Here is a 56,347-nt window from a genome sequence, read left to right on the forward strand (position 1 = left end):
CGCTGCCGGCGGGGAGTCGTCTCGTGGCGTCGGTGCGGGGGGGGGGGCGGCGTGGGTGTTTGTCGCGCTCTGAGTACCCCCCCCCCCCGGGGGCCCCCGGGGGGGGGGGGGGGGGGGGCCGCCGCCCCCCCCCCCCCCGCCGGGGCGAGCCCGCGAGGGGTGCCCCGGGGTGTTCTTGGCGCCCCCTTCGGCGTACGCTGACAGACGCCATGCCGTACGAACCACCCACGCACACCGTCGAGCGCTCACTGCGCGCCACCACCGGTGCCAAGATCGTCGCCGGTGTCGACGAGGTCGGACGCGGAGCGTGGGCGGGGCCTGTCACGGTGTGCGCCGCGGTCACGGGTCTCCGCAGGCCCCCCGCCGGACTCACCGACTCCAAGCTGATCAGCCCCAAGCGCCGTGCGGAGCTCGCTCCGCTGCTGGAGAGCTGGGTCACCGCGTACGGTCTCGGTGACGCCTCCCCCCAGGAGATCGACGAACTGGGCATGACCGCCGCGCTCCGGCTCGCGGCCGTACGCGCCCTGGAGGCGCTGCCGGTCCGCCCCGACGCGGTGATCCTGGACGGCAAGCACGACTACCTGGGCAGCCCCTGGCAGGTCCGTACCGTCATCAAGGGGGACCAGTCCTGCGTCGCGGTGGCCGCCGCATCGGTGATCGCGAAGGTCCGCCGGGACGCCATGATGGCCGAACTCGGGGCGCGGAACGGCGAGTACGCGGACTTCGCGTTCGAGGCCAACGCCGGCTATCCGTCCCCCGTGCACAGGGCCGCACTCGAGGAGCGTGGGCCCACCGCCCACCACCGTCTCTCGTGGTCCTACCTCGACGCGCTGCCCCGGTGGCAGCACCTGAAGAAGGTCCGTTTCTCCGCCGAGGCGGCCGCACTGGAAAGCGGGGGCCAGCTCGGCTTCGACTTCTGATCGCGCATATGTGCCCACCCGCCGATGCCCGCGGTATCGGCGTTTGATAGACAACCACCCATGCCTCTCATCCCCGAGGAGCCTCAGATTCACGAGAGCGCCCAGGGTCCCCGCGCCACCCCGGCCACCGGCCGCGCCGCGTCGACCCCTCGTCCCGTACCCGGTCCGCGTTCAGCGGCCACGCCGCGCCCCGGTCGTCCGGTGCCCGGCCCGCGGCCTGCGCCCCCGGCGCAGCGCCAGCACTCCACCTCCGGCAGGCCCCAGGCGGTGCCGTCGGAGAATCGTTCCGCACCGCAACTCCAGGTCATTCCCGCATCGGCCGACGAGGCGCTCGACGCCGCCGACGAGGCGGTGGATCTGCTGCTCGACTCGGGTCGCGCACCCGGCGACATCCTGGTGCTGACCACGGGCGGCCAGCACCCGTGGGCGACCCACGAGCTCTCCTTCGGCGAGGCCGCCTACTGGGCCCAGCACGAAGCGGGCGAAGACGTCTTCTTCGCCGCGGCCGCGGCGGCGGACCGGGTCAAGCCCCGGCCCGTGGTGATCGTCGCGGTCAACGGCCCGGCCGACGACGCGTCCGCGCGTGCGCTGGCCAAGGCACGGGAGTCCGCCGCTGTGCTGCTGATCGTCTGCGGCGACCCTCAGCGGATCAACGCCGCGCTCGGCGCCGGCGTCTGAGCATCACCGTCGGCGGTCCGGCCGTCCGCGAGGGCTGCCGGACCGCCGAAGCGTGACCGGTCACCGTGCGGCGGAGCGGTGCAGTGCCTGCGCCGCTCCGCCGCCGGTCCGCGACGGAACCTGCTCGGAGGTCAGGGCGGTATCGGCGAGGGCCGAAGGCTGCGACATGGAGTTCGGACGGCGGCCGCCCCTGCCCTCGCCCAGGACCTGCCAGCCGCCCCGGGTCAGCGTGATGTACGCGCCGCACCGCAGCCCGTGCAGTGTGCAGGCGTCCCGCAGCCCCCACATCCACGCTCCGTCCTCTTCCGTCCAACGCTCGTCACCTTCGCGGCAGTAGAGCAGAACGGCGGTGCGGACGGGCGTACGGCGGCGCAGATCGTGCGGGATCACTCGGCGCAGGTGCGCCAGCAGTGAGTTCCGGAACTCCCAGCCGTCGGCCGTCACCGAGCGGCGGGCGAATGAGGCGCTTGCCGTCAGGCGCTCCTCGTGGTCCAGGACGGCGACCACAGCGGTGGCCGGTGTCGGCCGGTGCCTGGCGTGCAGACCGCTCACCACCTCACGCGGGCTGCGCAGCAGGGGTATTCCGGCCGCTGCCCACTCGGCAGGTTCGAGCATTCTGGCAAGACGGTTGGCGGAGTCGGCGGCTGCCGACATCGAAGTGGCTGCGGACGGAGCGAATCCGAAGGTCACGGTCCTCCCTTCGCATACGCGCCCACGATGCGGGCAGGGTCGGGTGAGGGCGCGCCGCGGCACAGCCCTTCCGGGCCCGCGAAAAGACCGTGCGGGGAGCGAGTCCAATTCTTCCTGGCGTATCGGCAGGCGGCAACGAGCAATTGGCGAGGCTGACGGTATTCAGCCGGAATGACACGGATATCCCTGCTATCCCTGCCCAGTCCGGCCCCGCCCGACGCCTCCCGTCACGCCTGAACAGCGAGGACCAGCGGAAACACTGCCTCCGCTCCGGCCCGACGCAGCAAGCGGGCCGCCACGGCGAGCGTCCAGCCGGTGTCCGAAAGATCGTCCACGAGCAGGATGGGTCCGTCCGCGGTCGCCAGAGCATCCGCGAGTTCGGGCGCGACGACCAGCCTCTCGTGCAGGGCGCGGACCCGCTGCGCACTGTTGGTCTGCGACATCCGGACGGCATCGGCGTCCGGAGCCAGGGTCACGCGCCCCAGCAGGGGCATCCGTCCCACTTCTGCGATGTGCCTGCCGAGCGATTCGATGAGCTGGGGTTTGCGGTCCGAGGCCATGGTGACGACACCGACCGGGCGGGGAACGGCATCGACGGCTCCAGGAGTCCAGCCTCCGGGACCCCTGGCCCAGTCGGCCAGCACGGTCACCACGGCATCGGCCACGTCACCCGGCACCGGAGCGTCGGGTGCCTGAGCCGCCAGAATCGGGCGCAGCCTGTTGCCCCACCCGATGTCGGTGAGCCTGCCCAGCGCCCGGCCGGTGCCGGAGAGCTCCGCCGCCGGAATCCTGCCCTTGAGATCGACGCCCACCGAAGCGAGCCCGGTCGGCCACATCTTGCGGGGCTCCACCTCCACGCCGGCCCTGCGGAGCTCACCCTTGGCGGTGTCCAGAGCAGCGTCGGAGACTCCCGCGCCGAACCGGGCGCCGGCACAGTTGTCGCAACGCCCGCACGCGGTCGCCGCCTCGTCGTCGAGCTGACGGCGCAGGAACTCCATGCGGCAGCCGTCCGTCGTGGCGTAGTCGCGCATGGCCTGCTGCTCGGCAGCACGCTGACGGGCCACCCACGCATAGCGTTCGGCGTCGTAGGCCCAGGGCTCTCCCGTCGTGGTCCATCCGCCCTTCACCCGCCTGACCGCCCCGTCGACGTCGAGGACTTTGAGCATGCTTTCCAGCCGCGCACGACGGAGGTCGACCAGCGGCTCCAGGGCGGGCAGCGAGAGCGGCCGCCCGGCCTGGTCCAGCGCGTCGAGGGTGCGCCGGACCTGCTCCTCCGGCGGAAAGCCGACCGACGCGAAGTACTGCCAGATCGCTTCGTCCTCCTTGCCCGGCAGGAGCAGCACCTCGGCGTGTTCGACACCGCGTCCGGCACGGCCCACCTGCTGGTAGTAGGCGATGGGGGAGGACGGCGACCCGAGGTGCACGACGAAGCCGAGGTCGGGCTTGTCGAAGCCCATGCCGAGTGCGGACGTTGCCACCAGTGCCTTGAGACGGTTGGCCAGCAGATCATCCTCTGCCTGCTGCCGTTCCGCGTTCTCGGTGCGGCCGGTGTAGGAGGCGACGGTGTGCCCGCACTGGCGGAGATACGCGGTGATCTCCTCGGCGGCCGCGACCGTCAGCGTGTAGATGATCCCCGAGCCCGGGAGCTCCTTGAGATGGTCCCCGAGCCACGCCAGGCGGTGGGCCGCGTTGGGCAGTCGCAGCGCGCTGAGGCTCAGACTCTCGCGGTCCAGCGAGCCCCTCAGTACGAGCGCGTCCGCCCCGGCACCGGTACCCAGCTGTTCCGCCACGTCGGCGGTGACGCGGGCGTTCGCCGTGGCGGTGGTGGCGAGCACCGGGACTCCGGCGGGAAGGTCGGTGAGCATCGTCCGCAGCCGGCGGTAGTCGGGCCGGAAGTCGTGGCCCCAGTCGGAGATGCAGTGCGCTTCGTCCACGACGAGCAGACCAGTGGTCGCGGCGAGCTGGGGCAGAACCTGGTCGCGGAAGTCAGGATTGTTGAGGCGCTCGGGGCTGACCAGCAGGATGTCGACCTCACCGGCGGCCACCTCGGCCTGCACGGTGTTCCATTCCTCCGTGTTGGACGAGTTGATCGTGCGCGCGCTTATGCCTGCGCGGGCCGCCGCCGCGACCTGGTTGCGCATCAGGGCCAGCAGCGGCGAGACGATGACCGTCGGCCCGGCGCCCTGGGCGCGCAGAAGGGAGGTGGCGACGAAGTACACCGCGGACTTCCCCCAGCCCGTGCGCTGGACGACCAGTGCTCGACGCTTGTCCGCGACAAGTGCCTCGATGGCCCGCCACTGGTCCTCACGCAGCCGTGCGGTGCCGGAGGCGTCTCCGACGAGTCGGGCCAGTATGGAATCGGCCGAAGCCCTGAGCTCTGCGCGGTGTGCGTGGGTCATGCCCCCATGCAACCCGATGGGGCCGACAACCGCGAACAGTCGATTACCCCCTGTGGATAAGTTATCCACAGGGGGTAGCGAAAATTTGTGGTCCGCGAGACGGTCTGGCCATGAACAAGCACCCCGAATCAATCGGTCCCTCCGAGGAACAGCAGATCACCCTGCGAGGCCCGGCCGAGCTGGCCGACGCTCTTCCCTATCTCATGGGCTTCCACCCGAGCGACAGCGTGGTCATGGTCGCCCTGCATGGTGGCCGAGGCCGGTTCGGAGCCAGGCTCAGGCTCGGTATCCCGCAGTCCTCGCTGGAATGGCCGACGGTCGCCGACCAGCTCGCCGAGTGCCTGATCAAGGGGAGCGAGCGGCGTGACGCCCGGCCCGACGCCATCGTCGTCTTCCTCTGCCAGGACCCGGTGGACGGCGAGACGGGCAATCAGACCATGGAGCGCCTGCGGCCGTTCGCCCAGCGGCTGCGTACGGCCTGCGGAGCGCTGGACGTGCCTGTCCTCGAAGTGCTGTGCATCTCGGGCAACCGCTTCTGGTCCTACGTCTGCCCCGATGCCCGCTGCTGCCCGGCCGAAGGCAACCTGCTGGCCATGCCCGGCACCTCGGTGATGGCGGCGGCAGCCACCTATGCGGGCATTCAGGTACGGGGATCGCTGCGCGAGATGGAGGCCAGGCTCACACCGCTCACTCGCACATCTGCCGCCGCCCAACTGCGCGCCCTGGACGCGGCGGGCAGTGCGATGGTGCCCCTGCTGCTCGACCAGGAGCGTCGCCAGGAGGTCGGCGGTGACACGCTGAAGCTCGCCGCCCGTCTGATCGACCGCCTCGGGAAGGCGCCTGCGACGGCGCCATCCCTCGCAGACATCAACGACGACAGACTGATCAGCGACGAGGAGGCCGCGTCGATGATTCTGGGTCTCCAGGACAGGGAGACCCGCGACAGGGCGGCTGAGTGGATGGAAGGCCCGAAGGCACATGCCGCCCTGAGGCTCTGGCGAGCGCTGGCCCGCCGCTGCGTCGCCCCCTACGAAGAACACGCCGCAGCCCCTCTCACCCTGGCGGGCTGGGTCTCCTGGTCGACCGGCGACGAACCGGCGGCGCGCGTCGCGCTGGGGCTCGCCCTGCGCCTCGACCCGCATTACACCTTCGCGCAACTGCTGCACGAGGCGTGCAATCAAGGGCTCGACCCGGAGACCCTGCGGCGTTGCCTGCGCGGCGAGCGCAGCAAGCGGGCAGGCCGGCACGACCGGGGTGCGGAACGGGTCGCGGGGGCCCGTCCCGTACGAGTGAGGCCGGCCGGGCGCTCCAGGACGCGTCCCGGCTCCACTCGGCCCGGGTCCGGCGCGGCGGACAGGCGGCGGCCCGCCCGGCCGGGGGCGCAAGGGCGTCGCGGGACCAGGACCGGCCGTTGAGACCAGTGCGGCGCCGGGCCCCGGCGCCGCACGCGGGGCCGGTCGTATGCCTCGCGCCGACACAGGGAGGCCCTGCCCGCGTTCTTGCCGGACGCCGGGGAGCGGGCTCCGGAGGCGGTTGAAGAGTCACCGGGAAGGGAGTGTTTATCGTCAGGAAGACGACTATGATCACGGCATGCCGCCCTACGACCCGTCGACCTTTCCGCCGTTCGCCGTCACCGTCGACCTGGTGGTGCTCACGGTGCGTCGGCACGCCCTCTGCGCGCTGGTGGTGCGCAGGGGCGAGGCCCCCTTCCAGGGCAGGTGGGCCCTGCCGGGCGGTTTCGTCAGGGCCGACGAGGATCTCGGCGCCGCGGCGGCACGTGAGCTTGTCGAGGAGACCGGCCTGTGCGCGCAGGATCCGGCCGCACCGGCTGTAGGCAACGGCGCCCACCTGGAACAGCTCGCCACCTACGGGGATCCTGCCCGGGACCCCAGGATGAGGGTCGTCAGCGTCGCTCATCTCGCGCTGGCCCCCGATCTGCCAGCTCCCAGGGCGGGTGGCGACGCGAACAGTGCGCGATGGGCACCCGTCGAGGACCTGCTCGGCCCTGAGGGCGGCTACGCCCCGGACGGCGAGCACCAGGCGCCGTTGGCCTTCGACCACGCGAAGATCCTCGCCGACGGGGTCGAGCGGGCCCGCTCCAAGATCGAGTACTCCTCGCTGGCCACTGCCTTCTGCCCGCCTGCCTTCACCGTGGGTGAGCTGCGCCGGGTGTACGAGGCGGTGTGGGGTGTGGTGCTGGATCCGAGGAACTTCCACCGCAAGGTGACGGGTACGCCGGGCTTCCTGGTGCCCACGGGAGGGACGACCACCCGGCAGGGGGGTCGCCCGGCCCAGTTGTTCCGGTCGGGCACGGCGACCGTGCTCAACCCGCCGATGCTGAGGCCCGAGGTCTAGGTTCTGCCCCTCCTGGGCGGAGGGCGGGGACGCCGCGCACCCTGCCTTGCGTAAAAAGTCCGATATGTCGGGTTATCGTGCTGCGGTACTCACTCGCCGCCGGGCGGCTTCGCCTTCGCCGTCCCATTTCCTGCGAGAGAAGCGATGCTCCAGGCCATCGGACTCACCAGCGCCCCCTCCCGTGGGCAAGCCCTCGCCGTGGACGACCTCACCTTCGACGCGGAGCCGGGGTGCGTCACCGCACTGCTAGGGGCCCCGGGCTCCGGAAAGACCGCAGCGCTTCGGTTGATGCTCGAACTGCAGCCGGGCCGTGGGGTCACCTACTTCCGGGGCAGGCCGCTGCATCGCGTTCCGAACCCGGCCGGTGAGGTGGGGGTGGTGCTGGGCGATGTGCCTGGGCACCCCGCACGCACCGTTCGAGGGCAGCTTCGCATGCTCTGCGCCGCGGCGGGCGTACCCGTCTCCAGGGCCGACGAACTGCTCGAAGCGGTGGGCCTCGCCGGTCTGAGGGATCAGCGCATCGGCACGCTCTCCCTCGGCATGGATCGCCGGCTGGCGCTCGCCTGCGCGTTGCTCGGGGACCCGCACACACTCCTTCTGGATGATCCGGCGGAGGGGCTGGCGCCGAGGGAGGCCGACTGGCTCCGCGGGATGCTGCGCTCCCACGCCGAGCGGGGCGGGACCGTGCTGTTCGCGACCAGGGACCCCAAGGAGGCCGCACGCTCGGCAGGCCATGTGGTCACCCTCGAAGGCGGGCGTGTGGTCGCCGACCAGGACGGGGCGGCCTTTTCGCATACCCGCCTGCGACCTCGTGTGGCGGTTCGCTCCCCGCAGGCGGCCCGCCTCGCGGCGATCGTCAGCCGGGAAGCGCGTGCTGTCCGGCGCTCGGTGGAGGTCGTCGCCGAGGCGGCCGGCAACCGGCTCTCCGTGTACGGCAGCAGCTGTGCCGAAGTGGGCGACGCCGCGTTCCGGCACGGGCTCCCCGTTCACCAGCTCGCCGACGAGGTGGGCGACATGCGCCCCGTGGGCACGACCGATGGCCCGGCAGCGTCATCGCGGAGCGTCGGCGGGGACAACTCGGCCGCCCCGCCCCGCCTCTCGCGGGGCGCGCTCCCACCGCCGATCAGGCGGCGCCCGGCACGGGGGCCGTTGCGGCCGGTGCGGTACGAACTGCGCCGCCTCTTCGGCGTACGGACGACGACCGTGATCCTGGCCGTCGTTCTGGCGGCTTCCCTGGGTCTCTCCGTACTGCTGGCCCGTGACAGCCGTACCTCGCTGGTCCATGTCATCGCCGCCTGGCCCTCGCTGCTGCCGCTTCCACCCGCCGCGCTCGGGGCCGGGCTCCTCGGTGCGCTCTCCTTCGGCGACGAGTTCCGCTACCCGGCACTCGCAGCCGGGCGGGGGAGTGTGCCCCGCAGACTCGGGCTGCTCGTCGCCAAACTGGCGGTGTCCGGAGGGATCGGCCTCCTGCTGGCGCTGCTCGCCGTGCTCGGCTCGGCTGCGACCTTGCGCGTCGTGTACGGCGGGGGCCTGCTCGACGTCCCCTCGAATGTGGTGTCGCTGGCGGTGAGCTGGTCCGCCCTGACTGTCGGTTGCGCCTGGGCCGGACTGCTGGCCGCCGGCATCTTCCGCGTGACGGCCGCGGGCATCGCCGCCGTGCTCGCCGTACCTGTGGTGATGGTGCCGCTCGTCGAGCGAATGCCGAAAGCGGCGACCACACGTTCGATGGCCGGGCTTCCGGGCAGGCTGCGGGACTTGGCCTGGCTCCAATGGCCGGGGGAGGCAGACCGGTGGATTCTGGCCGGCGCGCGGATCGTGGCGCATCCCGTGGGTGCTGCCTTGGCGCTGTCCCTGTCGGCCCTGACCTGCGCGTTTCTGCTCACCAGCCTTCGCGGGAGAGTTCGTTGGTGAGCGCGCGGCGCGGCGGGAGGCGGTGTCTCCGTAACCCCTTCCGTGAAACGTCCTGTTTATACCAGTAAGGCGTCAATTGAGGGGCGGGTGCTGATCACCCTTTCGTGTGCTTTTCACCAAAGACCTCAAGGGGCGGATGGGACCCGCCGACAAAGGATGCGTGAGTACCCTTGCGCACACCATGATGACCACCGCCCGCTCCGCCGATTCCGGCCTCGCCGGCCCGGGTGAACTCGACCGTTACTCGTACGCGGAGGCGCCGGCCGGCGAGCGCGCCGCCGCGCGCTCCTGGGACGGCGCCGAAGCCGAACTCGGCCGGGTCGGCCGACGGGGCTCGGCCAGCCGTGGCCGCGGGCTCCATGGCCAACTTGTTCAGCAGCTGGGGCAGATGATCGTCTCCGGCGACCTCGGCGCGGACCGCCCCCTGGTGCCCGAAGAGATCGGCCAGCGTTTCGAGGTTTCCAGGACCGTCGTGCGGGAATCGCTGCGCGTACTGGAGGCGAAGGGGCTGGTCAGTGCCCGCCCCAATGTCGGTACCCGGGTGCGGCCGGTCAGTGACTGGAATCTGCTCGATCCCGACATCATCGAATGGCGCGCCTTCGGCCCGCAGCGTGATGACCAGCGTCGTGAGCTGGGCGATCTCAGGTGGACCATCGAGCCCCTTGCCGCCCGCCTCGCCGCAGGGCATGGGCGCGAGGACCTTCAGCAGCGCCTTGTCGACATGGTCGAGATCATGGGGCACGCGCTCGGTCAGGGCGACATGATCACGTGCGCCCGCGCCGACGCCGAGTTCCATGCCCTGCTCATCCAGGCCGCGGGCAACCGCATGCTGGAGCACCTTTCCGGGATCGTCTCCGCGGCGCTGCAGGTGTCCGGCGGCCCGGCCACCGCATGCGACCGGCCCAGCGAGGCGTCGCTGGCCCTGCATGCGCGCATCGTGGACGCCCTTGCGTCCGGTGACTCGGCGGGCGCCGAGTCGGCCATGCGTCAGTTGCTGGTCGGGCACCACGAGACGGAACGCGTGGTGCCGGCGCCGCGCGAGCAGCACTGACTGCGGGCGCGGGCAGGCTGTACGCGCCACGTGCCGTCGGACCCCGGTGGTCCGGCGGCACGTGGCGGAGAGATGTCGCCTTGGTCGCGTTCATCGCAATTGGGGTGTGACTCGGGCCACGCGGAACGGCCGTAACACTCCTTGAAACAGCGCGATGACTTAAGAGGTGACCGTCGCAGAAGGAATACAGCAGCCGCCCAGGGCGCTGTGCAGTTCTGAGGCCAAACCCGCGCCGTCGGTGCATTCCCCGCCCGTCGGTCGTCGGTTCCAGCCCTCTCCGGGCCGGACCGGAAGCCGTTTCCATCGTTCCGAGAGGTTGTTCGTGTCGGCCAGCACATCCCGTACGCTCCCGCCGGAGATCGCCGAGTCCGAATCTGTGATGGCGCTCATTGAGCGGGGAAAGGCTGATGGGCAGATCGCCGGCGATGACGTGCGTCGGGCCTTCGAGGCTGACCAGATTCCGCCAACCCAGTGGAAGAACGTTCTGCGCAGCCTCAACCAGATCCTCGAGGAAGAGGGTGTGACGCTGATGGTCAGTGCCGCGGAGCCGTCGAAGCGCGCCCGCAAGAGCGTTGCAGCGAAGAGCCCGGCCAAGCGCACCGCCACCAAGACCGTCGCGGCCAAGACGACGGTGACGCGGACTGTGGCGGCGCCCGCCGCCCCGTCCGCCGAGCCCGCGGACCCGGCGGCCGAGGAGGCTCCCGCGGCCGCGCCCGCGAAGAAGGCCGCAGCCAAGAAGACGGCCGCCAAGAAGACCGCCGTGAAGAAGACGGCCGCCAAGAAGACGGCCTCCAAGAAGGCCGGCAAGCAGGACGAGGAGATTCTCGACGGCGACGACGTCGTCGAGGAGGTCAAGGCCGGCAAGGGCGAGGAAGAGGAGGGCGAGGGCGAGAACAAGGGCTTCGTCCTCTCCGACGACGACGAGGACGACGCGCCCGCGCAGCAGGTCGCCGTCGCCGGTGCCACCGCCGACCCGGTCAAGGACTACCTCAAGCAGATCGGTAAGGTCCCGCTCCTCAACGCCGAGCAGGAGGTCGAGCTCGCCAAGCGCATCGAGGCGGGTCTCTTCGCCGAGGACAAGCTGGCGAACTCCGACAAGCTCGCCCCCAAGCTCAAGCGCGAGCTGGAGATTATCGCCGAGGATGGCCGTCGCGCCAAGAACCACCTGCTGGAGGCCAACCTCCGTCTCGTGGTGTCGCTGGCCAAGCGCTACACCGGTCGCGGCATGCTTTTCCTGGACCTGATCCAGGAGGGCAACCTCGGCCTGATCCGCGCGGTGGAGAAGTTCGACTACACCAAGGGCTACAAGTTCTCCACGTACGCCACCTGGTGGATTCGTCAGGCGATCACGCGCGCCATGGCCGACCAGGCCCGCACCATCCGTATCCCGGTGCACATGGTCGAGGTCATCAACAAGCTCGCACGTGTCCAGCGCCAGATGCTCCAGGACCTGGGCCGCGAGCCCACCCCGGAGGAGCTGGCCAAGGAGCTCGACATGACCCCCGAGAAGGTCATCGAGGTCCAGAAGTACGGCCGTGAGCCGATCTCCCTCCACACCCCGCTGGGTGAGGACGGGGACAGTGAGTTCGGTGACCTGATCGAGGACTCCGAGGCGGTCGTCCCGGCCGACGCGGTGAGCTTCACGCTCCTCCAGGAACAGCTCCACTCGGTGCTGGACACGCTCTCCGAGCGTGAGGCGGGTGTGGTCTCCATGCGCTTCGGCCTCACCGACGGCCAGCCGAAGACGCTGGACGAGATCGGCAAGGTCTACGGCGTGACGCGCGAGCGCATCCGTCAGATCGAGTCCAAGACCATGTCCAAGCTGCGCCACCCGTCGCGCTCGCAGGTTCTGCGCGACTACCTCGACTAGGCCGCAGCGGCGTCACCACGTAGTGAGGGCCCGGATCCCATGGGGGATCCGGGCCCTCACCACGTCGCGTGCCGATCTTCACGGGCGATGCGCGGCGGAGGTGCGCATCGGTGTCGCTGGAATGACTCTGGGTAGGCATGGTCCATCACAGAGTCAGGAGTACGCATGTCCCGCACTGTCGTCCGCACCTTGACCGGGGCGCTCGCCCTTGCCGCCACCACGGCCGTGATACCGCTCGCTTCCCCCGCCCCGGCGGTCGCCGACAGCATCATTATCGGAGGCCAGCCTGCCCACGTGGCGGACAGCCCCTGGGTGGTGGCGCTGTCCAGCCGTGACCGGTTCGGGGGTACCCGGGCCGGTCAGTTCTGTGGCGGTGTCGTGGTGGAGCCGAAGAAGGTGCTCACTGCCGCCCACTGCCTGAGCCGTGAGGCGCTGGGCACCGACGTGGACCAGGTGAGCGATCTGCGGATCATCTCCGGCCGGGACGAGCTGAACGGCACGGGCGGCAAGGAGGTCCCGGTGAGCGGGACGTGGGTGAACCCCGGGTTCGACGCCACCACCAACAGCGGGGACGTCGCGGTACTCACCCTTTCCGAGGCGCTGCCCCAGGGAGACACGATCCCCCTGGCCGAGGAGGGTGACTCGGCGTACCGGGCGGGTACACCCGCGGTCGTCTACGGGTGGGGTGACACCACCGGATACGGCGACTACGCGTCGTCGCTCAGGTCCGCCCAGGTGGACATCCTGCCCGACAGCTCGTGCGAACAGGCATACCCGGGCGGCAGCACCGGTGCGTACGACGCCTCATCGATGCTCTGCGCGGGCGAACCCGAGGGTGGGTACGACGCGTGCCAGGGAGACAGCGGAGGCCCTCTGGTGGCGCAGGGGCGGCTCGTGGGGCTGGTGTCGTGGGGGAACGGCTGCGGGCGCGCCGGGAGCCCCGGCGTCTATACACGGATCTCCGCCGCCATCGGCTGGATGGCGAACGCCGGCTGACCGGCGCGGGCTCCGCAGATACGAGAACGGGCGGCTTCCCTCACGGGGAGGCCGCCCGTCGGCCGGTCCGGGACCGGCCCCTGGCTCGTCGTGGATGCAGAGGTGTCAGTGTTCCTCTTCGGCGGCTTGGGCCTGCACGGCCGTCAGCCGGTCCGTCTCATCCTGTATTTCCGCGGCGATCTTCTTGAGTTCCGGCTCGAACTTGCGACCGTGGTGGGCGCAGAAGAGCAGTTCACCGCCACTGATGAGCACGACGCGCAGATATGCCTGGGCGCCGCAACGGTCACAGCGGTCTGCTGCGGTCAGCGGGCTCGCGGGGGTCAGAACAGTAGTCACGTCGCCTCTTCTCTAGCTCGACGAGCTGTCGTACCAGGGTCAACATCCAACCAGGCCGAAAACGTTCCCGCTCGTGGCTTTTCTTCGAAACTTCTTCTCGGTATGGCTGTCTGTTGCCGGTTCGCGGCGAATGTGCCGTATTGCGTGGCGCTACGGTTTCGCGTTGCTTGGCTTGGGTCAGTCCGGGCCGGCTGGCTTGCCGGTTGTTCATGAGGACGTGCCCGGAGCCTAAATGGTTCATGCCTGGAAGGGAACGTGATGTGCACGTCACCCCTGCGAGGGGATCGAACATGTATACGAGTCTGGTTTAGGGTGAGGTTCTTCTAGGGTGGCGTTTCACCCGCTCTACCAGGCATCGGTACCCTCACAGCGGCACCGAAGCCGAGCCCGTGACCCACAGGGCCCCAAATGAAATTCAGCGAGGAGCGAACCGCGTGACCGCCGATACGTCCGTGCCGTCCACTGCGCTGCTGACCGGAGCAGACCGAGACGGTTCCAACTACACCGCGCGGCACCTGCTCGTACTCGAGGGGCTCGAAGCGGTTCGCAAGCGCCCGGGTATGTACATCGGGTCCACCGACAGCCGCGGTCTGATGCACTGCCTCTGGGAGATCATCGACAACTCCGTCGACGAAGCCCTCGGTGGCTACTGCGATCACATCGAGGTCGTACTCCACGACGACAACTCCGTCGAGGTCCGGGACAACGGCCGGGGCATCCCGATCGATGTCGAGCCCAAGACGGGTCTCTCCGGCGTCGAGGTCGTCATGACCAAGCTGCACGCCGGAGGCAAGTTCGGCGGCGGCTCCTACGCCGCGTCCGGCGGGCTGCACGGCGTCGGCGCCTCCGTGGTCAACGCCCTCTCCGCCCGGCTCGACGTCGAGGTCGACCGCAACAGCGCGACCCACTCGATCAGCTTCCGGCGCGGTGTCCCGGGGATCTTCACCGAGCAGGGCCCGGACAGCCCGTTCGACCCGGCCAACGGGCTGCGCAAGGGGAAGCGTGTCCCCAAGACGCGCACCGGCACGCGGGTGCGGTACTGGGCCGACCGGCAGATTTTCCTCAAGGACGCCAAGCTCGGCCTGGAGACGCTCTACCAGCGAGCCCGCCAGACGGCCTTCCTCGTACCCGGCCTGACCCTCGTCGTACGCGATGAGCGCGGCCTGGAAGGAGCGGGCAAGACGGAAGAGACCTTCCGCTACGACGGAGGCATCAGCGAGTTCTGCGAGTACCTGGCCCAGGACAAGGCCGTCTGCGACGTCCTGCGCCTGACCGGGCAGGGCACGTTCAAGGAGACCGTCCCGGTCCTGGACGATCGCGGACACATGACGGCCACCGAGGTCACCCGCGAACTGGGCGTGGACATCGCGCTGCGCTGGGGCACCGGGTACGAGACCAACGTGAAGTCCTTCGTCAACATCATCGCCACCCCCAAGGGCGGCACCCATGTGACCGGGTTCGAGCGCTCCGTGACCAAGACGGTCAACGAGGTGCTGCGCTCCGCGAAGCTGCTGCGCGTGGCCGAGGACGACATCGTCAAGGACGACGCGCTCGAGGGCCTCACCGCGGTCGTGACCGTACGGCTGGCGGAGCCGCAGTTCGAGGGTCAGACGAAGGAGGTGCTCGGCACCTCGGCGGCCAACCGGATCGTCGCCAACGTCGTGGCCAAGGAGCTCAAGGCGTTCCTGACCTCCACCAAGCGGGATGCGAAGGCTCAGGCCAGGGCCGTTCTCGACAAGGCGGTGGCGGCCGCTCGCACCCGGATCGCGGCCCGCCAGCACAAGGAGGCCCAGCGCCGCAAGACGGCGCTGGAGTCGTCATCGCTGCCGGCGAAGCTCGCCGACTGCCGCAGTGACGACGTGGAGCGCAGCGAGCTGTTCATCGTGGAGGGCGACTCCGCGCTCGGTACGGCGAAGCTCGCCCGGAACAGCGAGTTCCAGGCGCTCCTGCCGATCCGCGGCAAGATCCTCAACGTTCAGAAGGCGTCGGTTTCCGACATGCTGAAGAACGCCGAGTGCGGTGCGATCATCCAGGTCATAGGAGCCGGTTCCGGGCGCACCTTCGACATTGACGCCGCCCGGTACGGCAAGATCGTTCTGCTGGTCGACGCCGATGTCGACGGCGCCCACATCCGAATCCTGCTGCTGACGCTCTTCCAGCGGTACATGCGTCCGATGGTCGAGGCGGGCCGGGTCTTCGCCGCGGTGCCGCCGCTCCACCGGATCGAGCTGGTCCAGCCCAAGAAGGGCCAGGACAAGTACATCTACACCTACTCGGACAACGAGCTGCGCCAGCGGCTGCTGGAGCTCCAGCGCAAGAACATCCGGTACAAGGACTCGATCCAGCGCTACAAGGGGCTGGGCGAGATGGACGCCGACCAGCTGGCGGAGACGACGATGGACCCCCGTCACCGCACGCTGCGCCGGATCAACATCGGTGACCTGGAGTCCAGCGAGAAGGTCTTCGACCTGTTGATGGGCAACGAGGTGGCGCCGCGCAAGGAGTTCATCACCAGTTCGGCGGCGACGCTGGACCGCTCGCGCATCGACGTCTGAGGGTCGGCTCCGGGGTCCGGACCGAGTCCGGCGTGGGCCGGCACCGAGATGTCGTCTCCACCCATGGGTGGAGACGACATCTCCACCCATGATCCACCCGGGAGCCGATCTGCTGGGCCGGGCTTTTCCGTAGCTTCGGAGACGCAGAACTTCTCGCATCTCGGAGGCGCTCATGTCCGGGCTCGTCAACACCTTGGTGATCATCGCGGTCATCGTCCTCGTCGTGGTCCGCCAGTGCTCGGCGCAACGGATCTCCGGCGACCGGCGCTGGTGGGTGCTCCCCGGCGTCCTGTGCTTCATGGCTCTGAGGGAGCCCGGACTTCTCGACCCCCACCATCGGATAACCTCGGCCGTCGTCCTGGGCGCCGAGCTTCTCGTCGGTCTGGTCACGGGTGCTGGGTGGGCGTGGACATCTCGGGTCTGGCGTGCCGAGGACGGCTCCCTGTGGAGCAAGGGGACCAAGGCCACGGCTCTGGTCTGGGTCGGCGGACTGGCCCTGCGGGCGGCTCTGTACGGCGTCGCGGTGGTGCTGGGCGTGCATCAGGGCAGCCCCGCCCTGATGGCTGCTCTCGCGGCGACTCTGCTGATACGGCAGGGGCTGCTGGCACGCCGGGCCGCAGCGATATCCGGGCCGCACGGAGGGCCCGTCGTCGGCGCCGAGGTGCGGCAGGAGTGGAAGGACCGCGTGTGACACCCGATGCCTGGACGAGCTGGCCGTCGAGGGAGGCACTCGCCCGGGAAACCCGTAGCCGCCCGCGCAGAGTGATCGGCTGGTCCGTGCGGACCAGCCTGCTCACTCTGATGCTGTGGGGGACCTTCACCAACGGGCTGTTCGGGCCCTGGGAGATCGTCGTCGGGCTGATCGGTGTGCTCGTCTGCGCACTGCTCGGTGTCGCCTTCTTCCGGACCAGTCTCGACAACCGCCTGTGGCCGTCACTCGGTCTGCTCGGGATGCTCATTCTGGCCGGATTCGGGGCGGGACAGGCGGGGGCGACGGTGCCTGCGACGGTGCTCTGGTGCGCCTGCGCCGTCACCGCTCTGGAACGGCTGCCCTTGGCGGCGGGAGCGCCGGCCACAGCGGTGGCCCTCGGCGCCTACGTGGTGGTCGACACCGACGACTGGTTGACCACCGCCGCGACCACGGTCGGCCTCTGCCTCGCCGGATATGTGCTCCGGCTGGACGCCGAGGCCCGGGGCAGTGCGCAGCGGCTGCTCGCCCAGGAACGGGCGGCCCGGGTCGCGGAGGCGGAGAGGGCCGCGCTGGACGAGCGTTCCAGGATCGCCCGGGAGATCCACGACGTGCTGGCCCACAGCCTCTCCGCGCAGCTGGTGCATCTGGAGGCCGCGCGCCTGCTGATCGAGAGAGAGCCCGCCGGGCAGTTCCGGGATCAGGTCCTGCAACGGGTGGTCGCCGCCCGCTCGATGGCCCGCGAGGGCCTCTCCGAGACCCGCCAGGCGCTCTCCGCGCTACGGGGCGAGGTGTCACCGGTGGAGGACTTCCTGCGGCAGCTGGTGACGGCTGAGCCGGCCGAGGTCAGGGTCGAGGGGGAGCGGCGCGCGCTGACCGCCCAGGCGTCGCAGGCGGTCCGCCGGGTGGCGCAGGAGGCCCTGACCAATGTGCGCAAGCACGCGCCCGGGGCCAGGGTGCAGCTCCGGCTGGAGTACCAGCCCGACTTCGTCGTGCTGGAGGTCAAGGACTCGGGAGGGCGGAGTCCGGAAGGGGACCTGGCCGTCAGCGGTTCCGGATACGGTCTGCTCGGGATGCGGGAGCGCGCCGAGTTGCTGGGCGGCACGCTGGAGGCAGGCCCGGGCAAGGAGGGGTTCGTGGTGAGTCTGCGGGTGCCCGCGTGACAGCGCGGGTGGTGGTGGCCGACGACCAGGCGGTGGTACGGGAAGGCATCGTCATGCTGCTCGGCCTGCTGCCCGGCATCGAGGTGGTCGGATCGGCGAAGGACGGGGAGGAAGCGGTCGCGCAGGTGGCCGAGCACGCGCCGGACGTGGTGCTGATGGATCTGCGGATGCCCCGCTGCGACGGGGTGGAGGCGACCCGGCGCATCCGTGAGGAGTTCCCCGGCACGCAGGTCGTGGTGCTCACGACCTTCGCGGACGACGACTCCCTGTTCCCCGCGCTCAGGGCGGGCGCGCGGGGATACCTCACCAAGGACGCCGGGGGCGACGAGATCGTGAGGGCCGTCCACGCCGTGCTCTCGGGTGAGGCGGGGCTCTCGCCGACGGTGCAGCGGCGGCTCCTGGAGCAGGTGACCCAGGGGCCGCTGCAGACCGGTGGCGGTGGTGAGCCGGAGCCGCCGGACGGGATGACTCCCCGGGAGGCCGAGGTGCTGGTCCTGATCGCCGAGGGGATGTCCAACGCGGACATCGCGCGCGCCCTCCACATCTCGCAGGCCACGGTGAAGAGCCACATCAACAACCTCTTCGCCAAGGCGGGCCTGCGCGACCGGGCTCAGGCGGTGCGCTATGCGTACATGCGGGGGATGGTGCGCCCACCCGGGAGATCCTTCACCTGAAGAGGTGAAGTCTCACGAATGAAGTGCCCTGGATCTTCCCGATCTGCCCATTCTTGGATATGCGGCCGAAGTGGTCCGTGGACAAGGGGAGTTGTTCGGTGGAGAAGGAAGCAGGGCGCGAGTCCGCGGCGATGCGGCTCGACGACCCGTGGGACGACGCGCACACCTCCGGGTGGGGGGAGTCGGACGGCGCGGCCGGCTCCACGCCCGCCGTGGTGCCCGGACCGGCCGCACCGCGCGGTGGCCACAGCGCGGCCGACATCTATCTGGAGGTGCAGCGCAGCGAGGCGTTCCAGGAGGTGCGACGCCGCTACCGGCGCTTCGTCGTACCCGCCACCACGGCCTTCTTCGTCTGGTACCTCGCCTATGTCGTCACGGCGGTCACCGCGCCCGGGCTGATGGCGCGGCCGGTGGCCGGGGCGGTCAATGTGGCGATGGTGGTGGGGCTCGGCCAGTTCCTGACGACGTTCCTGCTCACGGGGGCGTACGCACGGCACGCGCGGCTGCGCAGGGACCGGGCCGCGCTCGATCTCCGGTGGGAGACGCAGGAGATGACACGGGGGGCCGGGCGTTGAGCGGCGACCACCAGACCCTGGCGCTGCTGCTGTTCAGCGCCTTCATCGCGGTCACCCTGGGCATCACCACCTGGGTGAGCCGTAACAGGCACGGCTCGGCGGAGGAGTTCTACGCGGGCGGCCGACTGTTCTCGCCCATGGAGAACGGTTTCGCCATCGCGGGCGACTACATGTCCGCCGCGTCCTTCCTGGGCATCTCCGGGCTGATCGCTCTCTTCGGCTACGACGGCATGCTGTACTCGGTCGGCTTCCTGGTCGCCTGGCTCGTCGTTCTGCTGCTCGTCGCCGAACTCGTGCGCAACTGCGGGCGGTTCACCCTCGCCGACGTGGTCGCGGCCCGGATGGCGGAGCGCCCGGTCCGCATCGCCGCGGGGACCTCCTCGGTCACCGTGTCCGTGCTCTATCTGGTGGCGCAGATGGTCGGCGCCGGCAGTCTCGTGGCGCTGCTTCTCGGCGGTACGAGCGGTGCCGCGCGTTCCTGGACCGTCGTCGGCGTCGGGGCGCTCATGGTCGTGTACGTCTCGCTCGGCGGGATGCGTGCCACCACCTGGATCCAGATCGTCAAGGCCGTTCTGCTGATGGCGGGCACCGTGGTGCTCACCGTGCTCGTGCTGGTCCACTTCCACGGGAACTTCAACGCGTTGCTCAACTCCGCCGCCGACCGCAGCGGGTACGGCAAGGACTTCCTCTCGCCCGGCCTCCGGTACGGCGGGAGCTGGACGGCGCGCATCGACTTCATCAGCCTCGGGCTCGCCCTGGTGCTTGGCACGGCGGGGCTGCCGCACATCCTGTCCCGCTTCTACACCGTCCCCACCGCTCGCGCCGCCCGCCGGTCCGTCGTCTGGTCCATCGGCCTCATCGGCAGCTTCTACCTGATGACCATCGTGCTGGGATTCGGGGCCGCCGCGCTGGTCGGCTCGGCCGACGTACGGGAGTCGAATGCCGCGGGGAACACGGCTGTGCCGCTGTTGGCCATGGCGCTGGGCGGGGGCGAGGGCTCCACCGGAGGGACGATCCTGTTCGCCGTGGTCGCGGCCGTCGCCTTCGCGACCATTCTGGCCGTCGTCGCCGGGATCACCCTCGCCTCGTCGGCATCCGTCGCCCACGATCTCTACGCCTCGCTCAAGCGGCCCGGCGCCAAGCAGCGCAGCGAGGTGGCCGTCGCCCGGGTGGCGGCGGCAGGCATCGGCGTGGCCGCCATCGGGCTGGGCCTGCTCGCCCAGGATCTCAACGTCGCCTTCCTGGTGGGGCTCGCCTTCGCCGTCGCCGCGTCGGCCAACCTCCCGGTCCTGCTCTACTCGCTGTTCTGGCGGAACTTCACCACGCGCGGGGCGGTCTGGTCCGTCTACGGCGGGCTGATCCCGGCCGTGCTGCTCGTGGTGCTGTCCCCGGTCGTTTCAGGCAGTCCCAGCGCGCTCTTCCCCGGTGCCGACTTCCAGGTCTTCCCGCTGGAGAACCCCGGCCTGGTCTCCATCCCGCTGGGCTTCCTCGCCGGCTGGATCGGGACCGTCACCGCGAACGAGCCACCGGACGCGGCCAAGCACGCGGAGATCGAGGTGCGTGCGATGACCGGGGCCGGGGCGGTCTGAGCGCCGGGCACACGGTCAGACGCCATCCGTGCAGAACACGCACTCCTCCCAGAACGGCAGCCCGTTCAGCACCCGGTGACGTACGCAGGAGGCCCTCGCGGCCTCCTGCGGTCCCGGCAGGACGTCCTCGCCGGCCTCCGCCGTGGCGGGGTCGAAGTCCTCCACCATCGCCCGGTAGGCGCGCAAGTAGTCCTCGACCCGGGGCGGTTCGTAGGTCAGCTCGTCCCACCGGTGACGGGTCAGGGCCAGATCGAGGACGCGCAGCAGGAAGTCCTTGGCCGCGGCGGCCTCCTGCGGCGAGTCGCCCCAGTCCAGCTCCCCCAGATCGAAGCCGACCGCCCCGCGCCCCATCACGTTCTGGTTCTGGAGCGTCAGGAGGGCGGCGAAGCGGAAATCCCAGGGCTCCCGGGCCAGCTCCGAGACGGCGAGCGTGAGTACGTCCACGAACACCGCCGTACCGCCGTTGGTCAGGGACAGGTGCCGGCCGTCGCCTCCCTCGAACTCGTTCATGTCTTTGAGAGTAGGGGCGGCTCGACTCATCACCCGAGGGGTGCCTGGGCCGGGCGGTGACGGGTACGGTGGCGCCGGTGAGGGAGCGGAGGGGGAGCGGCCCGCAGGGACTTGCTGAAATTCGTCTCTGATTCCGACCCCACGCAATCTGCTTGCGTTTCTTGCGCTAATCTTGCGCGTATGACGCGACGACTTGCTCAGGTGGCACAGAAGGTTGGAGTCAGCGAGGCCACGGTCAGCCGGGTACTCAACGGCAAGCCGGGCGTTTCCGACGCCACGCGGCAGGCCGTCCTCTCCGCGCTGGACGTCCTCGGTTACGAGCGCCCGACCCAGCTGCGCGGTGAACGGGCCCGGCTGGTCGGCCTCGTCCTGCCCGAACTGCAGAACCCGATCTTCCCCGCCTTCGCCGAGGTCGTCGGCGGTGCGCTCGCCCAGCAGGGCCTCACGCCGGTCCTCTGCACCCAGACCAAGGGGGGCGTCTCCGAGGCCGACTACGTCGAACTGCTTCTGCAGCAGCAGGTCTCCGGTGTGGTCTTCGCCGGTGGTCTCTATGCCCAGGCCGACGCCCCGCACGACCACTACAAGGTGCTGGCCGACCGCAAGATCCCCGTCGTTCTGATCAACGCGGCCATCGCCCATCTCGGCTTCCCCTGCGTCTCCTGCGACGACTCCGTGGCCGTCGAGCAGGCGTGGCGGCATCTGGTGTCGCTGGGCCACGAGCGCATCGGCCTGGTGCTCGGCCCCTCCGACCACATGCCCTCGCAGCGCAAGCTGGCCGCCGCCCGCGCGCTCGCGGAGGAGTCCGGCGCGACCATCCCGGACGAGTGGGTGAGCCGGGCGATGTTCTCGCTGGAGGGCGGACAGGCCGCCGCCGCGCGGCTGCTGGACGAGGGCGTCACCGGCTTCATCTGCGCCAGCGACCCGCTGGCCCTCGGGGCCGTGCGCGCGGCGCGTCGGCGGGGTCTGTCGGTGCCCGACGACGTGTCCGTCGTGGGATACGACGACTCGGCCTTCATGAACTGCACCGAGCCCCCCCTCACCACCGTCCGCCAGCCGATCGAGGCGATGGGACGTGCGGCCGTGGAACTGCTCTCCGTGCAGATCGGCGGTCGCGCGGTGCCGTCGGACGAGCTCCTCTTCGAGCCGGAGCTGGTCGTCCGGGGTTCCACGGCCCAGCCCCCGCGTACGGCTGCCCGCTGACCGTCGGGATTTTGCACCCCCGAAGCTGTCAATTGCGTGCTTACGGGGACGGGAGCGGCTGGGGCGGCCGGGGACCCGTGTAGTGCCCGCTGGGGCGCATCCGCAGCGGGCGTTCCTCGTACTCCTCCAGCGCATGCGCGATCCAGCCCGCCGTACGGGAGATCGCGAACACCGTCTCCCCGGCCTCCGCGGGCATGCCCGAGGCGACCGAGAGCACGGCCAGCGCCAGGTCGACGTTGGCGTGCAGAGGGACGTCCCGTGCGGTGGTGGCGACCACGTTCTGGGCGGCGGCCAGCGCCGGTCCGGCCTGCGGCACGCGTTCGAGCAGGCCGAACAGCGTACGGGCGCGAGGGTCCTCGCCCGTGTACAGCCGGTGCCCGAGTCCGGGCACCCGGCGGCCGGCCCTCAGATGGTCCGCCACCACGGGCGCCGCGCCACCGCGCTCCAGGACCTCGGCCAGCATGCGATGGGCCAGCCCGCTCGCCGCTCCGTGCAAGGGGCCTTCCAGCACGCCGAGTCCCGCCGACACCACCGCGTACGGATGGGCCCGGGCCGATGCGGCGACCCTGGCTGCCAGCGTCGAAGCGGCCAGATCGTGGTCGATCAGCAGCGCAAGCGCGGTGTTCAGCGCGGCGAGTGACGGTTCGTCGGGCCGGCGAGCGGTGAGTTTCGGCCACAGTTGGGCAGCCAGACCGGAAGACGTGGCGGGTCCGGCCGGATCCCTCGCGTCGTGCTCGCGGCCGCCCGCCGCCGGCAGCGCCGCGACCAGCGTCGGGATCAGGCTGCGCGCGCCGCCGAGCGCGGTCTCGCGCGACAGGTCGAAGCGCAGCGGGTCGGCGGCAGCGGCGGCCACCACCGCCACCCGGAGCCGGTCCGTGGGTCCGCAGTGCACCGGCAGCGCACCGACCGCCTGCCGGGCCGCCGCCATCGCCTGCTCCGGGGCCGTGAAGCGGACGCCCGGTCGCAGCTCACCGGTCCACAGCCACTCGGCGACCTCCTCGTACGCATAGCGCGCGGCCAGCTCCGTCGCGTCCACGCCCCGGAAGTAGTAGCGGTTGTCGGCGATCAGGGTGATGCCGGTGCGGACGGCCGGCTCGCCCGTGGCGGGGGCCGTCTCCCTGCGCCCCGTTCGCCGGGCCAGCGCGTCGACCTCCGCCGCGTCGAACGTACTGCCGCGACCGCCCGGTATCCGGCTGCTGCTCAGCTGGCCCCGGCTGACGTACGCGTACACCGTCTCGGGCTTCACTCCCAGACGCTCGGCGGTTTCCCGCGTCGTAAGCCGCTGTCCGTCCGCCTCTGCTCGCTCCGTCATGCCGCCACCGTATCCATATGGCGTCCCCGGTATCCATGCGTACGTATTGATTCAATCAACATTGACAGAAATCTAGTCATGCATGGACAGTCAAATCAATACCAAGGAGTCACCCGACTGTCCACGGAGGAAGCAATGACGACCATGACCGGCGCAACACCGCTCGACGTCCCCCGAGGTCTCGCGGGTGTCGTCGTGACCGATACGGCGCTCGGGGACGTCCGGGGCCGTGAGGGCTTCTACCACTACCGCCAGTACTCGGCGGTCGAGCTGGCGCAGGCCCGTAGCTTCGAGGACGTCTGGTACCTCATGACCGAGGGCGAGCTGCCCGGCCCGGCCGCCCGCGCCGACTTCGCCGCCCGCACGGCCGCCCTGCGCGTACTGCCCGACGCCGTACGCGAGGCGCTGCCCGCCATAGCGCGTGCGAGCGCGGTGTCCGGCCCGCTGTCCGGGCTGCGCACGGCGCTGTCCCTGCTCGGCGCGTCGGCCGGCTTCCGACCGGTGTACGACATCGACGCGGACCGGCGCCGGGCCGACGCGCTGGCCGTCTGCGCCGCCGTCCCCACCGTGCTGACCGCGCTGCACCGCCTCGGCCAGGGCCTCGAACCCGTCGAGCCGCGCGCCGACCTGCCGCACGCGGCCAACTACCTGTACATGCTCACCGGTTCCGTCCCGGACGAGGACCGGGCCAGGGCGGTCGAGCAGTATCTGATCTCCACCGTGGACCACGGCTTCAACGCCTCGACGTTCACCGGACGGGTCGTCGCCTCGACCGGAGCGGATGTCGCCGCCTGCCTGGTGGCCGCCGTCGGAGCCCTCTCCGGCCCCCTGCACGGCGGCGCCCCCAGCCGCGCCCTGGACACGCTCGACGCGATCGGCACCCCCGACCGCATCGACGGCTGGATCCGCGAACGCGTCCTCGCCGGCGACCGGATCATGGGCTTCGGCCACCCGGTCTACCGCACCGAGGACCCCCGCTCGCGCATGTTGCGGTCCATCGCCCAGGGTTTCGGCGGCCCGCTCGTGGACTTCGCCGTCGAGGTGGAACGGCAGGTCGAGGCGATCCTCGCCGAGCTGAAGCCCGGACGCGAACTGCACACCAACGTGGAGTTCTACGCCGGGGTGGTCATGGAGCTCTGCGGACTGCCGCGCGCGATGTTCACGCCCACCTTCTGCACGGCGCGGGTCGTGGGCTGGAGCGCCAATATCCTGGAGCAGGCGGAGGACTCCAAGATCATCCGCCCGGCGGCCCGCTACGTCGGTCCGCCGCCGCCCCAGCCGGTCCCGGCAGTCTGACCCCGCAGGAAGGCCCCCGTTGAGCTCGTCGTCGCCCCACCGCCCCCGTATCCCGGTCATCGTCCTCGCGGGATTCCTGGGATCCGGCAAGACGACGCTGCTCAACCACCTCCTGCTGCACCGCGCGGGCAACCGGATCGGCGTGATCGTCAACGACTTCGGGTCCATCGAGATCGACGCCATGACGGTCTCCGGGCAGGTCGGGTCCACCGTGTCGCTGGGCGGCGGCTGTCTGTGCTGCGCGGTCGACGTGAGCGAACTGGACACCTATCTGGAGACCCTGACCCGGCCCTCCGCCCGGCTCGACGTCATCGTCATCGAGGCGAGCGGCCTCGCCGAGCCGCAGGAGCTCGTCCGCATGATCCTCGCCAGCGACAACCCGCACATCGTGTACGGGGGACTGGTGGAGGTGGTCGACGCAGCCGAGTTCGAGGCGACCCGGGAGCGCCATCCGGAGATCGGCCGCCATCTCGCGGTGGCCGATCTCGTCGTGCTCAACAAGACGGACCGGGCCGGGGACGAGGAGTGTGCCCGCGTCCGGAAGGCCGTCGCGGAGACCGGGAGCACGGCGGCGATCGTCCCGGCCACGTACGGGCGCATCGACCCCGAGCTGCTCTTCGACCCGGCGCTGCGGCCCGAGGCCGAGGAGAAGGCCCGTCAGCTCACCTTCGAGGACCTCTACCTGGAGGAGCGTGCGGCGGAGGACGGCGATGGGCACGGGGGCCATCTGCACGCCGCGTACGAGAGCGTCGACTTCGATTTCGACGTGCCGATGGACCCTCGCCGGCTGATGCGGTTTCTCGACTCACGGCCCGAGGGGCTGTACCGCATCAAGGGGTACGTCGACTTCGGCGCGGGTGATCCCGGAAACGTCTACGGTGTGCACGCCGTCGGCAGGTTCCTGCGGTTCACCCCCAGGCCCTTGACGCGTGGCGAACCGAAGCGGACCCAGCTCGTCCTGATCGGTTCCGGCATCGACGCACCGGCCGTGCGCCAAGAACTGGAGAGCTGCGGGGTTACGGAGGACCCGGCCGCGGAAACGCGGCAGGACGCCGTACATGAGCGAGCCATGTGGGGCGTCCTGCGTTACGTACAACAGCCCGGCGACGACGACGCGTAGAGCGCTTCGCCGCCGGGCCGGACGGCCTACGCCGGGCCGGCGATCACCGCGACCGGGCTCTCCAGCGGCGTCCCCGAACCGTCGCGCCGCGGATCGGGCTCGGGCAGCGAGGCCGGAGCGCCGTTCTTCTGCGCCGCCCTGGCCGGCAGCGCGCCCGCCCACGCGAACACCAGCACGTCCTCGCCCTTCAGGAACCGCTGGCAGCGCACCCCGCCGGTCGCCCGGCCCTTGCGCGGATACTGGTCGAACGGGGTGAGCTTGCAGGTCAGGACCGAGTCGTCCAGCGTGCCGTGCGAACCGGCGACCGTGAACACCGCGCCGTCCGCCGCCGGGTCCACCGCGGCGAACGAGAGCACCCTGGCACCCGCCCCCAGCTTGACGCCCGCCATGCCGCCGGCCGGCCGCCCCTGCGGGCGCACCTGCGCGGCCGGGTAGCGCAGGAGCTGCGCGTCCGACGTGATGAAGACCAGGTCCTCCTCACCCGTCCGCAGTTCCATCGCGCCGACGATCCGGTCACCGTCCTTGAGGGTGATGACCTCCAGCTCGTCCTTGTTGGCCGGGTAGTCCGGCACCACGCGCTTGACGACGCCCTGGAGCGTGCCGATGGCGAGACCCGGTGACGACTCGTCGAGCGTGGTGAGGCAGACGACGTCCTCGTCCGCCTCCAGCGTGAGGAACTCGCCGACCGTCGCCCCGCCCGACAGATTGGGCGCCGCGTGCGTGTCCGGCAGCTGGGGGAGATCGATCACCGCGAGCCGCAGCAGCCGCCCGCCGGACGTCACCACGCCGATGTCACCGCGGGCCGTCGCCGCCACCGCCGAGACGATCACATCGTGCTTGGACCGCTTGGCGCCCTCGCCGACGACGATCGGCTCGTCGTTGGCCGTACGCGCCAGCAGGCCCGTCGAGGACAGCAGCACCCGGCACGGGTCGTCCGCCACCTCCAGCGGCACCGAAGCGACCTGCGAACCGGCCGACTCCAGCAGCACCGTACGCCGGGCCGTGCCGAACTTCTTCGCGACCGCGGCCAGTTCCGCGGAGACCAGCTTGCGCAGCTCGGTGTCCGATTCCAGGATCGTCGTCAGCTCGGCGATCTCGGCGTCCAGCCGGTCCCGCTCGCTCTCCAGCTCGATCCGGTCGAACCGGGTGAGCCGGCGCAGCGGCGTGTCCAGGATGTACTGCGTCTGGATTTCGCTCAGCGAGAAGCGCTCCATGAGCCGCTCCTTCGCCTGCGCCGAGTTGTCGCTGGACCGGATGAGCCGGATGACCTCGTCGATGTCGACCAGCGCGACGAGCAGGCCCTCGACCAGATGCAGCCGGTTGCGGCGCTTGGTCCGGCGGAACTCGCTGCGCCGGCGCACCACGTCGAAGCGGTGGTCGAGATAGACCTCCAGCAGCTCCTTCAGCCCCAGCGTGAGCGGCTGGCCGTCGACCAGTGCCACGTTGTTGATGCCGAAGGACTCCTCCATCGGCGTCAGCTTGTAGAGCTGTTCCAGCACCGCCTCCGGCACGAAGCCGTTCTTGATCTCGATGACCAGACGCAGGCCGTGCGAGCGGTCCGTGAGGTCCTTGACGTCCGCGATGCCCTGGAGCTTCTTCGCCGAGACCAGGTCCTTGATCTTGGAGATGACCTTCTCGGGGCCGACGGTGAAGGGCAGTTCGGTGACGACGAGGCCCTTGCGGCGCGGCGTGACGTTCTCCACGGCGACCGTGGCACGGATCTTGAACGAGCCGCGGCCGTTGGCGTAGGCGTCCTTGATGCCGCCGAGGCCCACGATCCGCCCGCCCGTCGGCAGGTCGGGACCGGGGACGAAACGCATCAGCGTCTCCAGGTCCGCGCCCGGATGCTTGATCAGATGCCGGGCCGCGGCGATGACCTCGCCCAGGTTGTGCGGCGGCATGTTGGTCGCCATGCCGACCGCGATCCCGGTCGTGCCGTTGACCAGGAGGTTGGGGTAGGCCGCCGGGAGGACGACCGGCTCCTGCTCCTGACCGTCGTAGTTCGACTGGAAGGCGACCGTCTCCTCGTCGATCGACTCCGTCATCAGCGAGGTCGCGTCGGCCATCCGGCACTCGGTGTACCGCATGGCGGCGGGCGGGTCGTCGTTGCCCAGGGAGCCGAAGTTCCCGTGCCCGTCGACCAGGGGGAGGCGCATGGAGAACGGCTGGGCCATGCGCACCAGCGCGTCGTAGATCGACGCGTCGCCGTGCGGGTGCAGCTTGCCCATGACCTCGCCGACGACCCGGGCGCACTTCACGAAGCCGCGGTCCGGGCGCAGGCCCATCTCGTTCATCTGGTACACGATGCGGCGGTGCACCGGCTTCATGCCGTCACGGGCGTCCGGGAGGGCGCGTGAGTAGATCACCGAGTACGCGTACTCGAGGAAGGAGCCCTGCATTTCGTCGACGACGTCGATGTCGAGGATCTTCTCCTCGAAGTCGACCGGCGGCGGGGTCTTCGTGCTGCGGCGGGCCATCGCTGCTGCGACTCCTTCACGGATTTCGAGCGGGCAACCTCAGGTTCCCTCAGGTTCTGACGCGGTCCATTGTGGACCGCCGCACTGACAACCCCGACCTCGACCCGTCCCAAAGGCCCCGCGCCGTCCGTCCCGAGGCGGCGGAGGACCACCTTCCGGGGAATTTCGCTCGCAGCTTCGCCGCACGGGAACTTCGGCAGGTGCCGGTTCGCTTGCATACAGTGGCGGGTGTCTTGAAGCAACCTTTCGAAGCAGCCTCCCGCAGCGGCTTCTTCATATGGACATCCAGTAGCGCGATCGAAGGGACGTACATGCCCATGGGTCACACGGCCACAGCCCAGGCCGGCTCCGGCGGCTTGACAGCGACCGAGCACCGTCTGGCCAACGGCCTGCGCGTGGTGCTCTCCGAGGACCATCTGACCCCGGTCGCGGCGGTGTGCCTCTGGTACGACGTCGGCTCGCGCCACGAGGTCAAGGGCCGTACGGGCCTGGCCCACCTCTTCGAGCACCTGATGTTCCAGGGCTCCGGCCAGGTCAAGGGGAACGGACACTTCGAGCTGGTGCAGGGCGCCGGCGGCTCGCTCAACGGCACCACCAGTTTCGAGCGGACCAACTACTTCGAGACGATGCCCACGCACCAGCTGGAGCTGGCCCTGTGGCTCGAAGCCGACCGGATGGGCTCACTGCTCGCCGCGCTCGACGAGGAGTCCATGGAGAACCAGCGCGACGTCGTCAAGAACGAGCGCCGCCAGCGCTACGACAACGTCCCGTACGGCACCGCGTTCGAGCGGCTGACCGCACTGGCCTACCCCGAGGGCCACCCGTACCACCACACCCCGATCGGCTCCATGGCCGACCTGGACGCGGCCACCCTGGAGGACGCCCGCGCCTTCTTCCGTACGTACTACGCGCCGAACAACGCGGTGCTGTCGGTCGTCGGCGACATCGACCCCGAGCAGACCCTCGCCTGGATCGAGAAGTACTTCGGCTCCATCCCCTCCCACGACGGCAAGCAGCCGCCGCGCGACGGCTCGCTGCCCACGATCATGGGCGGCCAGCTGCGCGAGGAGGTACGCGAGGAGGTTCCGGCGCGCGCCCTGATGGCCGCGTACCGGCTGCCCCACGACGGCACCCGCGAGTGCGACGCCGCGGACCTCGCCCTGACCGTGCTCGGCGGCGGCGAGTCCTCCCGGCTGCACAACCGCCTGGTCCGGCGTGACCGTACGGCCGTGGCCGCCGGGTTCGGACTGCTCCGGCTCGCCGGCGCGCCCTCCCTGGGCTGGCTGGACGTCAAGACGTCCGGCGGCGTCGAGGTCTCGGAGATCGAGGCCGCAGTCGACGAGGAACTGGCCCGGTTCGCCGAGGAGGGCCCGACGGCCGAGGAGATGGAGCGCGCCCAGGCCCAGTTGGAGCGCGAATGGCTGGACCGCCTCGGTACGGTCGCGGGCCGCGCCGACGAACTGTGCCGGTATGCCGTGCTGTTCGGCGACCCGCAGCTCGCGCTGTCCGCCGTGAACCGGGTGCTCGACGTCACGGCCGAGGAGGTCAAGGCCGCCGCGCAGGCGCAGCTGCGGCCCGACAACCGGGCGGTCCTGGTCTACGAACCGGTCGAGCCCGCCGAGGCCGACGAAGAGGCCGACGCCGCCACCGACACCGACGCGCACGAAGGGGCGGACCAGTGACCGACGCTGCCGCGACTGAAGTTTCGATGCAGTTCCACCCCCAGCCCGTTCCCGGCGAGGCCCGGCCGTGGGCCTTCCCCGCACCCGAGCGCGGCTCCCTGCCCAACGGCCTCACCGTCCTGCGCTGCCACCGCCCCGGCCAGCAGGTCGTCGCCGTCGAGGTCTTCCTCGCCGCCCCCCTGGACGCCGAGCCCGAGGGTCTCGACGGCGTGGCCACGATCATGTCGCGCGCCCTGTCCGAGGGCACCGACAAGCAGAGCGCCGAGGAGTTCGCCGCCGAGCTGGAGCGGTGCGGCGCCACCTTCGACGCCCATGCCGACCACCCGGGCGTCAGGGTCTCCCTGGAGGTCCCGGTCTCCCGCCTGGCCAAGGCGCTCGGCCTGGTCGCCGAGGCGCTGCGGGCGCCGGCCTTCGACGACAGCGAGATCGAGCGCCTGGTGAGCAACCGGCTGGACGAGATCCCGCACGAGCAGGCCAACCCGGCCCGCCGCGCGGCCAAGCAGCTCTCCAAGGAGCTCTTCCCGGCCACGGCCCGCATGTCGCGTCCGCGCCTGGGCACCGAGGAGACCATCGAGCGGATCGACGCCGCGGCCGTGCGTGCCTTCTACGACGCGCACATCCGCCCCTCCACCGCGACCGCCGTGGTCGTCGGCGACCTCACCGGCATCGACCTGGACGCGCTGCTCGCCGAGACCCTCGGCGACTGGTCGGGGAACACCGCCGAACCCCGCCCCGTCCCGCCGATCACGGCCGACGACACCGGCCGGGTGATCATCGTGGACCGCCCCGGGGCGGTCCAGACCCAGCTGCTGATCGGCCGCATCGGCGCCGACCGCCACGACAGCGTGTGGCCCGCCCAGGTCCTCGGCACCTACTGCCTGGGCGGCACGCTGACCTCCCGGCTCGACCGGGTGCTGCGCGAGGAGAAGGGATACACCTACGGCGTGCGGGCCTTCGCCCAGGTGCTCCGCTCCGGCGCCGCCGACTCCGTCTCGGGTGCGACGGGCGCCGCGATGCTCGCCATCAGCGGTTCCGTGGACACCGAGTCCACCGGACCGGCGCTGGACGACCTGTGGAAGGTCCTGCGGACGCTGGCCGCCGAGGGCCTGACGGACGCCGAGCGCGAGACGGCCGTGCAGAACCTCGTGGGCGTCGCGCCGCTGAAGTTCGAGACGGCGGCCTCAGTAGCGAGCACCCTCGCCGACCAGGTCGAGCAGCACCTCCCGGACGACTACCAGGCGACGCTGTACGCCCGCCTCGCCGAGACCGGCACGGTGGAGGCGACCGCGGCCGTGGTCAGCGCCTTCCCGGTGGACCGGCTGGTCACGGTCCTGGTCGGTGACGCCTCGCGCATCGAGGAGCCGGTCAGGGCGCTCGGCATCGGAGAGGTGTCGGTCGTCACGGGCTGACCCGTCGCCCAGCCCGCTGAACGGGCAACAGGGAGGGTCCGGCGCACGGTCGCGCCGGACCCTCCCCGTGCAATTCGTTCCTTTTCTTCGCTTTCACGCCCTACAGGAGTAAGAATGTCGATTTGCCCTGTGGGATGCGCTACAAAGCCCGGTGTCCGTTTGGTGGCGGGAAGTCCACCCGCTTAGCGTCGGGTCCGCTGTCCGCCACTCGTACGCGCATCCGTGACGTACCGGGCAGCCATCGCCGAGTCCCCGTCAGGCGCGAGCCTGGGGAGCCGGGGACCCACCGTCCCTGGGGTGAATCGGATGCCCGCGCTCCGTCAGGGGCCAGACGTCCGTAGGAGACCTTCCTGCTCCGAACCCTCCCCCAAGGCCTCAAGGGCCAGGGGGTGCCCCCTGCTAACCCGGTAGGCGAGAAGGAAGGAAAGGACCAGCCACCCCATGGCGTTCACCCGTGCCACCGGGAAGCACCGTGCCCCGAGCCGCCTGACGCGCGCCGGCGCCAAGGCCGTCGGCGTCGCGACGCTCGCCGCCGGCGGTGTCATCGGCTCCCTGGCCTCCCCGGCCCTCGCCGCCGACACCGGGACGGCCCCGGCCGCCACCGAGACCGGCCTCTCCCAGCTCCTCGCCATCGAGAACACCCTCGCCGACCGGATCGACGCCCAGGCCGCCGCGCAGCAGCACCAGGCCGAGGTCGCCGAGAAGAAGGCGGCGGCCAAGGCGAAGGCCGCGGCCAAGAAGAAGGCCGAGGCCGCGAAGAAGAAGGCTGCTGAGAAGGCCGCCAAGGCCAAGGAAGCGGCCAAGGCGAAGGCCAAGGCCGCCCGCGAGGCGTCCGCCCGCGCCGGCCGCTCGACCGCCCGCACCGCGCTCGGCTCGTCCTACCAGCTGCCTGTCGCCGGCTCGTACGTGACCACCGGCTACAAGTCCAGTGGCTCGCTCTGGTCCTCCGGCAGCCACTCCGGCATCGACTTCCACGCCGCGTCCGGCAGCTCCGTCGTCGCCGTCGGCGCCGGCACGGTCGTGGAGGCCGGCTGGGGCGGAGCGTACGGCAACAACATCGTGCTCCGGATGACGGACGGTACGTACACCCAGTACGGCCACCTCTCCTCGATCGGCGTCTCCGTCGGCCAGAGCGTCGCGGCCGGCGGGCAGATCGGACTCTCCGGCTCGACCGGCAACTCCACCGGCCCGCACCTCCACTTCGAGGCCCGCACCACGCCCTCCTACGGCTCCGACATGGACCCGGTCGCCTACCTGCGCGCCCACGGCGTCAACGTCTGACCGGTCACCGGCTCCCCACCGAAGGCCCCGGCATCCCGCCGGGGCCTTCGCCGTTCCCGCACCTCCCCGCACACGATCCCGGCGCCCGGCTGAGACCAAAAGATATTCATGAATTCCCGCCCGGCATCGGAAATGCGAGCGCATTGCAATAGAGTCACGGCAGAGGTGTCGATCGGCCGCTGTTCGCGGGGATTGAGGCGGAGGTTCGGACATGCGTGTTCCGGCGCATTCGGTATGCACGGCAATCCGTGACGACATCGTCTCCGGTGTCTTCGAACGCGGCAGCCGGCTCACCGAGGAGGTGCTCGCGCGGCGTTACGGGGTTTCCCGCGTCCCCGTACGGGAAGCGCTGCGCACCCTGGAGTCGGAGGGCTTCGTCGTCACCCGGAGACACGCCGGAGCCTGCGTCGCCGAGCCCTCGGAGCAGGAGGCCGCCGACCTCCTTGAGGTCCGCATGCTCCTGGAACCGCTGAGCGCCGCCCGCGCGGCCCAGCGCCGGACGGAGGCCCACCTCAAGGTGTTGCGCGGCCTGGTCAGGCTCGGTCAGGAGCGGGCCCGCCGGGGCGAGGGCGAGGACCTGCGCTCCCTGGCCGGCTGGTTCCACGAGACGCTGGCCCAGGCGTCCGGCAGCCCCGGCCTGATCGCGCTGCTCACCCAGCTCCGCCACAAGATCGCCTGGATGTACGCGGTCGAGCAGCCGGCCCGCCCGGCCGAAGCCTGGGCCGAGCACGGAGCCCTGGTGGACGCAGTGGCGCGCGGGGACGCGGAGCGGGCGCGGGTCCTGGCCGCGCAGCTCGCCGAACGCCACGGCGCCGCGCACCGGCTCCGCCGCGCCGCCCGCCCCGCCACCGTTCCCCGGGCCGGCCGTGTGAGGGCTTCGCAACCTGCCGTAAACACCGCGAGCGGCCGGAATTAACAAAGGGCGCGTACAAATAAAGAAAGGCACGTAAAAAATCGGAAAAGGCGTCGCCCGCCTATTCGGTCCGTGTCCGCCCATTCGGTCCGCGCCGTCACGGCCTCGGCCCGCGCACGCAAAAGCCGCGGCACCCCATGCAGGGGGCCGCGGCTTTCCCGTAAGAATTTCGGCAGTGTCGGCCGCTCGGGCTCAGACGGTCTCCGGAAGCTCCTCAAGGCCCTCGGCGACCAGCTTCGCCAGGCGGTCCAGGGCGGCCTCGGCGTTGTCCGCGTCGGACGCGAGCACGATCTCCTCGCCACCCTGGGCGCCGAGACCGAGCACCGCGAGCATGGAGGCCGCGTTCACCGGGTTGCCGTCCGCCTTGGCGATGGTGACGGGAACGCCGGAGGCCGTGGCGGCACGGACGAAGATGGAAGCGGGGCGGGCGTGCAGGCCCTCGGCCCAACCGACGTTTACGCGGCGCTCAGCCATGGTTCTGCCCTTCAAGAATCAACGGTTGTCTAGACCAGTGTCTCATGTGGTGCGCGATGCTCCGGGCAGACCCGCGGGACCTCCCGGGTGCCGCGCCCACGGTCGTCCGGAGACCTCAGACTGCCCCGGCCCCAGCACCCCCGCGACCCGTGCGACAGCCGTAGGCTTTCCCCATGCAGCCCTCTCCGGAGCAGAGTCCGCATCACGCCTACCCCGATCACTGGGAGGCGGACGTGGTGCTCCGCGACGGCGGCACCGCGCGGATCAGGCCGATCACCACGGACGACGCCGAGCGTCTGGTCAGCTTCTACGAGCAGGTTTCCGACGAGTCGAAGTACTACCGCTTCTTCGCGCCCTACCCCCGGCTCTCCGCCAAGGACGTCCACCGCTTCACCCATCACGACTACGTCGACAGGGTGGGTCTGGCCGTCACGGTGGGCGGCGAATTCATCGCCACCGTCCGCTACGACCGGATCGACGCGACCGGCCGCCCCGCCTCGGCCCCCGCCGATGAGGCCGAGGTCGCCTTCCTCGTCCAGGACGCCCACCAGGGCCGGGGCGTGGCCTCGACCCTGCTCGAACACATCGCGGCCGTCGCCCGCGAACGCGGCATCCGGCGCTTCGCCGCGGAGGTACTGCCCGCCAACACCAAGATGATCAAGGTGTTCCGGGACGCCGGATACACCCAGCAGCGCAGCTTCGAGGACGGCTCCGTCCACCTCACCCTCGACCTCGAACCCACCGCCGAATCCCTCGCCGTCCAGCGCGCCCGCGAACAGCGCGCCGAGGCTAGGTCCGTGCAGCGGCTGCTCGCCCCCGGCTCCGTCGCCGTCATCGGCGTCGGCCGCACCCCCGGCGGCGTCGGCCGCACCGTCCTGCGCAACCTGCTCGGCGCGGGCTTCACCGGCCGCGTCCACGCGGTCAACAGCGCCTTCGACGCCGGACAGGACACCATCGACGGGGTCCCCGCGCACCGCTCCCTCGGCGAGATCGGCGAGCCGGTCGACCTCGCGGTCGTCGCCGTGCCCGCCGGCCGGGTCCCGGAGGCCGTCGCGGACTGCGGCGAACACGGCGTCCAGGGGCTGGTGGTCCTCTCGGCCGGTTACGCCGAGTGGGGCGCCGAGGGCCGCGAGCGCCAGCGGGAACTGGTGCGCCAGGCCCGTTCGTACGGCATGCGGATCATCGGGCCCAACGCGTTCGGCATCATCAACAACTCCGAGGCGGTCCGGCTCAACGCCTCGCTCGCCCCGGACCGGCCCGCCTCCGGGCGCATCGGCCTGTTCACCCAGTCCGGCGCCATCGGCATCGCCCTGCTCTCCGGGCTCTACCGGCGCGGCGCGGGCCTCTCCACCTTCATCTCGGCCGGCAACCGCGCCGACATCTCCGGCAACGACTTCCTTCAGTACTGGTACGAGGACCCGGACACCGATGTCGCCCTGCTCTACCTGGAGTCGCTGGGCAACCCCCGCAAGTTCACCCGCCTCGCCCGCCGTACCGCCGCCGTGAAGCCGGTGGTCGTCGTCAAGGGCGCCCGGCACAGCGGCTCCACCCCGCCCGGCCACGCCGTCCCGGTCAGCCGCATCCCCGACTCCACGGTCTCCGCGCTTATGCGGCAGGCGGGCGTCATCCGCGTCGACACGGTCACGGAGATGGTTGACGCCGGGCTGCTCCTCGCCGACCAGCCGCTCCCGGCGGGCGGACGCGTCGCGATCCTCGGCAACTCGGAGTCCCTGGGGCTGCTCACGTACGACGCGTGCCTGGCCGAGGGGCTCCGCCCGCGCCCGCCCATCGACCTCACCACCTCCGCCACCCCGCAGGACTTCCGGGACGCGCTGTCGGCGGCGCTGGCCGACGGGGCGTGCGATGCCGTGATCGTCACGGCGATCCCCTGGGTCGGCGAGAACGGCGAGGCGGAGTCGGGCGACGGTGAGGTCCTGGCCACCGCGCTGCACGCGGCGGCCGCCGCCGGTCCCGCCAAGCCGGTCGCCGTGGTCCACGTCGAGATCGGCGGCCTGGCGGAGGCGCTGGCGGCCGCCACCAGCACGGTGGCGCAGCAGCGCACGGCCGCGCAGCCGTTGGCGGCGGCGCAGGGTGCGACGGGGTCCCCCGCGACGGGGTCGCCCACCGAACCGCCGAGCACCACAGCCCCCGGCATCACGCCGCCCGCAGCCAGGGGCGCCGGCATCATGTCCCCCGCAGCCCCCGGCACCACGCCCCCCGCAGCCACGGCCACCCCCGCTCCGGCCCCTCCCGCACCCACGGACCCCGCCCCCCGGCCCCCCACCCCGCCCTCCGGCACCGCACAGCCCGCTGCCACGGACGGCGCCCCCGAGCCCCCCGGCGCCTCCCAGGGCGCCCCCCGTACCGGCCGCATCCCCGCCTACCCCGCCGCCGAGCGCGCCGTGCGGGCGCTCGCCGAGGCCGTGCGGTACGCGCAGTGGCGGCGCCAGGCGGCCGTGCCCGGCAAGGTGCCCGACTTCCTCGACGACACCATCGACACCCAGGGCGCCGCCGCCCGCATCGACGCCCTGCTCGGTGACGACCCCGACCCGCGCGGCGTGCCGCTCGGCCACGACGAGGCCCGCGAACTGCTCGCCTGCTACGGCATCGCCGTACGCCCCACGCTGCCCGCCCCCGGCCCGGAGGAGGCGGTGGCCGCCGCCGCCCGGCTCGGTTACCCGGTGGCCCTCAAGACGACCGCGCCCCATCTGCGCCACCGGGCCGACCTCGGCGGCGTACGCCTGGACCTCGACAGCGAGGCGGCCCTGCGCCGCGCGTACGGCGACCTCACCGAACTGCTCGGCAAGCCGGCGGAGCTGCGGCCCGTCGTCCAGGCCATGGCGCCGCGCGGCGTCGACACCGTCGTCCGGGCCACCATCGACCCGGCCGCCGGCGCCGTGCTCTCCTTCGGCCTCGCCGGGGCGCCCTCCGAGCTGCTCGGCGACACCGCCCACCGCCTGGTCCCGGCCACCGACCGCGACGCCGCCGAGCTGATCCGGTCCATCCGCGCGGCCCCCGTCCTGTTCGGCTGGCGCGGTGCCGCGCCGGTGGACACCGCCGCGCTCGAAGAGCTGCTGCTGCGGGTCTCCCGGCTGGTCGACGACCACCCCGAGGTGGTCTCCATCGCCCTGGAACCGGTCGTGGTCGCCCCGCAGGGCCTCTCGGTGCTCGGGGCGAGCGTCCGCCTCTCGCCGCCCCCGGCCCGGAACGACCTCGGCCCGCGCCGCCTGTCCAACTACTGACCCGGCCCCCGCTCGCGTCCCCCTGGACGGGCCGGGGCGGGGCTCCGGCGGCGTCCCCGGCAGCCACCCGGCCCCCGTAGGATGGTTCTCATGGCTAAGACCGGTACGACGACCCAGGGGCTGCGCGCGGCGATCGAGCGCAGCGGCTATTACCCGGCCCTCGTGGCCGAGGCGGTGGAGGCCGCCGTGGGGGGTGAGCCGGTCGCTTCGTACCTGGTGCACCAGGAGACGACCTTCGACTCCAACGAGGTGCGCCGGCACGTCACGGTGCTGGTGCTCACGGACACCCGCTTCATCGTCAGCCACACCGACGAGCAGAACGCGGACACCAGCTCCCCGTCGCCGTACGCCACGACCTCGACGGAGTCGGTCAAGCTGGACCGGATCTCCTCGGTCGTGGTCAGCCGCGTCGTCGCCAATCCGGAGAAGTACGTGCCGGGCACGCTGCCCCGCGAGGTCGTCCTGACCATCGGCTGGGGCGCGGTCTCCCGGATCGACCTGGAGCCGGCCGCCTGCGGCGACCCGAACTGCGAGGCGGACCACGGCTACACCGGCAGCACCACCGCCGACGACCTGAGTCTGCGGGTCAGCGAGGCCGGCGACGGCCCGGACACCGTGCGCCAGACCCTCGCCTTCGCCCAGGCGCTCTCCGAGGCCACGGTGGCGACCCCCGCGGCCGGCCGCTGATGGCCCAGCCGGCCTGGCCGGACGACTTCGTCCCGCTGTCCGTCGACACCGCGCCCGTCCCGGAGTACGGCAGCGGCTCGCTCGCCGATCTGCTGCCGACCCTGCTCGCGGGCCAGGAGGTCCCCGGCTTCGACGCGGCCATCGGCGAACTCACCCCCGCCGACCGGAACTGCGTCTTCCTGATCGACGGCCTCGGCTGGGAGCAGATAAAGGCCCACCCCGACGAGGCGCCGTTCCTGCACTCGCTGCTGCCGACCTCGCGCGGCGGCACCGGCCGCCCGATCACGGCCGGCTTCCCGGCCACCACGGCGACCTCGCTGGCGTCCGTCGGCACCGGACTGCCCCCGGGCGAGCACGGTCTTCCCGGTTACACGGTCCGTAACCCCGAGACCGGCGAGCTGATGAACCAGCTCCGCTGGAAACCGTGGACCCCGCCGAAGGCGTGGCAGCCGCACCCCACCCTCTTCCAGCTCGCCGACGCGGCCGGGGTGCGTACCGCGCAGGTCTCCGCCCCCGCCTTCGAGCAGACCCCGCTGACCAAGGTCGCGCTCAGCGGCGGCTCGTTCCTCGGCCGGCTCAGCGGCGAGGAGCGGATGGACACCGCCGCCGAGCGGCTGGCCGCCGGGGACCGTTCGCTCGTCTATACGTACTACAGCGAGGTGGACGGCAAGGGGCACCGCTTCGGCACCGACTCCGACGCCTGGCGCGGACAGCTGATGTACGTCGACGGGCTGGCCCGGCGCCTCGCCGAGCAGCTTCCGCCGCGCACGGCGCTCTACATCACCGCCGACCACGGCATGATCGACATCCCCTTCGACGAGCAGTCCCGGATCGACTTCGACGAGGACTGGGAGCTGAGCGCCGGCGTCGCGCTGCTCGGCGGCGAGGGCCGGGCACGGCATGTGTACGCCGTCCCCGGCGCCGCGTCCGACGTGCTGGCCGTCTGGCGCGAGGTGCTGGGCGAGCAGTTCTGGGTGGCGAGCCGGGACGAGGCCGTCGCCGCGGGCTGGTTCGGCCCCACCATCGACGAGCGGGTGTACGGCAGGATCGGCGACGTGGTCGCGGCCGCCCACGACGACGTGGTGATCACCGCCTCGCGCAACGAGCCGCACGAGTCGGCCATGGTCGGCATGCACGGCTCCATGACCCCCGTCGAGCAGTTCGTCCCACTCCTCGAAGTACGCTCGTAGCCCGCTCCGCCCCGATCAGCCGCTCTCTCTTCCCGTCCCGAAAGGTGCTCAACCCGCCATGCCCGAGCTTGTGTTCTTCTCCGGAACGATGGACTGCGGAAAGAGCACCCTGGCCCTCCAGATCGGCCACAACCGCTCGGCGAGGGGCTTGCAGGGCGTGATCTTCACCCGGGACGACCGCGCGGGGGAGGGGAAGCTCTCGTCCCGCCTCGGCCTGGTCACGGAGGCCGTCGAGGCCGACGAGGACATGGACCTGTACGCGTATCTCGTCGCCCAGCTGTCCAAGGGCGGCCGCGTCGACTACGTGATCGTGGACGAGGCGCAGTTCCTGGCCCCGGAACAGATCGACCAGCTGGCCCGGGTCGTGGACGACCTGGAGATGGACGTCTTCGCCTTCGGCATCACGACGGACTTCCGCACCCGGCTCTTCCCCGGCTCCCAGCGCCTGGTCGAGCTGGCCGACCGCATAGAACAGCTCCAGGTCGAAGCCCTCTGCTGGTGCGGCGCCCGCGCTACGCACAACGCCCGCACCGTGGACGGCGAGATGGTCGTGGAGGGCGCGCAGGTCGTCGTCGGCGATGTGCACCGCCCGGCGGGCGAGGTCGGTTACGAGGTCCTGTGCCGGCGCCACCACCGCCGCCGGGCCACCGCCGCCTCCGCCCAGGCGGGCGCACTCTCCCCGGACGTCCTGCCGGTCTCCTCCGCCTGACGCTCAGCCCGCCGCCCGCAGCGGGCAGCCCGTGCCGGCGCGCGCGGTGAGGTCGGCCCGCAGGGCGGTGAGTTGGGCCATGCGTGCGTCGATGACCGCGATCTTCTCCTCGAACAGCGCGGACAGTGCCTGCGCGCTGTCCGGTGCGTCGCGCAGCTCTTCGCCCGTACGTGCGATCTCGGCCAGGGAGAATCCGAGCGCCTGGGCGGTGCGGACGTAGGCGAGCCAGGGCGCGGTCTCGGGCGGGAAATCGCGGTAGCCGTTGGGCAGCCGCTGCCCGGAGATCAGCCCGGTGCGCTCGTAGAAGCGGATGGTGTCCCTGCTCAGCCCCGTCTGCGCGGCCAACTCCCCGATACGCACGGCTCTCCCGCCCTCTGGGTTCGCGGACTTGACCTTGGACAGTACTCCAGTGTTTACGGTCGGGGGCGTCCGTGAAGGAAGCCGTCAGGAGAGCCCCCCGTGTTCCGTACCGTCACGCCCTCCCACCCCGCCTATCCGCGTTTCGTACGCGCGAGCGCGTGGTACGACCTCGTCGTCACCGCGGGGTTCGCCACTCCCTGGACGTACGGGCTGGTGCACAGCGCACTGTCCCGGCTCGGGGAGGCGATCGGGGCGGGCGCTCTGCCCGCCCTCGATCCGATAGAAACCCTCTACGCCAACCTCATGGGGTCGGTGGTGGTCGTCTGGGCGCTCCTGCGCCTCGTCCGGCCGCTGCCGGTGCACGGTCTGTACGACGGCCTCGCGCGCACGCTGTTCGCCCTGTGGCAGGCGTACGCGCTCGCCCAGGGCGCCCCGTACTGGCTCTGGCTGTTCCTGGTGGCCGAAGCGGCGTTCGGCGTCGTCCAGCTCGCGCCCTGGCGGCTCGTGCGCGGTGCGGTCAGCGTGCCACCGAGCGCTGGATCGTGAAGACCGCGCCCTCCGGGTCCGCGACCGTCGCGACCCGGCCGCTCGGGCCCTCCCTCGGCGGGCTCAGGACCTGCCCGCCGAGCTCCGCCACCTGCTGCGCGGCCTCGTCCGTGTCGGCCACCTCGAAGTACGTCATCCAGTGCGGCCCCCGGTCGCGCAGCAGGGCATGGCCGACGCCGTGCAGCGAGGCGACCGGGCGGCCCTGGAGGTGCAGGGTCTGGTAGTCGAAGTCCGCCGAGACGACGGCCTTGGTCTCGTAGCCGAAGACCGCCTGGTAGAACTTGGCGACCGTCGACGTCTCCCGGGTCACCAGCTCGTTCCAGACCGGGGTGCCGGGCGCCCCCGCCAGCGTGGTGCCGATGTGCGCTGCGGCCTGCCAGATCCCGAAGACGGCGCCGCCCGGGTCGGAGGCGATGGCCATGCGGCCCGCCTCGCCCGCGTCGAGCGGCCCGACGCCGACCGTGCCGCCACAGGCCCTGATCGCCTCGGCCGTCTGATCGGCGTCGTCGGTGGCCAGATAGGTCGTCCAGGCGATAGGGAGGTGCCGGTCCGGCGGCAGCTGTCCGATGCCCGCGACCTCCTTCCCGCCGATCAGCGCCCGCACGTACGGGCCGAGCTGTTCGGGGCCGGGGCCGAACTCCCAGCCGAACAGCTCGGCGTAGAAGTTCTGGGTCGTGCGCAGGCCGTGCACGATCAGGCTCACCCAGCAAGGTGTTCCGGGTGCACGCCGAGCGGCAGCCTCGGTCATCGTCACTCTCCTCGGACCATCGTGGTGGTCGTACGGGAAAACGGGGCCGGTGCGCCGTGGTGCGGTGCGAGTCGGGTACGCCCCGTGCAGATGCTTGCACCACCGGGCGCGGGATGCGCTCCGGCCGCGCCGTCACTTCCAGGTTCTCGTCCCAGGGGGACCTTTATGTCCTGGTATACCCGCTTGGTTGTTGTCACGGGCAACCGGGCGTGTGCGCGAGGATGGCACGCATGAAGCCCATCATCTCCGCATCCGAATGCGTGAGCGAACTGGCGGGGCCGCGTCCGCCGGTGCTCCTGGACGTACGTTGGCAGCTGGGCGGCCCGCACGGCCGGCCCGACTACGAGGCGGGGCACATCCCCGGCGCCGTCTTCGTGGACCTCGACGCGGAACTCGCCGGTCCGGCGGGCGCCGGCGGCGGCCGCCATCCGCTGCCCGACCCGGACGAGTTCGGCGCCGCGATGCGCCGCGCCGGGGTCCGCCGGGACGGTCCGGTCGTCGTCTACGACGGCGGTCAGGGCTGGGCGGCCGCCCGGGCCTGGTGGCTGCTGCGCTGGGCGGGGCACTCCGACGTACGGGTGCTGGACGGCGGCCTCGCGGCCTGGACGGGGGAGCTGTCGAAGGAGGCCCCGGAGCCGGCCGAGGGCGACTTCGTGCCCGCGCCGGGGGCGCTGCCGCTGCTCGACGCGGACGGTGCCGCGGCCCTGGCCCGCTCGGGTGTCCTGCTCGACGCGCGGGCGGCCGAGCGCTACCGGGGCGATGTGGAACCCATCGACCGGGTCGGCGGCCACATCCCCGGCGCGGTCTCCGCGCCGACCGGCGAGAACGTGGACGCGGACGGGCGCTTCCTGAGCCCCGAGCGTCTGGCCGCCCGGTTCGCCGGGCTGGGCGTGGGCGGGGAGACCGCGGAGGTCGGTGTCTACTGCGGCTCGGGTGTCTCCGGCGCCCAGCAGGTGCTGGCGCTGGAGCTCGCCGGGCACCGGGCCGCCCTCTACGCGGGCTCCTGGTCGCACTGGTCCGCCGACGAGTCGCGCCCGGTCGCCACCGGACCCGACCCCAGCTAACGGGACGCCGTCGCGCGAGCGCGACGCACAAGGGCCCGTACGCGCTCGCGTACGGGCCCTCTTCATGCCGTCTAGTCCTGCTTCTTGCGGCGGGTGCCGAAGACGATCTCGTCCCAGCTGGGCACCGCGGCTCTGCGCCCGGGCCGGACCCCGTCCGCCTCGGCCTGCCGGTCCGTCGTACCCGTCAGCCGGTCGCGGTGGCCGGCGACCGCGCGCGGCATCAGGACGTCCGCGTACGCGGAGCCCGCTCCGGCCGACGCGGCGGGCGGCTCCTCGGCCTCCGGCTCCCGCTCGGGGGGCTCGATGGCCGGGGGCTCGGGCGGCGAGGGCCGTTCCGGTACGACCATGTCACCGCGGAAGCTGGGCACCGCCTCCAGCAGGCTGGTGAGGGAATCCCGCTCGCTCGCGGTCACCCCGGCGATCCGCTCCTCCGGCTCCGGGGGCGGCGGCGGGGCCGGACGCTCGATCTGCCGGTCCAGCGCGCGGTCCAGCGGCCGGTCGCGCGGCAGCCGGGCGATCCGGGGCACGAACGGGAAGCTGGGCTCGGGCGCGGCGACCTCGTCCGTCTCGCCGATCAGCGAACGGGCCTCGTCGTCCACGGCCTGGACCAGCCGGCGCGGCGGGTCGTACGTCCAGCTCGCCGAGTGCGGCTCACCCGCGACCCGGTAGACGAGGAGGACCTCCCAGGTGCCGTCGTCGCGGCGCCAGGAGTCCCACTGGACGGTTTCCTTGTCGGCGCCGCGCAGCAGCAGTCGCTCCTGCACCGCCTCGCCGAGTTGGGGGCCGGTGTTCTCGCCGGGACGGCGCACGGGAGTCTTCCGGGCCCGCTCCGCCATGAAGGCGCGCTCCGCGAGCACGGGGCCCTCGAAGCGGCGGACACGGTCGACGGGGATCCCGGCGAACTGGGCGACCTCCTCGGCGGAGGCGCCGGCTCGTATCCGTGCCTGGATGTCGCGCGGGCGGAGGTGGCTCTCCACCTCGATCTCGATCTGGCCGAGCCGGGCGCGGTCGTTGCGCACGGCGGCTCGCAGCCGCTCGTCGATCGGAAGCGTGTACTCCGTACTGTCCGCAGCTTTGAGCACCAGTCGTGTGCCGTCGTTGGAGACGGCCACGACACGCAGTTCGGGCATGGGGACCTCCCGGGTGGTGCCTGCCGACGTCACGTGCGTCGCTGCTTCCGCTAGTCGAGTGTGGCCTGCCCGGGTGCAGCCTGCCACAACATTGCCGTGTTGCCCGGCGTGTCGGGCGTGAGCCCTTGATCGCCGGTATGCCACGGTAGCCTTTGCGCAACGCAAAGTGGCCGATGGTCACTCCGTGTAGCTGGCCGCCGTGCGATGCCGTGCGCCGCCGGATCGAGTGCCTCCTTCGGCCCCCTCCCGAAGGTTCCGGACGCCCGCACGGGTGTCCGGCCCCAGGGCTCGCCACAGTACTCCATTCGGGCCATGTGGGTGGACCGCCGCGCCGCCGAAGTTCTCGTGAGGTGCGGGAGTTGACCTACCCCTCCAGACGCCTCGCGCCCATGATCCGTGTCGTGCTTCACATAATCCACGCAACCGGAACTTTCGGCTTCGCTCACGTGTCCCTAGTTGGTGCATGGTGGGAGAGATGTCAATCAAGGGCTGGAAATGGTGCAGAAGCCGGAAAGCGACATAGAACTCAAGGAGAGGCGGATCGATCTGAGCCTGCCCCAGGTGGCGGGCAGTGCGGTCGCCGCGGTGGCGGCGGCCGTGGCGGCTTCCCAGCTCGGTGTGTACGGAACCATCGCGGGCGCCGGAGTCATGAGCGTCGTGGCGACCTGCGGCGGCTCGGTCTTCCAGCACTTCTTCCGTCGTACGGGAGAGCAGATACGCGAGGTCACGGTCCAGGTGAAGCACCCGGACCGCGAGGTGACCGTCCGCACCCGTGAGACGGGCGCGCGGCGGTCGGAACCCTCACCGCAGGAGACCGTCCTGCTGGGAGCGGTGGACGACGCCACGACGGTCCTGCGCCGGGTGGACCCGCGGGCGGACGAAACGATGCTGCTGCGCCGGGCGGACGAGACGACGCTCCTGCGCCGTGTGGAGCCCGACGCGACGACCGTGCTGCGCAGCCCCGTCGCCGGGGCCGGGCCGGACGAGGAGTTCTCCGAGGCGACCACGCACGGCACCCGGATGCGCGGCTGGAAGCGGTCGGCCATCGGCGCGGCCGTGGTCTTCGCGGTCTCGATGGCCGGCATCACCACGTACGAACTGATCTCCGGCGGCGATCTGAGCGGCGGCCACGGGACGACCGTGGGCTCCGTCGTACGCGGTGAGCGCCACGACGGCCCTTCCACCCCCGCGCCCGACGAAACCACCCGCCCCGGTCAGGACGCGTCGGACCCGGTGCAGCGGGACCAGGACACGGCGACGCCCGGCACCGGCGGCCAGGACGAGGACGGCACCGCCCCGCAGCCGGACCGCAGTGGCGCTCCCACCGAAGGCGCGACCCCCTCGCCCACCCCCTCGGACCCGGCGGCCGGCGGCGTCGAGCCCACGCCCACGCCCACCCCGAGCGCCACGGACGACGGCGGCGGGAGCGCGGCGCCCGACCCGACGGCCACGGACGGCGTCCCGGCGCCGGCCGGCACCGAAGCGGGGGAGTGAGCCCGGGTCAGTCGCCCAGCACCCGGCGCAGGTAGTCGTTGCCGAACAGCCGGTCCGGGTCCAGCCGGTCCCGTACGGCCGTGAACTCGCCGAAGCGCGGGTACACCCCGGAGAGGTACGCGGCGTCCCTGGTGTTGATCTTGCCCCAGTGCGGACGGCCGCCGTGCGCGGTCATGATCCGCTCCACCGCCGTGAAGTAGGCCTGATAGGGCGTGCCCCGGTACATGTGGACGGCGATGTACGCGCTCTCCCGGCCCGACGCCGTGGAGAGCGCGATGTCGTCGGCGGGCGCGGTGCGCACCTCCACGGGGAAGCTGATCCGCAGCGGCGAACTGTCCACCATCGCCCGGACCTCGCGCAGCGCCTCGACGGCGGCCTCACGCGGCAGCGCGTACTCCATCTCCACGAACCGCACCCGGCGCGGGCTGGTGAACACCTTGTACGGGATGTCGGTGTACGTACGCGCCGACAGGGCGCGGCTGGAGATCCTGGCGATCGAGGGGATCGTGGCGGGCACGGCACGGCCGAGCGCGCAGGCGACCTGGAAGACGCCGTTGGACAGCAGCTCGTCCTCGACCCAGCCGCTGACCTTGCCGGGCGGGGCGGCGGGGCCGGCGCTGCGGTTGTTGCGCTTGGTGTTGCAGTTCCCGGTGTGCGGGAACCAGTAGAACTCGAAGTGCTCGTTCTCGGTTACGAGCTGATCGAAGTCGGTCGTCACCTGGTCGAAGCTCATCGGCTCCTCGCGGGCGGTCAGCAGGAAGACCGGCTCCACGGCGAAGGTGATCGCGGTGATGACGCCCAGCGCGCCGAGCCCGATCCGCGCCACCGCGAACACATCGGCGTTCTCGGTCTCCGAACAGGTCAGCACCGTGCCGTCCGCGGTGACCAGCTCCAGGGCGCGTATCTGCGCGGATATGGACGCCGAGTCGCGGCCGGTGCCGTGCGTGCCGGTGGAGGTGGCTCCGGCGACCGTCTGCTCCATGATGTCGCCCATGTTGGTGAGCGAGAGCCCCTCGCGGGCCAGCGCGGTGTTCAGGCGCTTCAGCGGGGTGCCCGCCTCGACCGTCACCGTCATCGCCTTGCGGTCGATCTCCCGGATGCCGGTCAGCAGGTCGGGCCTGATCAGCAGCCCGTCGGTGGCGGCGGTCGCGGTGAACGAGTGCCCGGTGCCGACCGGCTTCGCCCGCAGCCCGTCCTCGGACGCCCTGCGCAGGGCCTCGGCCAGCTCGTCCACGGAGGCGGGGGACACGGTCCGGGCCGGCCTGGCGGTGACGGTCCCCGCCCAGTTGGGCCACGGGCTCGTCGCCGTCCGTGTGTAGGTCTCGGTCATCTTCCCCGCGCCCTTCCCTAGGAACCGGCCCACCCAGCCGGCGTCTCCCCGGCCGGAAACCACGGGTTACCGGCCGGTTGGAGGGGGATCATACTCACGACTCCCGCATATGCATCCACCCCTCCCACCACCCCGTGCGGAGGGCCGGAAGCGCCCGCTCCGGACGTCGGCGCGACCCCGTCCGCGCGCGGGTGGCAGGATCGACGGCATGTCCGATCTGCGCGATCCCGCCCCCTGCGACGCCCTGCTCCTGCTCTCCTTCGGCGGCCCCGAAGGCCCGGACGACGTGGTCCCGTTCCTGGCGAACGTGACCCGCGGCCGGGGCATCCCCGAGGAACGGCTCAAGGAGGTCGGCAAGCACTACTTCCTGTTCGGGGGCGTCAGCCCGATCAACGCCCAGAACAGGGCCCTGCTCGACGCGCTGCGCAAGGACTTCTCCGAGCACGGGCTGGACCTGCCCGTGTACTGGGGCAACCGCAACTGGGCCCCCTACCTCACCGACACCCTGCGCGAGATGGTGAACGACGGCCACCGCCGCATCGCCGTCCTGGCGACCAGCGCCTACGCCTCGTACTCCGGCTGCCGGCAGTACCGCGAGAACCTCGCCGAGTCACTGGCGGCCTTGGAGGCCGAGGGCCTTCCCGTCCCGCGCGTGGACAAACTCCGGCACTACTTCAATCACCCCGGCTTCGTGGAGCCCATGGTGGAGGGCGTCCTCGCCTCGCTGGCGGACCTGCCCGACGAGGTGCGCCCCGGCGCCCACCTCGCCTTCACCACGCACTCCATCCCGACCTCGGCGGCCGACACCTCGGGCCCCGTGGAGGCGCACGGGGAGGGCGGCGCGTACGTCGCCGAGCACCTCGACGTCGCCCGGCTGATCGTGGACGCGGTGCGCGAGCGGACCGGCACGGCCCACCCCTGGCGGCTCGTCTACCAGTCGCGCAGCGGTGCGCCGCACATCCCGTGGCTGGAGCCCGACATCTGCGACCACCTCGACGCCCTCCACGGCGAAGGTGTCCCCGCCGTGGTGATGGCGCCCATCGGCTTCGTCTCGGACCACATGGAGGTCCTGTACGACCTCGACACCGAGGCCACCGCGAAGGCCGCCGAGCTGGGCCTGCCGGTACGCCGCTCCGCGACGGTCGGCGCCGATCCCCGGTTCGCCGCCGCCGTGCGCGAGCTCGTCCTGGAGCGGGCCGCCGCCGAGCAGGGCCGCGAGCCGCGGCGGTGCGCCCTCGGGACGCTCGGCGCGAGCCACGACCTCTGCCCGGTGGGCTGCTGCCCGGCCCGGGCGCCCAAGCCCGCCGCCGCGGGCGCCGACAGCCCCTACGCGTAAGTCTCTCTCCACCCTCTCAACCTCCTAGGGAGCGCCGTGACCGAAACCGAGCACTCATCGGACGTCCTGCTCGACCTCGCCCTGGAAGCCGCGCGACTCGCCGGCCGGCTGCTGCGCGACGGGCGTCCGGCGGGACTGGGCGTGGCCGCGACCAAGTCCAGCCCGGTCGACGTCGTCACCGAGATGGACATCGCCGCCGAGAAGCTGATCACCGAATTCCTGGTCGAGCGCCGCCCCCTGGACGGCTACCTCGGTGAGGAGGGCGGCACGACCGCCGAGGGCAGCACCGGAGTGCGCTGGGTGATCGACCCGCTCGACGGCACGGTGAACTATCTCTACGGACTCCCGTCCTGGGCCGTCTCCATCGGCGTCGAGGTGGACGGTGAGCGGGTCGCCGGTGTCGTGGAGGCGCCGATGCGCGGCGAGACGTACTTCGCGCGGCGCGGCCACGGAGCCTTCGTCACGGGCGGCGCCCACGGCGACGAGCACGTCCGGCTGCGGTGCCGGCCCACCGCCCCGCTCGCCGAGTCGCTGGTGGCCACCGGCTTCAACTACGTCGCCGAGGTCCGGGCCCACCAGGCCGAGGTGGCGCACGACCTCATCCCGCAGGTCCGGGACATCCGGCGCGGCGGCTCGGCCGCGATCGACCTCTGCGACGTGGCCGCCGGCCGGCTCGACGGCTACTTCGAGCGCGGGCTGCACCCCTGGGACCTGGCGGCGGGCGACCTCATCGCGCGGGAGGCCGGCGCCCTCACCGGCGGGCGCCCGGGCCGGCCGGCCGACGGCGAGCTGACCGTCGCCGCGTCCCCCGGGGTCTTCGAACCGCTCCAGGCCCTCCTGGACGGGCTGGGCGCCTGGCACGACTGATCCTGGGCGCTCCCCGGGCCCCCCGGACGCCAGAAGGGCCCCGCAGCCGCTGTGAAGCGGCTGCGGGGCCCTCGGCCCATAGCGACGGTCAGGCGTTCGTCGTCGTGCTGATCCGCACACCGTGCTCGGCGGCGAGACGACGGAGGTCGTCCAGCTCGCTCTGCTCGACGTCCGCGAGGAAGTCGTCGCCCGTCTCTCGGGCCTTCGTGAGGTCGTCCTCGGTCGTCTTGATGCGTTGCAGCAGACCTGCGGTGAAAGCGTCCATGAAGCGCCCCCTCATCGTGGGTCGGTGGCACGGGGGTGTGCCCGGGTTTCCCTCCGCCGAGGCGGTAGGGCGGGTGATCACGCACTCTCCGGGGGACGGAGGGGCCTGTGACAACGCCACATGGGAAGACGTGATCGCGGGTGTGAATGCGTACTCCCCCGCACGAAGCTCAGAGAAACCTCAACTGGCCCGAAAATCCCGTCGCTTCCTCGAAGCCGCAGGTCGGGGCGGGACGTCTTACCGCCGGTTTATGCGGGTTACGGGCAGGATGGAGCCGCACAAGTGTGCCGGGGCCGTGCCCGCTGCGCGGGCGGCGTGGCCGTCCCGGGCGCCCCGGAGCCCCGTGGTGCAGACCGCTTGCGAAGTTCTGGTTGCGAAGTTCTAGGGAAGGAAGCGCCGTGCGCGTACTCGTCGTGGAGGACGAGCAGCTGCTCGCCGATGCGGTGGCCACCGGATTGCGCCGTGAGGCCATGGCCGTCGATGTCGTGTACGACGGGGCCGCGGCCGTGGAGCGCATCGAGGTCAACGACTACGACGTCGTGGTGCTCGACCGCGACCTCCCCCTGCTGCACGGCGACGACGTCTGCCGCCGGATCGTCGAGCTCGGCATGCCCACCCGGGTGCTCATGCTCACCGCGTCCGGGGACGTCAGCGACCGGGTGGAGGGCCTGGAGCTCGGCGCCGACGACTATCTGCCCAAGCCCTTCGCGTTCAGCGAGCTGACCGCCCGGGTACGGGCCCTCGGCCGGCGTACGACCGTCGCCCTGCCGCCCGTCCTCGAACGGGCCGGCATCAAGCTGGACCCCAACCGCCGTGAGGTGTTCCGGGGCGGCCAGGAGGTCCAGCTCGCGCCCAAGGAGTTCGCCGTCCTGGAGGTCCTGATGCGCAGCGAGGGCGCCGTCGTCTCGGCGGAGCAGCTGCTGGAGAAGGCGTGGGACGAGAACACCGACCCGTTCACCAACGTCGTCCGGGTGACGGTGATGACCCTGCGCCGCAAACTCGGTGAGCCGCCGGTGATCGTCACGGTGCCCGGCTCCGGTTACCGGATCTGATGTCCGTGTCCGCCACCCCTCCGCCCCCACCCCCCAAGCCCACCTGGGAACCCAAACAGCAGCAGGAGCCTTCGTACCCCTGGCTGCGTCCGACCATCCGGATACGGCTCACGCTGCTGTACGGCGGCATGTTCCTGATCGCGGGCATCCTGCTGCTGTCGATCATCTACATGCTGGCCGCCCAGGCTCTGCATGTGGGCAGCGATCTCCCGTTCAAGATCGTCGACGGTCATGTCTCCAGCAACGTCTGCAACCTCCTGGAGGAGGGCAACTCGCCGAGCGCGGTCAACGCCGCGATGAACTCCTGCGTGAACCACCAGCGCCAGCAGGCCCTCGACACGCTGCTCAACCGTTCGCTGCTGGCCCTCGTCGGGCTCAGCATCATCGCCTTCGCCTTCGGTTACGGGATGGCCGGCCGGGTGCTCTCGCCGCTGGGCCGGATCACCCGCATCGCCCGGACCGTGGCCGGCACGGACCTGTCCAGGCGCATCGAGCTGGACGGGCCGGACGACGAGCTCAAGGAGCTGTCCGACACCTTCGACGACATGCTGGACCGGCTGGAGCGGGCCTTCACCGCGCAGCAGCGGTTCGTCGGCAACGCCTCGCACGAGCTGCGCACGCCGCTCGCGATCAACCGCACGCTGCTGGAGGTCCACCTCTCCGATCCGGAGGCCCCGCCCGAGCTCCAGCAGCTGGGCAAGACGCTGCTGGCCACCAACGAGCGCAGCGAGCAGCTGGTGGAGGGCCTGCTGCTGCTGGCCCGCAGCGACAACCAGATCGTCGAGCGCAAACCCGTCGACCTCGCCGAGGTCGCCTCGCGCGCCGTGGACCAGGCGCGCGGCGAGGCCGAGGCCAAGGGCGTGGAGATGCGCGAGGAGCTGGCCGAGGCCGTCGTCCAGGGCAACGGCGTCCTGCTGGAGCGCATCGCGCTGAACCTCGTACAGAACGCCGTCCGCTACAACGTCCCGGAGGGCGGCTGGGTCGAGGTGAGCACGGCGCTGCTGCCCGGCCAGGCGGTGCTCGTCGTCTCGAACACGGGCCCGGTGGTCCCGGCGTACGAGATCGACAACCTCTTCGAGCCCTTCAGGCGGCTGCGTACGGAGCGGACGGGCAGCGACAAGGGGGTCGGGCTCGGTCTGTCGATCGCGAGGTCCGTCGCCCGCGCCCACGGCGGCCGTATCATCGCCGAGCCCCGCGAAGGCGGTGGTCTTGTGATGCGCGTCTCACTGCCGGTCTGACCGGCTCGAGAGGAGCTTTGCGCACCGATTATTTTTTGTTCGCTTTGAGCGGAATTTTCGGGACCTGATCCCGAAGAGACCGTGTGTGATCGATCACAGGAGCGAATATCTCCCTGTCCACGCTCCGTGACCAGGGAACTCACCGGAAACCCGGCGAAACACCGGGTTTTCGGGGGTAGGTATGACGGGAAGTACACGGGGTGGCGCCTGCGAAGGGCGCCGCCGGGACCGTGTACGGTCCCCATCGCCACCCAAGCCGATCACTCCCGAGCGGTCCTTTTGGGTGTCGATTGAGTAACAGACCTTGATGTGAGGCAAAATCTCCGCCTCAGGTCGGGCACAAGTCCGGCCTCTCACGCGTTACGAGCGCTGAGACACCGCAGACACCCAGAGGGGGAGAGCGACATGGCAACGGATTACGACACCCCACGCAAGACCGACGACGACGTCGATCAGGACAGCCTTGAAGAGCTGAAGGCGCGCCGGAGCGACAAGACGGCTTCCGCCGTCGACGTCGACGAGTTCGACGCGGCCGAGGGCCTTGAGCTGCCCGGCGCAGACCTGTCCAACGAGGAGCTCGCCGTACGGGTCCTGCCCAAGCAGGCCGACGAGTTCACGTGCATGAGCTGCTTCCTCGTGCACCACCGCAGCCAGCTGGCCCGCGAGAAGAACGGCCAGCCGATCTGCCGCGACTGCGACTGAGGTCCGGTCGGCCGTGGCAGGGGACACACCGTTCCGCAAGCGGCGCCCCTGGGGCAGAAGGCCACCGGAGGCGCACCAGGGCGGTACAGGCCCGGCAGAGGGCGCGAAGGCGCCTGCCGAGCGGTCCGCCCTGCCACCCTCGCCGGACGGACAGGATGACGAGCGGGGCCTGCAGGCGGCCTCGCTCGAAGCAGCCGAAGTAGCGGTACGCGCAGCCCGTGAGGCTGCCGGAGTCGACACGGCCGATGGGGCCGGACAGGTCGGCAGGACGGAGCCCGTGACCGGGGCAGGCCGTCTGAGTTCAGTGAAACGGGGCGTACGCAAGGGCGGGGAGAGCGCCAAGGAAGCGATCGGTCATATCGCGGACCTGATCATCCACATCGCTCCCCGCGTCCCTGTGCGCGACCTCGACACCCTGCGCAAGCACTTTCCCGGCCTCGGGCCGGAGGAGATCGCGGACCGGCTCGTCGTGGGCGCGAGCCGCGCGACCGCCACCGTCGGCGCCGGAATCGGCGCGGCGGCCATGATGCCCGTGCCGCCCGCGATGCTCGCCGAGCTGGCCGCCGAGGTCACCGGCGTCGCCGCCATAGAGATGAAGCTCGTCGCCGAGCTGCACGAGGTCTACGGACGCCGTCCCCCGGGCGGCATCGGCCGGCGCTCCACCGCCTACCTCACCGCCTGGACCGAGGAGCGCGGCATCGAGGTCACCCGCCCCGCATCCGTCGACGCGGCACTGAGCGGCCGGATGAAGCGCGAGCTGCGCCGCCAGATCATGAAGCGCACCGTGCGCGACCTGCCGAGCTTGATCCCGTTCATGGTCGGCGCCGCGATCGGCGCGTCCATGAACCGGCGCGATACCAGGAAGCTCGCCGAACGGGTCAGGAAGGACCTGCGCGAGAAGCAGATCCCCTGGGACCGCCTCCCGGAACAGCCGCCCCTGAGACCTGAGAGCCCTTAGGCCCGGACCGCCGCGTTCAGCGCGGCCACCAGGGCCTGCGGGTCGCGCGTCGAGAGATAGACGTACGGGGTCGGGTCCTCGGGGTCGGTGACCTCCACCCGGACCGCCGTCGGGATGTAGCTGCGCAGCAGCATGAAGGCCCGGACGTCCGCCTTATGCGTGCGCCAGGCGCGCGCCTCCTCGGCGTCCAGCACCTCGGCCCCGCCGAGCGCCGAGACCGGGATCCGGGCGTCCCCCGCGACGAGCGCGCCCGCGACCACCCGGATGCGGGCGGAGCCGTACGAGCTGACCGCGACGGCCGACAGGACCGTGCCGCCGGCCAGGCCGGCGAGGAGCGGCAGGGTGCCCAGCGGCAGCAGCATCAGCGCGCACGCGATGCCGATCAGGACGGCGATCAGCCACCACGAACGGGGCGCGGTGAGACGTTCGTCGTAGGGCGGGGTCGAAGGCTGCATGGCTCCAGCTTGGCACGGCGCGACCGCCGGGTATCCGCGCGGGTAAGGTCTGCGCCTGTGAGTGGAACATCTGCGGCTCTGACGCCCCCGGCCGACGCGGTGAAACCGGTCCGGCACCCCGAAGCCCCGGCCCCCGGCGAGCTCCTCGGCGCGCACTACGAGCACTGCTTCGGCTGCGGCTCCGGACAGCCCCACGGACTGCACCTCCAGGCGCGGGCCGGCGAGGGCGTCCGGGTGACCGCCGAGTTCACCGTGAAAGCGGCCCACCAGGGTGCCCCGGGCCTGGCGCACGGCGGGGTGCTCGCCACGGCGCTGGACGAGACGCTCGGCTCGCTGAACTGGTTGCTGCGGGTCATCGCGGTCACCGGACGGCTGGAGACCGACTTCGTGCGGCCCGTCCCCGTCGACACCGTGCTGTTCCTCGACGCCGAGGTCACCGCCGTGCACGGGCGGAAGATCTACTCCCGCGCGACCGGCCGGATCGGCGGCCCGGACGGGCCGGTCGCGGTGCGGGCCGACGCCCTCTTCATCGAGGTCAAGGTCGACCACTTCATCGAAAACGGCCGGCCGGCCGAGATCCAGGCCGCCATGGCCGATCCCGACCAGGTCCGGCGCGCCCGCGCCTTCGAGGTGAACCCGTGACGCGCCACCCCGTCGACGTCCTGATCCGCCGGGTCGACCCGGATGTTCCGCTTCCGTCCTACGGGCACCCCGGCGACGCGGGCGCGGACCTGGTGACGACCGAGGCCGCCGTGCTGGCGCCGGGGGAGCGGGCCGTACTGCCCACCGGGGTTTCGATCGCCCTGCCCGACGGGTACGCCGCGTTCGTGCACCCACGATCCGGTCTCGCCGCCCGCTGCGGAGTCGCCCTGGTGAATGCCCCGGGGACGGTCGATGCCGGGTACCGTGGAGAGATCAAAGTGATCGTCATCAATCTCGACCCGCGCGAGTCCGTGCGGTTCGAGCGGTTCGACCGGATTGCCCAACTGGTCGTGCAGCAGGTCGAGAAGGTGCGCTTCCACGAGGTGTCGGAGCTTCCCGGCTCGGCGCGGGCCGAAGGGGGCTTCGGGTCCACCGGCGGCCATGCCGCCGTTGATGTTGATGGCGTCCGGGGCGGGGTTCCCCAGGGCGGGAACGGCTACGCTTCGGTCGAATCCGACCGGGAAGGACAGTGACGTGTTCGGACGTCGCAAGAACAGTGGTGCCGCCGATGACACGGCGGCCGAGGCGCGCGAGGCCGAGCAGGTCGTCGACGAGCAGGATGACGCCGAGGGCGAGTCCAGCCGGACGAACCTTCCGCCGGCGCCGCGCCCGGACGGTCCGTGGGACATCAGCGAGGTGTCCCAGCCCGGCGACGGCCGGGTCGACCTGGGCGGCATCTTCGTGCCCGGCGTCGAGGGCATGGAGCTGCGCGTGGAGGTCGCCGGCGACGCGATCGTCGCCGCCACCGTCGTGATGCGCGACAGCGCGATCCAGCTCCAGGCTTTCGCCGCCCCCAAGAAGGAGGGCATCTGGGGCGAGGTCCGCGAGGAGATCGCCTCGGGCATCACCCAGCAGGGCGGCATCATCGACGAGGTCGAGGGCCCGCTGGGCTGGGAGCTGCGCGCTCAGGTCCCCGTACAGCTGCCCGACGGGGCGAACGGCGTGCAGCTGGTGCGCTTCGTCGGCGTCGACGGCCCGCGCTGGTTCCTGCGCGGTGTGATCTCCGGCCAGGGCGCCGTGCAGCCGGAGGCCGCCGGGCTCCTGGAGTCGGTCTTCCGGGACACCGTGGTCGTCCGCGGCGAGGGCCCGATGGCCCCGCGCGACCCGATCGTCCTCAAGCTCCCCAACGACGCCCAGATGGTCCCCGAGGGCGTGCAGCAGGAGGAGCAGGAGGGCTCGAAGTTCTCCGGTGGCATGGCGGGCCTCCAGCGCGGTCCCGAGATCACCGAGGTGCGCTGACCGGCACCCGCGGACACCGGCCGGTGGGCCGCACCCCTTTCCCGGGGGTGCGGCCCACCGGCTTTCGCCTGCGCCGGCGCGTACGGCCGGTGACCGGGGCGCACCCCGGCATTGCCCGGTCCCGTGTCGCCTGCACATACTGGCGGCCGACAGGACCGAGGACCCACGGGGGAGCGCCATGACCGAGAACACCGCCGACACCAGCACCGGCGGGGGAGCCGGCACGGCGGTCGCCGACGGCCCCATGGTCCGCGTCGAGGACCTGCACCGCTCCTACGGCTCCGGCCCGGGAGCGGTGCACGCGCTGCGCGGCGTCTCCTTCGAGGTGCCGCGCGGCGAGCTCGTCGCCCTCAAGGGGCGCTCCGGCTCCGGCAAGACGACCCTGCTCAACCTCGTCGGCGGCCTCGACGCCCCGGACGGCGGCCGGATCACCGTCGACGGCACCGATCTCTCCTCGCTCGGCGAGAACGGGCTGCTGGAGCTGCGCCGGGACCGGATCGGCTTCATCTTCCAGTCGTTCGGGCTGATCCCGATCCTCACCGCCGCCGAGAACGTGGGCGTGCCCCTGCGGCTGCGCAAGGCCGACCCCAGGGAGCGCGAGGAGCGGGTGTCGCTGCTGCTCTCCCTCGTCGGCCTCGCCGACCACGCCGCCCAGCGCCCCGGAGAGCTCTCCGGCGGCCAGCAGCAGCGCGTGGCCATCGCCCGGGCGCTCGCCAACCGGCCCGCCCTGCTGATCGCCGACGAGCCGACCGGACAGCTCGACGCCGAGACCGGCCTCGCGGTGATGGAGCTGCTGCGCGCCGTCGTGCACAGCGAGGGCGTCACCGCGCTGGTCGCCACCCACGACGCCCAGCTCCTCGGCCTCGCCGACCGGGTCCTCGAACTCGGCGACGGCCACATCATCGAGCA

Annotated in this window: 51 protein-coding genes (1 of these 51 running past the window's edge); 38 read left to right on the top strand and 13 right to left on the bottom strand. The window is 71.5% G+C overall.

What is annotated here, in order from left to right; translation table 11 throughout:
• Positions 1-209: 209 nt before the first annotated feature.
• Positions 210-920: a ribonuclease HII gene (locus ACIQZN_RS23775; protein ID WP_073967416.1), complete on the top strand. Its 711-nt coding sequence runs from the start codon at positions 210-212 to the stop codon at positions 918-920.
• A gap of 60 nt (positions 921-980) precedes the next feature.
• On the top strand, positions 981-1,598 hold the full coding sequence (locus ACIQZN_RS23780; RefSeq protein ID WP_403997309.1) for a hypothetical protein: 618 nt from the start codon (positions 981-983) through the stop codon (positions 1,596-1,598).
• Between the two features lie 60 nt (positions 1,599-1,658).
• Here the strand turns inward: ACIQZN_RS23780 and ACIQZN_RS23785 are convergent, their stop codons facing one another.
• Both ACIQZN_RS23785 and ACIQZN_RS23790 read right to left on the bottom strand, forming a co-directional pair.
• Complete coding sequence (locus ACIQZN_RS23785; RefSeq protein ID WP_403997312.1) at positions 1,659-2,288, bottom strand: hypothetical protein; 630 nt, start codon at positions 2,286-2,288, stop codon at positions 1,659-1,661.
• Between the two features lie 227 nt (positions 2,289-2,515).
• Positions 2,516-4,687 (bottom strand): RecQ family ATP-dependent DNA helicase, encoded by a 2,172-nt coding sequence (locus ACIQZN_RS23790; RefSeq protein ID WP_403997315.1) that lies wholly within the window; start codon positions 4,685-4,687, stop codon positions 2,516-2,518.
• A gap of 110 nt (positions 4,688-4,797) precedes the next feature.
• Here ACIQZN_RS23790 and ACIQZN_RS23795 point away from each other — a divergent pair, with 110 nt between their 5' ends.
• The 6 genes from ACIQZN_RS23795 to ACIQZN_RS23820 all read left to right on the top strand — a co-directional run bounded on the left by ACIQZN_RS23795 (position 4,798) and on the right by ACIQZN_RS23820 (position 12,870).
• The gene (locus ACIQZN_RS23795; RefSeq protein ID WP_403997318.1) at positions 4,798-6,102 is read left to right on the top strand and encodes a DUF4192 domain-containing protein; all 1,305 of its coding nucleotides are present in this window, start codon (positions 4,798-4,800) and stop codon (positions 6,100-6,102) included.
• A 175-nt stretch (positions 6,103-6,277) separates the two neighbouring features.
• The gene (locus tag ACIQZN_RS23800; protein WP_403997321.1) at positions 6,278-7,042 is read left to right on the top strand and encodes an NUDIX domain-containing protein; all 765 of its coding nucleotides are present in this window, start codon (positions 6,278-6,280) and stop codon (positions 7,040-7,042) included.
• Positions 7,043-7,186: 144 nt separating this feature from the next.
• Positions 7,187-8,953 carry an ATP-binding cassette domain-containing protein gene (locus ACIQZN_RS23805; RefSeq protein WP_403997324.1) on the top strand — a complete coding sequence of 589 codons (1,767 nt, stop codon included), beginning with the start codon at positions 7,187-7,189 and terminating at the stop codon, positions 8,951-8,953.
• 136 nt (positions 8,954-9,089) lie between these two features.
• Complete coding sequence (locus ACIQZN_RS23810; RefSeq protein WP_403997606.1) at positions 9,090-10,004, top strand: FadR/GntR family transcriptional regulator; 915 nt, start codon at positions 9,090-9,092, stop codon at positions 10,002-10,004.
• A 322-nt stretch (positions 10,005-10,326) separates the two neighbouring features.
• Positions 10,327-11,874, top strand: a complete 1,548-nt coding sequence (locus ACIQZN_RS23815; RefSeq protein WP_026171823.1) for an RNA polymerase sigma factor — start codon at positions 10,327-10,329, stop codon at positions 11,872-11,874.
• Positions 11,875-12,039: 165 nt separating this feature from the next.
• Positions 12,040-12,870: a S1 family peptidase gene (locus tag ACIQZN_RS23820; RefSeq protein ID WP_403997327.1), complete on the top strand. Its 831-nt coding sequence runs from the start codon at positions 12,040-12,042 to the stop codon at positions 12,868-12,870.
• 105 nt (positions 12,871-12,975) lie between these two features.
• On the opposite strand, the gene ACIQZN_RS23825 is transcribed toward ACIQZN_RS23820, so the two are convergent.
• On the bottom strand, positions 12,976-13,206 hold the full coding sequence (locus ACIQZN_RS23825; RefSeq protein ID WP_018105354.1) for a hypothetical protein: 231 nt from the start codon (positions 13,204-13,206) through the stop codon (positions 12,976-12,978).
• Positions 13,207-13,640: 434 nt separating this feature from the next.
• On the opposite strand from ACIQZN_RS23825, the gene ACIQZN_RS23830 reads away from it, so the two are divergent.
• From ACIQZN_RS23830 to ACIQZN_RS23855, 6 genes are all read left to right on the top strand, one after another.
• Positions 13,641-15,761 (top strand): type IIA DNA topoisomerase subunit B, encoded by a 2,121-nt coding sequence (locus ACIQZN_RS23830; RefSeq protein ID WP_403997329.1) that lies wholly within the window; start codon positions 13,641-13,643, stop codon positions 15,759-15,761.
• A 172-nt stretch (positions 15,762-15,933) separates the two neighbouring features.
• Positions 15,934-16,452, top strand: a complete 519-nt coding sequence (locus ACIQZN_RS23835; RefSeq protein ID WP_403997331.1) for a DUF1453 domain-containing protein — start codon at positions 15,934-15,936, stop codon at positions 16,450-16,452.
• Positions 16,449-17,612: a sensor histidine kinase gene (locus tag ACIQZN_RS23840; protein ID WP_403997333.1), complete on the top strand. Its 1,164-nt coding sequence runs from the start codon at positions 16,449-16,451 to the stop codon at positions 17,610-17,612. The genes ACIQZN_RS23835 and ACIQZN_RS23840 overlap by 4 nt, the downstream gene beginning before the upstream one ends.
• Entirely contained in the window at positions 17,609-18,286 is a 678-nt protein-coding gene (locus ACIQZN_RS23845; RefSeq protein WP_403997335.1) for a response regulator, read from the top strand. Before ACIQZN_RS23840 ends, ACIQZN_RS23845 begins: the two co-directional genes overlap by 4 nt.
• Positions 18,287-18,417: 131 nt before the next feature.
• Positions 18,418-18,861, top strand: coding sequence for a DUF485 domain-containing protein (locus ACIQZN_RS23850; protein WP_403997608.1), 444 nt, complete (start codon positions 18,418-18,420; stop codon positions 18,859-18,861).
• Complete coding sequence (locus tag ACIQZN_RS23855) at positions 18,858-20,450, top strand: cation acetate symporter (protein ID WP_403997337.1); 1,593 nt, start codon at positions 18,858-18,860, stop codon at positions 20,448-20,450. Before ACIQZN_RS23850 ends, ACIQZN_RS23855 begins: the two co-directional genes overlap by 4 nt.
• Positions 20,451-20,465: 15 nt before the next feature.
• On the opposite strand, the gene ACIQZN_RS23860 is transcribed toward ACIQZN_RS23855, so the two are convergent.
• Positions 20,466-20,960, bottom strand: coding sequence for a hypothetical protein (locus ACIQZN_RS23860; protein ID WP_403997339.1), 495 nt, complete (start codon positions 20,958-20,960; stop codon positions 20,466-20,468).
• A gap of 180 nt (positions 20,961-21,140) precedes the next feature.
• Between ACIQZN_RS23860 and ACIQZN_RS23865 the strand changes: the two genes are divergently transcribed.
• Complete coding sequence (locus ACIQZN_RS23865; RefSeq protein WP_403997342.1) at positions 21,141-22,160, top strand: LacI family DNA-binding transcriptional regulator; 1,020 nt, start codon at positions 21,141-21,143, stop codon at positions 22,158-22,160.
• 40 nt (positions 22,161-22,200) lie between these two features.
• On the opposite strand, the gene ACIQZN_RS23870 is transcribed toward ACIQZN_RS23865, so the two are convergent.
• The gene (locus tag ACIQZN_RS23870) at positions 22,201-23,472 is read right to left on the bottom strand and encodes a citrate synthase (RefSeq protein WP_403997345.1); all 1,272 of its coding nucleotides are present in this window, start codon (positions 23,470-23,472) and stop codon (positions 22,201-22,203) included.
• Between the two features lie 135 nt (positions 23,473-23,607).
• Here ACIQZN_RS23870 and ACIQZN_RS23875 point away from each other — a divergent pair, with 135 nt between their 5' ends.
• Together ACIQZN_RS23875 and ACIQZN_RS23880 are read left to right on the top strand one after the other, a co-directional pair.
• A complete protein-coding gene (locus tag ACIQZN_RS23875; protein ID WP_403997347.1) occupies positions 23,608-24,768 on the top strand; it encodes a citrate synthase/methylcitrate synthase in 1,161 nt (386 codons plus the stop codon).
• Between the two features lie 19 nt (positions 24,769-24,787).
• On the top strand, positions 24,788-25,888 hold the full coding sequence (locus ACIQZN_RS23880) for a CobW family GTP-binding protein (RefSeq protein WP_403997350.1): 1,101 nt from the start codon (positions 24,788-24,790) through the stop codon (positions 25,886-25,888).
• 26 nt (positions 25,889-25,914) lie between these two features.
• Here the strand turns inward: ACIQZN_RS23880 and ACIQZN_RS23885 are convergent, their stop codons facing one another.
• Positions 25,915-28,365, bottom strand: coding sequence for a DNA topoisomerase (ATP-hydrolyzing) subunit A (locus tag ACIQZN_RS23885; RefSeq protein ID WP_403997353.1), 2,451 nt, complete (start codon positions 28,363-28,365; stop codon positions 25,915-25,917).
• Between the two features lie 311 nt (positions 28,366-28,676).
• On the opposite strand from ACIQZN_RS23885, the gene ACIQZN_RS23890 reads away from it, so the two are divergent.
• From ACIQZN_RS23890 to ACIQZN_RS23905, 4 genes are all read left to right on the top strand, one after another.
• The gene (locus ACIQZN_RS23890; RefSeq protein WP_403997356.1) at positions 28,677-30,047 is read left to right on the top strand and encodes a M16 family metallopeptidase; all 1,371 of its coding nucleotides are present in this window, start codon (positions 28,677-28,679) and stop codon (positions 30,045-30,047) included.
• A gap of 26 nt (positions 30,048-30,073) precedes the next feature.
• Positions 30,074-31,456 (top strand): M16 family metallopeptidase, encoded by a 1,383-nt coding sequence (locus ACIQZN_RS23895; protein ID WP_403997611.1) that lies wholly within the window; start codon positions 30,074-30,076, stop codon positions 31,454-31,456.
• Between the two features lie 441 nt (positions 31,457-31,897).
• On the top strand, positions 31,898-32,737 hold the full coding sequence (locus tag ACIQZN_RS23900) for a M23 family metallopeptidase (RefSeq protein WP_403997358.1): 840 nt from the start codon (positions 31,898-31,900) through the stop codon (positions 32,735-32,737).
• A 211-nt stretch (positions 32,738-32,948) separates the two neighbouring features.
• Positions 32,949-33,653 carry a GntR family transcriptional regulator gene (locus ACIQZN_RS23905; protein ID WP_403997361.1) on the top strand — a complete coding sequence of 235 codons (705 nt, stop codon included), beginning with the start codon at positions 32,949-32,951 and terminating at the stop codon, positions 33,651-33,653.
• Positions 33,654-33,842: 189 nt separating this feature from the next.
• Here the strand turns inward: ACIQZN_RS23905 and ACIQZN_RS23910 are convergent, their stop codons facing one another.
• On the bottom strand, positions 33,843-34,124 hold the full coding sequence (locus ACIQZN_RS23910; RefSeq protein WP_018105371.1) for an HPr family phosphocarrier protein: 282 nt from the start codon (positions 34,122-34,124) through the stop codon (positions 33,843-33,845).
• Positions 34,125-34,297: 173 nt separating this feature from the next.
• On the opposite strand from ACIQZN_RS23910, the gene ACIQZN_RS23915 reads away from it, so the two are divergent.
• The 4 genes from ACIQZN_RS23915 to ACIQZN_RS23930 all read left to right on the top strand — a co-directional run bounded on the left by ACIQZN_RS23915 (position 34,298) and on the right by ACIQZN_RS23930 (position 39,952).
• Entirely contained in the window at positions 34,298-37,366 is a 3,069-nt protein-coding gene (locus tag ACIQZN_RS23915; RefSeq protein ID WP_403997364.1) for a GNAT family N-acetyltransferase, read from the top strand.
• Positions 37,367-37,456: 90 nt separating this feature from the next.
• A complete protein-coding gene (locus ACIQZN_RS23920; protein WP_018105373.1) occupies positions 37,457-38,053 on the top strand; it encodes a DUF5998 family protein in 597 nt (198 codons plus the stop codon).
• The gene (locus ACIQZN_RS23925) at positions 38,053-39,243 is read left to right on the top strand and encodes an alkaline phosphatase family protein (RefSeq protein WP_403997367.1); all 1,191 of its coding nucleotides are present in this window, start codon (positions 38,053-38,055) and stop codon (positions 39,241-39,243) included. The genes ACIQZN_RS23920 and ACIQZN_RS23925 overlap by 1 nt, the downstream gene beginning before the upstream one ends.
• A gap of 58 nt (positions 39,244-39,301) precedes the next feature.
• A complete protein-coding gene (locus tag ACIQZN_RS23930) occupies positions 39,302-39,952 on the top strand; it encodes a thymidine kinase (RefSeq protein WP_403997370.1) in 651 nt (216 codons plus the stop codon).
• A gap of 3 nt (positions 39,953-39,955) precedes the next feature.
• On the opposite strand, the gene ACIQZN_RS23935 is transcribed toward ACIQZN_RS23930, so the two are convergent.
• Positions 39,956-40,312, bottom strand: a complete 357-nt coding sequence (locus tag ACIQZN_RS23935) for a MerR family transcriptional regulator (RefSeq protein ID WP_403997372.1) — start codon at positions 40,310-40,312, stop codon at positions 39,956-39,958.
• A 99-nt stretch (positions 40,313-40,411) separates the two neighbouring features.
• Here ACIQZN_RS23935 and ACIQZN_RS23940 point away from each other — a divergent pair, with 99 nt between their 5' ends.
• Positions 40,412-40,858, top strand: a complete 447-nt coding sequence (locus ACIQZN_RS23940) for a hypothetical protein (RefSeq protein WP_403997375.1) — start codon at positions 40,412-40,414, stop codon at positions 40,856-40,858.
• On the opposite strand, the gene ACIQZN_RS23945 is transcribed toward ACIQZN_RS23940, so the two are convergent.
• Positions 40,830-41,606, bottom strand: coding sequence for a VOC family protein (locus tag ACIQZN_RS23945; protein ID WP_403997378.1), 777 nt, complete (start codon positions 41,604-41,606; stop codon positions 40,830-40,832). The two genes, ACIQZN_RS23940 and ACIQZN_RS23945, sit on opposite strands and share 29 nt — an antisense overlap.
• A gap of 230 nt (positions 41,607-41,836) precedes the next feature.
• Between ACIQZN_RS23945 and ACIQZN_RS23950 the strand changes: the two genes are divergently transcribed.
• Positions 41,837-42,670, top strand: a complete 834-nt coding sequence (locus ACIQZN_RS23950) for a sulfurtransferase (RefSeq protein WP_403997381.1) — start codon at positions 41,837-41,839, stop codon at positions 42,668-42,670.
• Positions 42,671-42,741: 71 nt separating this feature from the next.
• On the opposite strand, the gene sepH is transcribed toward ACIQZN_RS23950, so the two are convergent.
• Positions 42,742-43,800 (bottom strand): septation protein SepH, encoded by a 1,059-nt coding sequence (gene sepH / locus ACIQZN_RS23955; protein ID WP_403997384.1) that lies wholly within the window; start codon positions 43,798-43,800, stop codon positions 42,742-42,744.
• A 495-nt stretch (positions 43,801-44,295) separates the two neighbouring features.
• Between sepH and ACIQZN_RS23960 the strand changes: the two genes are divergently transcribed.
• Positions 44,296-45,294: a hypothetical protein gene (locus ACIQZN_RS23960; protein WP_403997387.1), complete on the top strand. Its 999-nt coding sequence runs from the start codon at positions 44,296-44,298 to the stop codon at positions 45,292-45,294.
• 7 nt (positions 45,295-45,301) lie between these two features.
• Here the strand turns inward: ACIQZN_RS23960 and ACIQZN_RS23965 are convergent, their stop codons facing one another.
• Positions 45,302-46,624: a D-arabinono-1,4-lactone oxidase gene (locus ACIQZN_RS23965; RefSeq protein WP_403997390.1), complete on the bottom strand. Its 1,323-nt coding sequence runs from the start codon at positions 46,622-46,624 to the stop codon at positions 45,302-45,304.
• 208 nt (positions 46,625-46,832) lie between these two features.
• On the opposite strand from ACIQZN_RS23965, the gene ACIQZN_RS23970 reads away from it, so the two are divergent.
• Positions 46,833-47,960, top strand: coding sequence for a ferrochelatase (locus tag ACIQZN_RS23970; RefSeq protein ID WP_403997393.1), 1,128 nt, complete (start codon positions 46,833-46,835; stop codon positions 47,958-47,960).
• Positions 47,961-47,996: 36 nt separating this feature from the next.
• Positions 47,997-48,827 (top strand): inositol monophosphatase family protein, encoded by an 831-nt coding sequence (locus ACIQZN_RS23975; RefSeq protein WP_403997396.1) that lies wholly within the window; start codon positions 47,997-47,999, stop codon positions 48,825-48,827.
• A gap of 88 nt (positions 48,828-48,915) precedes the next feature.
• Here the strand turns inward: ACIQZN_RS23975 and ACIQZN_RS23980 are convergent, their stop codons facing one another.
• Positions 48,916-49,092 (bottom strand): hypothetical protein, encoded by a 177-nt coding sequence (locus tag ACIQZN_RS23980; RefSeq protein WP_018105385.1) that lies wholly within the window; start codon positions 49,090-49,092, stop codon positions 48,916-48,918.
• Between the two features lie 398 nt (positions 49,093-49,490).
• Here ACIQZN_RS23980 and ACIQZN_RS23985 point away from each other — a divergent pair, with 398 nt between their 5' ends.
• From ACIQZN_RS23985 to ACIQZN_RS24000, 4 genes are all read left to right on the top strand, one after another.
• Entirely contained in the window at positions 49,491-50,144 is a 654-nt protein-coding gene (locus ACIQZN_RS23985) for a response regulator transcription factor (protein WP_073967451.1), read from the top strand.
• Complete coding sequence (locus tag ACIQZN_RS23990; RefSeq protein WP_403997400.1) at positions 50,144-51,382, top strand: sensor histidine kinase; 1,239 nt, start codon at positions 50,144-50,146, stop codon at positions 51,380-51,382. The genes ACIQZN_RS23985 and ACIQZN_RS23990 overlap by 1 nt, the downstream gene beginning before the upstream one ends.
• A 405-nt stretch (positions 51,383-51,787) precedes the next feature.
• Entirely contained in the window at positions 51,788-52,084 is a 297-nt protein-coding gene (locus ACIQZN_RS23995) for a DUF4193 domain-containing protein (protein ID WP_003965732.1), read from the top strand.
• Positions 52,085-52,097: 13 nt separating this feature from the next.
• Positions 52,098-53,042 (top strand): hypothetical protein, encoded by a 945-nt coding sequence (locus ACIQZN_RS24000; RefSeq protein ID WP_403997403.1) that lies wholly within the window; start codon positions 52,098-52,100, stop codon positions 53,040-53,042.
• On the opposite strand, the gene ACIQZN_RS24005 is transcribed toward ACIQZN_RS24000, so the two are convergent.
• Positions 53,039-53,497 (bottom strand): DUF3093 domain-containing protein, encoded by a 459-nt coding sequence (locus ACIQZN_RS24005; protein WP_403997405.1) that lies wholly within the window; start codon positions 53,495-53,497, stop codon positions 53,039-53,041. The two genes, ACIQZN_RS24000 and ACIQZN_RS24005, sit on opposite strands and share 4 nt — an antisense overlap.
• A gap of 57 nt (positions 53,498-53,554) precedes the next feature.
• Here ACIQZN_RS24005 and ACIQZN_RS24010 point away from each other — a divergent pair, with 57 nt between their 5' ends.
• The 4 genes from ACIQZN_RS24010 to ACIQZN_RS24025 form a co-directional block, all read left to right on the top strand.
• A complete protein-coding gene (locus ACIQZN_RS24010; protein WP_026171827.1) occupies positions 53,555-54,139 on the top strand; it encodes a PaaI family thioesterase in 585 nt (194 codons plus the stop codon).
• Positions 54,136-54,672, top strand: coding sequence for a dUTP diphosphatase (gene dut, locus ACIQZN_RS24015; RefSeq protein ID WP_403997408.1), 537 nt, complete (start codon positions 54,136-54,138; stop codon positions 54,670-54,672). The genes ACIQZN_RS24010 and dut overlap by 4 nt, the downstream gene beginning before the upstream one ends.
• 1 nt (position 54,673) lies before the next feature.
• The gene (locus tag ACIQZN_RS24020) at positions 54,674-55,438 is read left to right on the top strand and encodes a DUF3710 domain-containing protein (protein WP_403997411.1); all 765 of its coding nucleotides are present in this window, start codon (positions 54,674-54,676) and stop codon (positions 55,436-55,438) included.
• A 178-nt stretch (positions 55,439-55,616) separates the two neighbouring features.
• A protein-coding gene (locus ACIQZN_RS24025; RefSeq protein ID WP_403997414.1) for an ABC transporter ATP-binding protein crosses the window boundary here: on the top strand, positions 55,617-56,347 show its 5' portion. 4 nt of this gene lie beyond the right edge of the window; the window shows 731 of its 735 coding nt (coding positions 1-731); the start codon lies at positions 55,617-55,619; its stop codon lies off the right edge, out of view.

Source organism: Streptomyces sp. NPDC097595, from assembly GCF_044761525.1.
In the GTDB taxonomy this organism is placed as follows: domain Bacteria; phylum Actinomycetota; class Actinomycetes; order Streptomycetales; family Streptomycetaceae; genus Streptomyces; species Streptomyces drozdowiczii_A.

What these genes read in the sequence shown, in the direction of transcription:
- ACIQZN_RS23865 (WP_403997342.1), top strand. Translation starts at nt 21,141, where the DNA reads ATGACGCGACGACTTGCTCAGGTGGCACAGAAGGTTGGAGTCAGCGAG.
- ACIQZN_RS23810 (WP_403997606.1), top strand. Translation starts at nt 9,090, where the DNA reads ATGGGACCCGCCGACAAAGGATGCGTGAGTACCCTTGCGCACACCATG.
- ACIQZN_RS23905 (WP_403997361.1), top strand. Translation starts at nt 32,949, where the DNA reads ATGCGTGTTCCGGCGCATTCGGTATGCACGGCAATCCGTGACGACATC.
- ACIQZN_RS23990 (WP_403997400.1), top strand. Translation starts at nt 50,144, where the DNA reads ATGTCCGTGTCCGCCACCCCTCCGCCCCCACCCCCCAAGCCCACCTGG.
- ACIQZN_RS23870 (WP_403997345.1), bottom strand. Translation starts at nt 23,472, where the DNA reads ATGACGGAGCGAGCAGAGGCGGACGGACAGCGGCTTACGACGCGGGAA.
- ACIQZN_RS23900 (WP_403997358.1), top strand. Translation starts at nt 31,898, where the DNA reads ATGGCGTTCACCCGTGCCACCGGGAAGCACCGTGCCCCGAGCCGCCTG.
- ACIQZN_RS23965 (WP_403997390.1), bottom strand. Translation starts at nt 46,624, where the DNA reads ATGACCGAGACCTACACACGGACGGCGACGAGCCCGTGGCCCAACTGG.
- ACIQZN_RS23895 (WP_403997611.1), top strand. Translation starts at nt 30,074, where the DNA reads ATGCAGTTCCACCCCCAGCCCGTTCCCGGCGAGGCCCGGCCGTGGGCC.
- ACIQZN_RS23850 (WP_403997608.1), top strand. Translation starts at nt 18,418, where the DNA reads ATGCGGCTCGACGACCCGTGGGACGACGCGCACACCTCCGGGTGGGGG.
- ACIQZN_RS23835 (WP_403997331.1), top strand. Translation starts at nt 15,934, where the DNA reads ATGTCCGGGCTCGTCAACACCTTGGTGATCATCGCGGTCATCGTCCTC.
- ACIQZN_RS23910 (WP_018105371.1), bottom strand. Translation starts at nt 34,124, where the DNA reads ATGGCTGAGCGCCGCGTAAACGTCGGTTGGGCCGAGGGCCTGCACGCC.
- ACIQZN_RS23915 (WP_403997364.1), top strand. Translation starts at nt 34,298, where the DNA reads ATGCAGCCCTCTCCGGAGCAGAGTCCGCATCACGCCTACCCCGATCAC.
- sepH (WP_403997384.1), bottom strand. Translation starts at nt 43,800, where the DNA reads ATGCCCGAACTGCGTGTCGTGGCCGTCTCCAACGACGGCACACGACTG.
- ACIQZN_RS23960 (WP_403997387.1), top strand. Translation starts at nt 44,296, where the DNA reads ATGGTGCAGAAGCCGGAAAGCGACATAGAACTCAAGGAGAGGCGGATC.
- ACIQZN_RS23920 (WP_018105373.1), top strand. Translation starts at nt 37,457, where the DNA reads ATGGCTAAGACCGGTACGACGACCCAGGGGCTGCGCGCGGCGATCGAG.
- ACIQZN_RS23875 (WP_403997347.1), top strand. Translation starts at nt 23,608, where the DNA reads ATGACGACCATGACCGGCGCAACACCGCTCGACGTCCCCCGAGGTCTC.
- ACIQZN_RS23885 (WP_403997353.1), bottom strand. Translation starts at nt 28,365, where the DNA reads ATGGCCCGCCGCAGCACGAAGACCCCGCCGCCGGTCGACTTCGAGGAG.
- ACIQZN_RS23790 (WP_403997315.1), bottom strand. Translation starts at nt 4,687, where the DNA reads ATGACCCACGCACACCGCGCAGAGCTCAGGGCTTCGGCCGATTCCATA.
- ACIQZN_RS23970 (WP_403997393.1), top strand. Translation starts at nt 46,833, where the DNA reads ATGTCCGATCTGCGCGATCCCGCCCCCTGCGACGCCCTGCTCCTGCTC.
- ACIQZN_RS23995 (WP_003965732.1), top strand. Translation starts at nt 51,788, where the DNA reads ATGGCAACGGATTACGACACCCCACGCAAGACCGACGACGACGTCGAT.
- ACIQZN_RS23950 (WP_403997381.1), top strand. Translation starts at nt 41,837, where the DNA reads ATGAAGCCCATCATCTCCGCATCCGAATGCGTGAGCGAACTGGCGGGG.
- ACIQZN_RS23980 (WP_018105385.1), bottom strand. Translation starts at nt 49,092, where the DNA reads ATGGACGCTTTCACCGCAGGTCTGCTGCAACGCATCAAGACGACCGAG.
- ACIQZN_RS23775 (WP_073967416.1), top strand. Translation starts at nt 210, where the DNA reads ATGCCGTACGAACCACCCACGCACACCGTCGAGCGCTCACTGCGCGCC.
- ACIQZN_RS23800 (WP_403997321.1), top strand. Translation starts at nt 6,278, where the DNA reads ATGCCGCCCTACGACCCGTCGACCTTTCCGCCGTTCGCCGTCACCGTC.
- ACIQZN_RS23945 (WP_403997378.1), bottom strand. Translation starts at nt 41,606, where the DNA reads ATGACCGAGGCTGCCGCTCGGCGTGCACCCGGAACACCTTGCTGGGTG.
- ACIQZN_RS23890 (WP_403997356.1), top strand. Translation starts at nt 28,677, where the DNA reads ATGCCCATGGGTCACACGGCCACAGCCCAGGCCGGCTCCGGCGGCTTG.
- ACIQZN_RS23805 (WP_403997324.1), top strand. Translation starts at nt 7,187, where the DNA reads ATGCTCCAGGCCATCGGACTCACCAGCGCCCCCTCCCGTGGGCAAGCC.
- ACIQZN_RS23820 (WP_403997327.1), top strand. Translation starts at nt 12,040, where the DNA reads ATGTCCCGCACTGTCGTCCGCACCTTGACCGGGGCGCTCGCCCTTGCC.
- ACIQZN_RS23795 (WP_403997318.1), top strand. Translation starts at nt 4,798, where the DNA reads ATGAACAAGCACCCCGAATCAATCGGTCCCTCCGAGGAACAGCAGATC.
- ACIQZN_RS23780 (WP_403997309.1), top strand. Translation starts at nt 981, where the DNA reads ATGCCTCTCATCCCCGAGGAGCCTCAGATTCACGAGAGCGCCCAGGGT.
- ACIQZN_RS23860 (WP_403997339.1), bottom strand. Translation starts at nt 20,960, where the DNA reads ATGAACGAGTTCGAGGGAGGCGACGGCCGGCACCTGTCCCTGACCAAC.
- ACIQZN_RS23930 (WP_403997370.1), top strand. Translation starts at nt 39,302, where the DNA reads ATGCCCGAGCTTGTGTTCTTCTCCGGAACGATGGACTGCGGAAAGAGC.
- ACIQZN_RS23925 (WP_403997367.1), top strand. Translation starts at nt 38,053, where the DNA reads ATGGCCCAGCCGGCCTGGCCGGACGACTTCGTCCCGCTGTCCGTCGAC.
- ACIQZN_RS24005 (WP_403997405.1), bottom strand. Translation starts at nt 53,497, where the DNA reads ATGCAGCCTTCGACCCCGCCCTACGACGAACGTCTCACCGCGCCCCGT.